The sequence below is a fragment of the Pseudomonas sp. IPO3747 genome, from assembly GCF_013385245.1.
In the GTDB taxonomy this organism is placed as follows: domain Bacteria; phylum Pseudomonadota; class Gammaproteobacteria; order Pseudomonadales; family Pseudomonadaceae; genus Aquipseudomonas; species Aquipseudomonas edaphica.
The window spans coordinates 316,014-360,378 of the sequence record NZ_JACAQL010000008.1; the positions used below are offsets into that span (position 1 = coordinate 316,014).

Sequence of the window (44,365 nt, forward strand, 5' to 3'; positions counted from 1 at the left end):
GCGCATGCGGTGGCGGTGGACCCGGACCCGAATTTGCGTGCCGAAGCCGAGAAGCGTGGCTGGCCGGTGATTACCCTGCGTAGCTGATGACGCTATCGCAGGCAAGCCAGCTCCCACACTTTAGATGTATTCACAGATCAAAATGTGGGAGCTGGCTTGCCTGCGATGAAGCCGGCTCGGTCCCAAGCCCTAAACCGGCTTGGCCACCATCAAATAGAAAATCACCAGAAACGCCAGAAACGCCGGCCAGCCCAGGCCAAACCACCAGCGCATATAGGTCGCGGCCTTGATCGGCATCGCCGTGCCATCGCGCAGCGCCTGCTCCGCCATCTTGTGCACACGAATCTGCAGCCACACCACCGGCAGCCAGCAGACACCCGCCAGCACATACAACGCGAACGTCCACTGCAACCAGCTCTGCTGCATCGACCAGCCCGCCAAGTACATCAAGCCGATGCCACTCAACGGCTGAAAAACCGCCGTGGTCGTGGTAAATGCCCAATCCGCGAACACCAGGTGTTTGAAGGTGACCGCGATCACTTCCACCTTGCCGCTGCGCCAGGCGCGCAAGGCGTAATATGCCGAGCCCGCACCCAGGCCAAACAGGATGGTCGAGGACAGGATATGCAGGGTTTTCAACAGCAGGTAAGCGTTCATCGGCGGGGCTCGGTCGAAAAAGGTTCAGTCCAGAGAAGGTTCAGTCCAGAGGAGCCAAAGGGTCGCCACCATGAGTACCAGATTTTTGGCGACCGCCGCGTAAGGATCAAACCAGTAATGGGGCAGGACTATGCTGATAATCACGGTATAGCCGCCCATCAACAGTAATTGCAGGATCAGCGCCGACCTGCGCCAGCGCGCAACCAGCAACCCCAGGCCCAACAGGCCATCACACACCGCCCCGGCGATCACGGCCACTGTCGCCCAAGTGCCCTGCACACCGGCCTCGGCCATGATGCGCAGGCCCCAGGCGTAACCCGGCCCAACGCAAACCGCCGCCGTACCCAGCCAGATCAGCACCAATACCGCCAGCATCAGCGGGCGAATGGTGCGCTGGCTGCTTTGGGCCGCCGTGGGCCAGCCTTGCAGGCGTGAGGCTAACGGCGCGGCGGTGTAGCCGCAGACCGACGCCAGCACCTCGGGGTCGGCGACGTTATCCCGCTGAGCCAGGGCAATGCTTTGTGAGTTCAAGGCGCGCCAGCCCAGGCGATCACCCAGCCAGCCGCCCAACCCCAGCAATGGCGCTTGCAAGTATCGGCCTGCGCGCCAGCCTTGAGCGACGCGCAGGTGATCAATGACTTGAGCGAGCCGCATCGGTGCTGGCCCCACCAACGGCAGTACCAATGATTCGGCAGGCCACTGGCGCAACACGGCCAGCACCGCGCCGACCAGGTCGTCGATATGCACCGGCTGCAGTTGAGCGTTGAGGTCCAGCAATGGAATCAGCGGCCAGGGCGACAGCCCCGCCAACCAGGCACTGCTGGCGCCCCCCTCGCCCACCACCAGCGAAGGCCGCAGCACCACGGCGGGTACGCCAAGGCTCAGCAGATAGTCGTCAGCAGCGCCTTTGCTGGCCAGAAATGGCACATCCGATTGCGCTGAGGCGCCGAGGGCAGAGATCTGCAACACTCGCACACCGTGATGGGCGGCCAGATCAAACAGCGCGCGGGCGCCCTGATCCTGGACGCGGCTCAGCTCGGCCGCATCCACGCTCAGCAACCCCGCCGCATTGATGACTAAATCGACCGACTCAGGAAACACCCAGCAACCTGGGTCGGCAGCCAACCGGCCCAAATCCAGCGCCTGCCATTGCACCCCTGGCCAGCCCTGACTTCGAGGCTTGCGACACGTCGCGATCACACTGTGCCCAGCCTGCTGCAGGGCGCGCAGCAAGTGGCCACCGACAAAGCCGGTGGCGCCGACAAGCAAAATATTCATACGGTTAAACCGGCTTGGCGCCCATCAACCCGGCAATCGCTACAAACCCCACCAGGCTGACCACCGCCAGCACCAGGGTGAAATTCAGGCTACCGCCCTCGCCCTTACGCAGGCGATTAAGCCGCGCCACCAGCCAGAACCAGGCCAGTGCCGCCACGGTGTAGAGAATGCTGGAACCCAAAATCCAGGTTTGCCCCAGCGGCCAGCCGAGCAGATGCACCAGCCACCAGCCGGTGAACGGCATGCTGACCACGCAAACGCCCATCAGCAACCACACGAACGCCCACGGGCGTTGCACGGTAACCGCCGGGCCGGCGCTGCGTTTGCGCCAGGCCAGTACCGCCAGGCCGAGGCCGCTGAGCAACAGCAACACGGTGGCGGTGATGTGAATAACCTTGAGGGTGGTCAGCGTTTCCATGGTCTTGATTCCTTAAAGGCCGCTCAGTCAGCGTAGTCGCTCAACCGAGGAACAGCTGGTAAGCCGGGTTTTCGCTTTCATCCCAATACGGGTAGCCGATTTCTGCCAACGCGGCCGGCACCAGGTGGCGCTCGTCTGTCGGCACTTGCAGGCCTGCGACCACACGGCCGTCGGCTGCGCCGTGGTTGCGATAGTGGAACATCGAGATGTTCCAGCGCCCGCCTAATTTGTTAAGAAAGTTGAACAGCGCGCCCGGACGCTCGGGGAATTCGAAGCGAAACACCAGCTCGTCGCTGACTTTGGCTGCATGGCCACCCACCATATGGCGAATGTGCAACTTGGCCAGCTCGTTTTCGGTCAGGTCCAGCACCGGGAAACCCTGGCTTGTGAGGCTGGCGATCAACGCGCTGCGCGGGTCGTTTTCCGGGTGAGTCTGCACACCCACGAAGATGTGCGCCTCGCGGCCGGAGTGGTAGCGGTAGTTGAATTCGGTGATCTGGCGCTTGCCCACGGCCTCGCAGAACGCCTTGAAGCTGCCCGGTTGCTCGGGGATGGTCACGGCGATGATGGCTTCGCGGCCTTCACCCAGCTCGGCGCGCTCGGCCACATGACGCAGGCGGTCGAAGTTGACGTTGGCGCCGGAGTCGATGGCCACCAGGGTCTGCCCGGTCACGCCACGGGTTTCCACGTATTTCTTGATACCCGCCACGCCCAGCGCGCCCGCAGGCTCGGTGATGGAGCGGGTGTCGTCGTAGATGTCCTTGATGGCCGCGCAGATTTCGTCGGTGCTGACGGTGATCACTTCGTCTACATAGTCTTTGCAGATATCAAAGGTGTGCTGGCCGATCTGCGCCACCGCCACGCCATCAGCAAAGATGCCGACCGTTGGCAGCACCACGCGCTCGCCTGCGGCCATGGCGGCTTGCAGGCAGTTGGAGTCATCCGGCTCGACGCCGATGATCTTGATTTCCGGGCGCAGGTATTTCACATACGCCGCAATCCCGGCGATCAGCCCGCCGCCGCCCACGGGTACAAAAATCGCGTCCAAAGGCCCAGGGTGCTGGCGCAGAATCTCCATCGCCACGGTGCCCTGCCCGGCAATGGTGTGTGGATCATCGTAAGGGTGAATGTAAACGTAGCCTTTTTCGTCGACCAGTTTCAGCGAGTAGGCCAGGGCTTCCGGGAAGGAATCACCGTGCAGCACCACTTTGCCGCCACGCGAGCGCACGCCTTCGACCTTGATCTCCGGCGTGGTCTTGGGCATCACGATGGTGGCTTTCACCCCCAGCACCTTGGCCGCCAGGGCCAGGCCCTGGGCGTGGTTGCCCGCAGAAGCGGTGACCACGCCGCGCGCGCGTTCTTCGGCGCTCAGTTGGGTCAGCTTGTTGTAGGCACCGCGAATCTTGAACGAGAACACCGGCTGCAAGTCTTCACGCTTGAGCCAGACCTTGTTGCCCAGCCGCTCGGAGAGCTGGCGCGCGGTCTGCAAGGGGGTTTCTACGGCAACGTCGTAAACGCGCGAGGTGAGGATCTTTTTGACGTACTGTTCAAGCATCGGAAAGCATCACTGGGCGGGTTGGGCAGGGCCAAGGAGTCTAACCCAGCGTTTAGCCGGGCGACCACACGAATCCCGAGGTTTTGTTGGGTTATACTCGCCGCCCTCGATAATTCCCCGCCCGTTCCGGAGCCCGCATGACCCAGGATCAACTCAAACAGGCAGTGGCCCAGGCCGCCGTCGATTTAATCCTTCCTAAACTCGACGACAAAAGCATCGTCGGTGTCGGCACCGGCTCCACCGCCAACTGCTTTATCGATGCACTGGCCCAGCACAAGGGTGCCTTCGACGGCGCCGTAGCCAGCTCCGAAGCCACCGCCGCGCGCCTCAAGGGCCATGGCATTCCAGTGTATGAGCTCAACACCGTGAGCGACCTGGAGTTCTACGTCGACGGCGCCGATGAAAGCGACGAGCACCTGAACCTGATCAAAGGCGGCGGCGCAGCCCTGACCCGCGAGAAGATCGTTGCGGCCGTGGCCAAGACCTTTATCTGCATCGCCGACGCCAGCAAGCTGGTGCCGGTGCTCGGCGCCTTCCCGCTGCCGGTGGAAGTTATCCCCATGGCCCGCAGCCACGTGGCCCGCGAGCTGGTGAAACTGGGCGGCGACCCGGTGTACCGCGAAGGCGTGCTGACCGACAACGGCAATATCATCATTGATGTGTTCAACATGCAGATCACCAACCCGGTGGAGCTGGAGACGCAGATCAATGCGATCGTTGGCGTGGTGACCAATGGCCTGTTCGCGGCGCGCCCGGCGGATGTGTTGCTGCTGGGTACTTCCGAAGGCGTGAAAACCCTCAAGGCCTAAAACTCAAGGCCTGGCTTTATGTGGGAGCTGGCTTGCCTGCGATAGCATCACCTCGGTCTGACTTAAAGACCGAGGCGTCTGCATCGCGGGCAAGCCCGGCTCCCACACAAGCCAGCTCCCACAGGAGGCCTCATCGTTTAGAAGATCCATGTAACAAAACCGCTACTTTTCGCAGCACCCCCGCCCAAAACCGTGCGCCATGTCACGGCATCCCACGCCTTTATTGGTATCAAATCCGTTACAAATGACAGCCAGGCGACCCAAGCGTTTAACAATGCGCCACTTCGCGCTCGCCCAGGGAATGAGGCGCGCATTGTGCAAAGGGTCTGGGCTGGAAAACTTCAATCACCTCAAGGAAGACCTTGTGATAAAGCCCCTCGCCCTCGCGATCAGCGTGGTCGGCAGCCTGCTGTCGGCGCAAACCCAGGCCTACGATTACGGCCAGCACGCCAATACCACCCTGGAAAAGCTGATCAACGATTACCCCGGCCGGTATCGCGGCACGGCCAATTTCGCCGGCGCGGCAGATTGGATGCAAAGCCAGATGGGTTCGGCCTACAGCCTCAGTCGACAGAACTTCACCTGGAACAACGGCACTCGCGCTGCGCAAAACGTGGTGGCCTATGCTGCGGGCACTAAACCGCAATACGTGGTGATTGGCGCGCACTTCGACACCTACTTCGGCCGCCCGACCTTACAAGGCCTGGACGATAACGGCTCCGGCGCCAGCGTGCTGACCGAAGTGGCGAAGAACCTCGGCGGCTTGCAGCTGGAAAACGGCCTGCAAGTGGTCGCCTTCGGCGCCGAAGAGGAAGGCCTGCGCGGCTCCAAAGCCTTTGTCGATTCACTCAGCGCCAGCCAACGCGCGAATATGCTGGCGATGATCAACCTCGACAGCCTGATCACCGGCGACATGATGTACGCCCACGCAGGCCAGAACAGCACCGCCAACCCCGCTCTGGCATCGCTGCGCGAACACACCTTCCAGATCGCCAGGGAATTGAACATCCCGTTGTTCACCAACCCCGGCCTGGACCCGCAATACCCCAAGGGCACCGGCTGCTGCAGTGATGGCGAGCCGTTCGAACCGCTGAAGATCCCGATTCTGTATATCGAAGCCACCAACTGGGAGCTGGGCGATCTGGACGGCTACACCCAGACCAACAACCCGAAAATACCCGGCGGCTCCACCTGGCACGACCCGGCAGAAGACAACAAAACCGTGCTGACCAATGCCTTCGGCCAGGAACGCATCGACCAGCGCCTGCGCGATTACTCGCGCCTGCTCAGCCGCCTGGTGTTGGAACTGACCAACGCCGACCTGCTGGCCTCGACCGCCTCGGGTGGCGCCGTTGCGCGCAACATGCAGGACAACCTGCAACGCCAGCATCAGGCCATGGTGCGCCTGCATGATCGCCGTTGGTTGACCTTGCAAGCGGCCAGCCGCGAGGTCGGAAGCTTCGATGGCGAAATCGGCATGGACGGCGAATACACCCCGGACAGCGGCTTCGACAGCCCGCTCAACCGCGATGCCCGACGCCTGGGCGTACACGCCTTGGGCGACTATCAGCTCACCTCCAGCCTGAATATCGGCGCCAGCCTCAGCTACCTCAATGGTCGTGACAAGCTGCAGCAGCGCGGCAAACTCGACAGCGACACCTGGCAGGCCGCGGTCTATGCCTTGCTCAACGATGGCGGCCCAAGCTGGCTGGCGGGCGATTTGAGCATTGGCCATACGCGCTTTGAGGCCAAGCGCAACCTGTTGATCCAAGCCAATGGCGGCCCGGTGCTGCTCAATCAACAACTGAGCGGCAACACCGACGCACTGTCCCTGGGCGCACGCGTACTCGGCGGTTATGACTTCGACTTCGGCGCAATCAAAAGCGGGCCGTTTGCCGGCCTGGACTACAGCCATTCGCGTATCGACAAGTTCCACGAGAAACAGAACCTGCGCACCGCGCTGGAGTACGAAGAACAGTCTTTCGACTCCCTGGAAGCCAGCCTCGGCTGGCGCGTGCGCGGTGCCGTCGCCCTGCCCTATGGCCTGAGCCTGATGCCTTACGGCGACATCGCCTGGGTCAAGGAGCTGGCCGATGGCCGTCTCGATGACCTGCAATTGACCGCCCGCGCCGATGGCCAGGCGCGCACCGCCAAGCTGGGTTCAGTGGACAAAAGCTTTGGCCGCGCGCAAATCGGCAGCCAGCTGGCGATCACCCCGCAGCTGGGCGTTTACGCCGAGGTCAACAGCCGCCTTGGGCACGCCGAGGGCAGCCAGACCGGCTACTCCCTGGGCGTGCAATGGATGTTTTGATCAGGGCTTCTTGAACACGTAAAACAGGTTCGGCTCGCTGACCAGGTACAGCGAGCCCTCGTCATCCATGGCGATCCCTTCGGCCTGAGGCACGCGTTTTTTCAGGCCATGGCGCCCGTTGAGCAGGGAAAGACTGCTCAACGGGCGACCATCGATGTCCAGTTCCAACACCAGGAACGACTCATCCGACAGCGCCAGCAAATGCCCGCTGCGCTCGTCGTATTGCAGGCTCGACAGGTCGCGCACAAACAGCCCGGCATCGCGCTTGGGGTTGTTGATCACATGCACCGAGTAGGTTTTTTCCGGCTTGAAATGGGGAAACCCGTGCACCTCGTAAATCAGCATCGGGTCGCGCTCCTTGGCCACGAACAAGCGCTTGCCCACCGAGTCATAGGCCAGCCCTTCGAAACCCTTATTGCCGCCAAGGTGTACGCCCAGGGTCATCTGCTCCGCATCGGCGGCGTCGAGAAATTGGGTGTCGTCATTCACGTGCACCTTGATCAGCCGCTGCTGGGCTTCATCGCTGATCACATAAATGTTGTCACTGATGAACTCCACCGCCTCGGCATCGCCAAAGCCCACCAACGGAATACGCCGCAGGATCCTGCCGTCCAGGGACAACTCGATCAGCTCGGCGTTTTTATTGGTGACCGTAAACAGGCTTTTGCGTATCGGGTCGTACGTGAGGGCCGAGACATCATCGTCGAGCCCTTCGATGACCTTGGCTTCCAGGCTTACCCGGTAATCATTCAGGCCAATGGAGCGTTCATCGGCAGGATGGCGCCAGTGTTGAAGGTTGAACCAGGCCCGCTCGAACAAGCGAAAGTTCTGCGCGACCGCCCCGGCAATCACCAGGGCGAGCAGCAACAGGATAAAAAACGCGGGTTTGGGGCGGGCGAGTCGACGCATCAGGCAAGCTCAAAGTCAAAAAGTGGCGAATAAGTATCACGCCCGTCTGAATTTAAACTTAAACGCAGTCGACTGTCTGGCGAATGCCGCTGATAGCGAAGTATCCGACGTAATCGTCGGCTATTTCTGCTTCTCGAAACGATAGAACAGGTTGGGTTCGCTGACCATGTACAAGGTGCCGGCTTCGTCCATGGTGACGCCTTCGGCACGCGGGATGGTGTGTTTGAGGCCATTGAAGCCGCCGAGCAGGGTCATGAAGCTGACTTGCTCGCCCTGCGCGTCCAGCTCCAGCAGCAGGTGGGAATCGGCCGACAGCACCAGCAAATGCCCGGTGCGCGGGTCGACGGCCAGGGCTGAGAGGTTACGCATGTCCAGCTCGGTGCTGGCGATCTTCTGCTTATCGCCGGTCAGCGTGGCGCCATCGCTTTTCCAGGTGAACAACGCCGGTGGGCGCTCTTCCCCGAGCACGATCTGCTGGTTGCGCTTGTCCCAGGTCACACCTTCAAATGCCTTGTTCTGGTCCTTGGACGGGCCAAGGTCATAGTGCTTGAAGTCGGCATAGTTCAGTTGCTGGGTGCTGGCGTCGACGTTCACCACGCTCAAGGTGTGCATGCGCTCGTCGACAATGGCCATCAGGCCGTTTTCCATCACTGTCACGCCTTCCGGGTTGTTCCAGCCGTTGAGCGGCATCTTGCGCAACACATCGCCTTGCAGGTTCAGCTCAACCAGGAAAGGGTTTTTGCCCATCACGGAAAACAGGGTTTTGGTCTGCGGGTTGTAGGACAGGTCCGAAGCCTCGTCCTTTTCCATGCCGGGCAGCAATTTGCCATCGATCACCGCGTGGTAATCCGGCAGCCAGACGCTGGCCTGGCGTTCGGCCGGGGTTTCGAACCGCTCAGCGATCCACAGCACCCCACGGTCGTCCCAATGCATCGCCCAGGCAACGCCATACACAATGGCCCCGACCAGAAACAGCCAGGAATACCAGCGCAGGGCAAAACGTGAACGGGGCTTGGAAGTGAGGGTAGGCAGGGACACGGCCATTGAGCGCTTTTCCGCAGAGTCAGCTTTAGGTGATAGCACAGGATCAACAGGCCCGCGCGCAGGAGGCTGGGGATTATCCGGATGGCGTGTGAAAAAAATGCAAAACCAAGCGCGCGTAAACCAGTGTGGGAACTGATTTGTGTGGGAGCTGGCTTGCCTGCGATGCAGACGACTCGGTTTTTCAGTTAGACCGAGGCGATGCTATCGCAGGCAAGCCAGCTCCCACAGCTGATTGCATGCAGCCTTTAGCGAACGACGCTTTCGAAACGGCTACCGCCACCCAATTCCAGCACCAGCTCATCGCCCACATTCAACGGGCCTACACCGGCTGGAGTGCCGGTGAGGATCACATCACCCGCCTGCAGCGAGAAGCAGCCGGCCATGTGCTGGATCATCGGGACGATCGGGTTGAGCATCTGCGAGCTATTGCCGTCCTGGCGCACTTCGCCGTTGATGGTCAGGCGAATGCCGATGTCGGTCACGTCGGCAAAGGTGCTGCTGACCACAAAGGGGGCAATCACGGCGGCGCCGTCAAAAGACTTGGCGATTTCCCACGGCAAGCCCTTGGCTTTCAGCTCGGCTTGCTTATCGCGCAGGGTCAAATCCAGGGCCGGAGCGAAGCCGGAGATGGCATCCAGCACTTCTTCACGGCTGGGCTTGGTCGACAACGGTTTGCCGATCAACACCGCGATTTCCGCTTCGTAGTGCACCGAACCGCGCTCGGTCGGAATGGCGAAACCGCCTTCCAGCGCGACCACGCAACTGCCCGGCTTGATGAACAGCAACGGCTCGGTCGGCACCGGGTTGTCCAGTTCCTTGGCGTGTTCGGCGTAGTTACGCCCGATGCACACCACTTTGCCCAAGGGAAAGTGGATGTTGGTGCCGTCGACATACTTGTGCTGGTAGCTCATGAAACGACTCCTTCAGGGCGGTTAAACAGCGAAGATCTTGCCAGGGTTCATGATCCCGTTCGGGTCGAACACCGCTTTCACTGCTTTCATGTATTCGATTTCAACCGGGGAACGGCTGTAGGTCAGGTAATCGCGCTTGGTCATGCCCACGCCGTGTTCGGCAGAGATTGAGCCGTTGTACTTCTGGACGGTCTCGAACACCCACTTGTTCACGGTGGCGCACTTGGCGAAGAACTCATCCTTGCTCAGGTTTTCTGGCTTGAGGATGTTCAGGTGCAGGTTGCCGTCGCCGATGTGGCCGAACCAGACGATTTCGAAGTCCGGGTAGTGTTCGCCGACGATCGCATCAATTTCCTTCAAGAACGCTGGCACTTTGGAGACAGTGACCGAAATGTCGTTCTTGTACGGCGTCCAGTGGGAAATGGTCTCGGAGATGTACTCGCGCAGTTTCCACAGGTTGTGCAGTTGGGTTTCGCTCTGGCTCATCACGCCGTCCAGCACCCAGCCCTGCTCTACGCAGTGCTCGAAGGTTTCCAGGGCGTGGTTGGCAACTTCTTCGGTGGTGGCTTCGAATTCCAGCAGCGCGTAGAACGGGCACTCGGTTTCAAAGGGAGCTGGCACATCGCCACGGCCCATGACCTTGGCCAGGGCTTTGTCGGAGAAAAATTCGAAGGCGGTCAGGTCCAGCTTGCTCTGGAACGCGTGCAATACCGGCATGATCGAATCGAAATCGGTGGTACCGAGCACCATCGCGGTGAGATTTTTCGGCGCACGGTCCAGGCGCATGGTGGCTTCGACCACAAAGCCCAACGTCCCTTCGGCACCGATAAACAGCTGGCGCATGTCGTAGCCGGTGGCGTTCTTGATCAGGTCGCGGTTCAGTTCCAGCACGTCACCCTTGCCGGTGACGACTTTCATGCCGGCCACCCAGTTGCGGGTCATGCCGTAGCGAATCACCTTGATCCCGCCGGCATTGGTGCCGATGTTGCCGCCGATCTGGCTCGAACCCGACGAAGCGAAGTCCACCGGGTAGTACAGGCCTTTTTCTTCGGCGACGTTCTGCAATTGCTTGGTGACCACACCCGGCTGGCACACGGCGGTGCGGTCGGTGAGGTTCACATCGAGAATCTGGTTCATATAGTCAAACGAGACGACCACTTCGCCATTGGCCGCCACCGCAGCGGCCGACAAACCGGTACGACCACCCGATGGCACCAGCGCCACCTTGTTTTCATTGGCCCAACGGACGATGGCTTGGACCTGCTCGATGGTCTTGGGAAAGACGATAGCGGTCGGCGCGGGGGCGAAGTGCTTGGTCCAATCCTTGCCGTAAGCCTCCAGGGAGTCTGCATCGGTCAGCACTTTGCCAGGCTCAACCAGGGTCTTCAGCTCATCAATCAGGGCAGGATGGGTCATCGACGGAACTCTCGAACAATTCATGGTCATCCTGAGAACGCTTCACGTCGCAGGAATGGGTGTTTAGCGGGGCACGTATGCTAGCATACCGCCCCCGCAGGACAGAGCCCAAGGGCGTTCTGCGGTGACGGCTTTCCTGCCGTCCGGGTCAGCTCTTGTGCACTGATTCAAGGCACTAACTGCTCGATTCCCTGCCATTTTTCTCCGGGATACAGGTTTACGCAGATGAGCAAGACTTCTCTCGATAAGAGCAAGATCAAGTTCCTTCTTCTGGAAGGCGTCCACCCATCGGCTGTCGACGTACTGAAAGCCGCTGGGTACTCCAGCATTGAGTACATCACCAGTTCTCTGCCGGAAGCCCAGTTAAAGGAAAAGATCGCCGACGCGCACTTTATCGGCATTCGCTCCCGCACTCAGCTGACCGAAGAGATCTTCGACCACGCCAAGAAACTCGTGGCTGTCGGCTGTTTCTGCATCGGCACCAACCAGGTCGACCTTAACGCTGCGCGCGAGCGCGGTATCGCGGTGTTTAACGCACCGTACTCCAACACCCGTTCCGTTGCTGAGCTGGTGCTGGCCGAGGCGATCCTGCTGCTGCGCGGCATTCCTGAGAAAAACGCTTCCTGCCACCGTGGCGGCTGGATCAAAAGCGCGGCCAACTCCTTCGAAATCCGTGGCAAAAAGCTGGGTATCGTCGGTTACGGCTCGATCGGCACGCAGCTGTCGGTGCTGGCCGAAGGCTTGGGGATGCAGGTGTTCTTCTACGACACCCTGACCAAGCTGCCATTGGGCAACGCCACCCAAGTGGCGAGCCTGACCGAGCTGCTGGGCATGTCCGACATCGTCACCCTGCACGTACCGGAAACCGCTGAAACCCAGTGGATGATCGGCGAGAAGGAAATCCGCGCCATCAAGAAGGGCGGCATCCTGATCAACGCGGCACGCGGCACCGTGGTTAAGCTGGACGCCCTGGCCGACGCGATCAAGGACAAGCACCTGATCGGCGCCGCTATCGACGTGTTCCCGGTAGAGCCACGCTCTAACGACGACATCTTCGAAAGCCCGCTGCGTGGCCTGGACAACGTGATCCTGACTCCGCACATCGGCGGCTCCACCGCTGAAGCTCAGGCCAACATCGGCCTGGAAGTGTCGGAAAAGCTGGTCAAGTACAGCGACAACGGTACCTCGGTGTCTTCGGTCAACTTCCCCGAAGTGGCGCTGCCGGCTCACCCTGGCAAGCACCGTCTGCTGCACATCCACCAGAACATCCCTGGCGTGATGATGGAGATCAACAAGGTCTTCGCAGAAAACGGCATCAACATCTCAGGTCAGTTCCTGCAGACCAACGAGAAGGTTGGCTACGTGGTGATCGACGTCGACGCCGAGTACTCGGACCTGGCGCAAGAGAAGCTGCAGCACATCAACGGCACCATTCGTAGCCGCGTGTTGTTCTAACGCTTTGAACGCTGCATAAAAAAGGGAGCCTTCGGGGCTCCCTTTTTTGTCTGAACAAATCTTACTTGACGTTAACCGTGATGACTTTCGAGGCTACAGTCGGGTTGAACTGCATGTGCAGTTTGTCGCCAGCTACCAGTTGCAAGGTGTGCTTGCCTGGGGTGAGGGTCAGCTCGGTCTCGGTCTGGGCCTTGCCGTAGTGGATCACGGTGTCGGTGGCCGGGATCGGCACACTGGCGTCCGGCAGTTCTTTCTGGTCGATCAGCAGGTGGTGGTGGCCGGTGCCTGGGTCCTGGCTGGTCGCTGGCGCCAGTTTCAGGCCTTCCATACCGAACTTCACAGTGAAGGTTTTATCGACGGTGGCGCCGTCTTTTGGCGACACGATAAAGACTTTGGCGCCTTCCGGTGGTGCGCTGCGCGGGATACCGTCAGCGGCTGTGGCCAACATCGAAGCACCCAGCAAGAGGCTGGCCAGGGTTGCACGGGACAAAAGGGCTTTCATTCGCTTCTCCAGTTTTACGGTGAAATCTGTAGGGTTATGACAACTTCGCGACAAATTGCTGTCCAAGGCACTCAACACCATAGCAAGCGATGCTCAATGGCGCCTCGCACGCACAAATTCTTTAGGAGCGACCATGCGCTTTGTGCCTGGCCTTGTACTTTTACTGCCCCTGTTGAGCCCACTGGCTCACGCCGAACTGATCGATGACGTGTTTGATCGCGGCGAACTGCGCATCGCCCTGGAGGCCAACACCCCGCCGTACAACTTCAAGGACGGTGACAAGCTAACCGGTTTTGAAGTGGAGCTGGGTGAACAATTAGCCAAGGAAATGGAGGTTCGCCCCTCGTTCATCACTGTCGATGACGCCGACCTGTTGCCGGGTGTGGAAAGCGGCAAGTTCGACGTGGCCATCAACCATATCGCTATGACTGCCGCGCTGCAGGATCGGTTCGATTTCAGTGAGGCCTATAAGCAAACACCTGAGCTGGCCATTCCATTCCAAAAAGGCAACCCGGCATTCAAAAGCAGCCTGGACAATGCATTACAGCGGGTGAAGGCCGATGGTCGCTTGAAGGCGCTGACGCAGAAGTGGTTTGCACCTGAGTGAAACACCGTCGATGTGGGAGCTGGCTTGTGTGGGAGCCAGCTCCCACATTTGATCTGGGTTGAACCTCAAAGTTGTGCCAGGGCAATTGCCGCCTCAGGCAACTCCAGCTCACTGAACACCCGCACGCCATGGCGCTTGAGCAGCGCCGCCGTCACGCCCTCGCCGCTGACCTTCACGCCGCTGAAGGTGCCGTCATAGGTCAGCAGATTGCCGCAGGACGGGCTATTGGCCTTGAGAATCGCGATGCGGATGTTATGCCGCTGCGCCAACGCCAGTGCCTGGCGGGCGCCGTCGAGGAAGGCGGCGCTGAAGTCTTCGCCCTCGGCCGTCAGCACTTGCGCACGCCCTTCCCACACATCAATGCCCTGCCCGCCCGGGATCTCGGCGGAGGGACGCGGTGTCGGCAAACCGCCTGATACTTCCGGGCAAATCGCAACCACCCGGCCTTCGGCCTGCCAGGCCGCCAATTGATCGAAGGGGCCGCTGGCGCCACCGTCGTAGCGCACCTTGTGCCCGAGCAGGCAGCGGCTGATCAGAATCTTTTGCATGGTTAAAACGGCTCGTTACCGCGTCGGCGAAACCAGCCGGTCAGGGACAGGCGTTCGCGCGTGGCGGGCAGGACTTCGTGGGGCACCTCCCCGGACAGAAACACCACCAGGCTACCGCCGGTGGGCACCACATCGTATTCCACGCCGCCCTTGAGGTACATGCGCAACTGGCCGCCATGCTCAGGTAACCAGGCGTCATTCAAATAGACCACTGCCGAGACCATGCGCCGGTCATCGTCGCGAAAACGGTCCAGGTGCTTGAGGTAAAACGCCCCTGGCGGGTACATCGCGAAGTGGCTTTCGAAATCTTCCAGGCCCAGGAACAGGCTGCGGTTCATGGCCAGGCGCAGGCTGTCCATCACGCTCATGTAGCTCTCGCAGACAGCGGCGTCGCCCTCCTCCAGCCACTGGATATGGTCGCCGCGAATACCCTCGCGTATCTCCTGCGCCGGGCCGCGTCCTACAGCCGCCGGGGCCAATTCACCCTCAGCCGCACGTTTACGGCACTCAGCCGCCAACTCCAGGGTCAGAGCCTGGGGCAGGAAGCCGTTCTGCTGCGACCAACCTTTTTCGGCCAGGTCGTCGACAATGCGTTGCAGCAGCGGATGATCGAGGGGTATTTGCATGGCGCGCATAGTATCCATACGCCTATGAATCCGACAGAGCCGCCGAGCGTCTGAACACACTTTAGTCAGGTGACTGATAGGATTTCTCGACAAATCCTACGCCCGACACGGACAATAGTGGCCGACTGACAGGAGTCCCTATGCGTCGTTTGTTTTTTTCCTTGCTGATGTTCTGCGTTTTGCCCGCCTGGGCAGACGGCCATGACCAGTTGTACAAGGTCGCCGGCTGGGCCGAACAACGTGCGCATTTTAATGACGCCCTGAGTGCCGCACAGCAACGCTATCGCAATAGCCTGCCGCCGGCGGTGTACCAGGCGCTGGTGGATAACAGCAATAAACGCTTCGCCGCCCAGGCCGTGGATCAGCGGGCCGAGGCGCAATTGCGCAAAAACCTGGCGGACCCGAAACCTGCCCTGGCGTTTTTCCAGTCGCCGTTGGGTCGCAAAATCGTTGCAGCTGAATTGCTGGCCACGCGCCGCGACCAGTTGGCAAAAAATGCCAAGGGCCTGCCGCACATCGAAGCCGACGCCACCCGCAGCCTGATCATCGGCCACCTGGCCCAGGCGCTGCCGGCCCGTGAAGCCGGCGCAGAAGTCAGCCTGGCGATTGCCGGCGTAGCAGCCGACAGTTTGAGCCAGATGATTCCCGGCCTGTTGGGCGGCGGTCAGGCGCAAGGCATGTTGAACGGCCAACGTGAGCGGCTGATGCAGCAGATCGGCAATGACTTGAACAACACGCTGTTGTACGTCTATCGAGATTTGTCCGACCCGGAACTGGAAGAATTCGCCACGTTTGCGGAGTCGCCGGACGGTCGGGCGTATTACAAGGCGGCGCTGGCCGCGATTCGCGCCGGACTTGCAGTAGGTCAAAGCACTTCCAGCCTGACGCAATAAGTAATGTGGAAACAGGCTTGTGTGGGAGCTGGCTTGCCTGCGATGGCATCAACCCGGTGTGCCTGATACAGCTAGGTGTCTGCATCGCAGCGATGCGGCGACCCGACAAGCCAGCTCCCACATTTGAACGGTGTTACTTCAGATGATCCGTCAGGAATTTGAAGTACTCTTCGCGAATCTCGGGAATCTCATTGGCCAAGTGATGTCGACCACGCGGCAACATCAACACCAGCGGCTGATCGAACTTGCCCCGCAGCACCTGCAAGTTGTGCTGCCAGTCCACCGTCATATCTTCCTCTCCCTGCACGATCACCGGCCGCCGTGGGCTTTGCGGCGCAGCTTCGATGCGTTTGATCCAACGCGCCAGCGCACCCACCCACGCGGTCGGCAGTTGGCGCGGCTGTAGCGGGTCAGCTTCCAGGAAGGGTTTGAACTTGGGATCGTGGGTGTTCTCGCTGAACCGCCGCGCAATGCCTTTGACGAACGGGCGCAGCAGGTAATAGCTGACCTGCGACCAACCCCATGCACGCGGCCGTACCAGGGGCGAGAGCAGGAAGGTCTTGCCCTGGGCCGGGCTGTCGGCGCCGTGGTTGAGCAAATGGTCCACCACCACCGCACCGCCAGTGCTTTGCCCGAACAGGTGCCACGGTTGCGGCAGTTGCAAGCTGTGGGCCTGCGCAAACAGCGCCTGCACCACGTCCTGGTACACCACAAAATCGTCAATGCTGGCGCGCTCGCCACTGGAAAGACCGTGGCCCGGCAAGTCGCAGGCGATCACCACAAAACCTTGATCCAGCGCCCAGTCCACCACATGCCGGTACAGGCCCATATGGTCGTAGAAGCCGTGGTACATGAACATTGTCGCCACCGGCGCAGACGGCCACCACACCTGCGCTACCACCTGGAAGCCATCCACTTCAAAACGGCCCAAACGGCTCACGACGGGTACTTTGCGCGCCGCCAGGTCCAGCCCATAGAAACGCTGGTAGACCCGTGCCTCGGCGCTGAGCGGTTGCGCATCCACCAGTGGCCGCAAGCTCTCGCGCAGATGATCGGGGTCAAAACTCACAGGCATAAAGGCTTCCAGACTGACGGTGAAGATGAATATCGAGCTGCGATATTCATCTGTCAGGGCAAGCATGGCAAGCTACGCGACCTTCGAGGATAGTTCCGAATGCGACAACCCTACCGCTCCGCCTTGTTTGCCGGCCTGCTGTTGGTCATCTGCGCCGGCGTGCTGTGGGCGGCTTATGACTGGTTCCAGGGCCGCTATTTGCGCGCATTCAGCGAACACACCGCGGTGTTTTCCGGTGATGCCCTGCGCCTGCCCGCCGAACTGGCAGGCCCAGGCCCGATTCGCCTGGTGCACTTCTGGGACCCGGCCTGCCCCTGCAACGTCGGCAACCAGCAGCACCTGGGCGAACTGATCGAGCAATACGCGCCCCAGGGCGTCGAGTTCTATGCCCTGCAAAAGGCCGGCAGCCACGGCCAACTGCCCGACAATTTGCGCAAAATGAAACCGCTCAATGCCCTGCTCGGCGCCGACCAAGTGCCGGCGACTCCGGCCGTAGGCATTTGGGATCGCAGCGGCAAACTCGCGTACTTCGGGCCGTACAGCGAAGGGCTGACGTGCAATTCGAGCAACAGCTTTATCGAGCCTATCCTCAAAGCCCTGGAGGCCGGGCGCGAAGTCGATGCCACCCACACCCTGGCGGTGGGCTGCTATTGCCAGTGGAGCAAGGCGTCAAACTGAACGCCGGCTGTTCGACCGGCAAACTCCAGTCACCCCGCCGGCAGGCTCCTGTATTGTAAGCGTCCAGCGACATTGCAAGCAGACGCGAGACTCCATGAGCCAGTTAACCATCATCCTCTGGATGCTCAACGTTATCGTCGATACGTCCGGCCAACTGGCGTTCAAAGCCGCCGCCTCGGCCAGCGCCGAGCATGACGGCCTCGCCCACTGGAAACACATGCTCAAGCGCCCGTGGATCTGGCTGGGGGTGATCTGCTATGTCTTCGAATTCGTGTTGTGGCTGGCGTTCCTGACGCTGGTGCCGTTGTCGGTCGGCGTGATGCTGGGTTCGATCAACATCGTGGTGATCATGATTGCCGGGCGTTTCCTGTTCAAGGAAAGTCTGAGCAAATGGCGGTTGATCGGCATCATGCTGATCGCCTGTGGCGTGACCGTCGTAGGGTTTGAATGATGAAACGTTTTTATATCCTGGGTTTTCTCGCGCTGATCATTTTCGACACCTTGGCGCAGGTCAGTTTCAAATTTGCCTCGGTGCATGCCGAACCGTTGACCATGGACGTCGCGTGGCTGGCCCGGGTGTTTGGCGCACCGTGGATCTACGGCGCCTTTGTCGGCTATATCGGCGCGTTTTTTACCTGGATGACCTTGCTCAAATACGCCCCGGTAGGCCCGGCGTTTGCGGCCTCGCACCTGGAGTTGATCAGCGTGACGCTGATCTCGGTCTGGCTGTTCGATGACACCCTGACCTGGCCGAAAATCATCGGCGGCGCGCTGATCATCGCGGGCATCCTGTGCCTGGCGCGCAGTGAAGACAAAGAGAGCAAAACCGTCGAGGCCGAACCTTCGCAGCCACTGGTGTCATGAACAAAGAAATCCCGCCCACCGCCGGCCTGCCCTTGCGCGGGCGGGATTTGCTCAGTTTATCGGGCGACCTCGCCCAGTCGCTGGCCCGCCAGTTTTCAATTCCACTGCCTGCACTGCCCTGCTCCGGCACCGCCGCGCTGATCATCGCCCTGCGCGTGTTGCAGCAGCGCATGCCTGGCCGCACCCGGCTGATTGTGCCTGCGTACACCTGCCCATTGGTGGCATTGGCCGCGCATTACTGCCCGCCGTTGCGGGTGGCGCCCTGTGATTTGCAGCCCGCCAGCATTGACCTCGACGAGCAACACCTCAAGCAACTGTGCGACGACAGTACCCTGGCCGTGGTGGTCACCCACCTCGCCGGGCGCGTGGCGGATGTGGACGCCGCCAAGCGTATTGCCGAGTCAGTCGGCGCCGTGGTGATCGAAGACGCCGCCCAAGCCCTCGGCGCCCTCGACGATGGCCGCAGCGTCGGGCTCAAAGGCGATGTGGGGTTTTTCAGCCTGGCGCTGGGCAAAGGCCTGACCACAGCCGAAGGCGGCGTGCTGTTCAGCCGCGACCCGGTGCTGCATCAGGCATTGCACCGCCAGTGCGCGCAAGACCTGCCCTTCAGCCTGCGCTGGGAGCTGCAACGCAGTGCCGAACTCTGGGGTTACGCGCTACTTTACCAACCGCGCGGCTTGCACTACGTGTATGGCAAGGCGTTGCGCACGGCGCTGGCACAGGGTGATGAAGTGGCCGCCGTGGGTGATGATTTTTCGGTCAACGATATCCCGCTGCACCGCCTCGGCGGTTATCGGCAGAAGGTCGGTGCTGCCGCACTGGCGCGCTTGCCTGACTACTTGCAACAAGGCCGTACCCGCGCCTTACGCCGGGCGGCGCGCTTGAATGACTTGCCCGGCGTCGCGGTGATCATGGACCGACTGGGGCAGCAAGGCACCTGGCCGTTTTTGATGGTGCTGATGCCGTCTGCACAGGCGCGTGATGCCGCCATGGCGCAACTGTGGACATCCGGGCTCGGCGTGACCCGCCTGTTTATCCACACCTTGCCGGACTACCCCGCCGTCGTCCCGCTGTTGCAACCGGGCGGCGACATTAGCCAGGCCCAGGCATTTGCCAGCCGCACACTGTCGATCAGCAACAGCCATTGGCTGACGGACGAACACTTCGAAAGCGTATTCGCCCAGCTAAAAGTTATTGTCGCCAACCCTGATTGATACGCGCCACCAGCCGGCCATTCAGCTCGTTCTGCTGCTGCTGCCAGATCTGCACCTGCGCCGGCGGCAGTTCTTCCTGGCCATCGGAGGCACTCAACCAGCGTTTGAACTTGCTCTCATAGTGGTAAGCCGAGACATCGCCGGTGATGTCCGCTCCGATGATCCGGCCCTGGCAAGCGTCGATCAGATCGTTCAAATGCTGCTCCAGAAACTCGCCCTGGTCCCAATTGGTGTTGACCACTTCGGGGCTCAGCACGTCTTTGTCGATGGACAGGTAAACCGGCAGTGAATGGTCGAACTGCGCGAGGAACGCACGCATCAGCTCATCGGCGTTGCCGAACGCACGGTTGCTGCGCCCGGCACCGATCCAGTTCATCCAGCGCGTGTCGACGTTGACGTTCCAGTAAGTCAGCTTGCGCTTGAGCAGCGGCGACCAGTGATTCTCCCAGGCATGGCCCAGGCCGATATCCTGGGAACCGATGCCCAACACATGCACATGCTCGACCTGCGGCAAACGGCTGGCCCAGTAAACCCATGAGCCACAATGGATGCCGAACGGGTAGCGCATGTTGTCAGGGTGGTTGTCGCAAATGATCAGTTGGAATTTCTGCTGCGTCGGCAGGCGGTTCAACAGCAGCTGGCTGAGGTGGTGATAATCGCCGCTGCCGGTGAACACACAGCCGTAATCGCTGGGCATCTGCGCGTGCAGGGCGGTTTCCAGCTCCTTGAACTGCGCCCAGCGGCAACCGAAGCGGATTTTTTCCTGCCAGGCCTGCATGGGCAAGGTGATCGCGCCGGGAATATCACTCACGGCACTGTCGAAATCGAGGATCAGCGGCGCGCGGTCCTGGCTCATTCGGGTTTCTCCTGCTGCCACTGTGCATCGCTTTCGAAGTGATGGCGGAAACGGTTGCCGAGCTTGCGCAGCAGCGGGTTGCGGATCCAGACCAGATGACGGGTGAAGGTAAAGTCGGCGCCGAGGCTGGCCTTGACCTGCGGGTCGGTCCAACCCGCCACATAAAATTTCAGCCCATTGGCCACGGCGTATTCCAGGTTCACAAACCAGCTGACGAAGTACAGGTTGAATTCCAACGCTTGTGGGTAGTTGAGCCCGATGTACTTGTCGAGCAGCTTGTCGCCCTCTACGTAGCACAGGTTGTAGCCGATCAGTTCGTCGCAGTGCCAGTAGCAGAACACCCGCCCGTTGCTGGCGGCGTCCTGCAACAAGCTGCGGAAAAACGCCGGGGTCAGCAGGTCAAAGTGAATCTCGCTCTGGTCGTACACCGCCTTGTACAGGCCGTACAACTGCGCAAGCCACGCCTCATCGTTGAAGCGCGCATCGCCAGTGTCCAGGACTTCCACCCGCAACGCCTCGCGGCTGCGCAGTTTGCGTCGGATATTGCGTCGACGGCTGTGGGACAAACGCGCCAGGTACTCGTCGATGCTGCTGAAGTTGATCGGCACATAGGCCAGCGCCTGGCCTTCGAGGCAGATAAAGCCGCGCCGGGTACAGTCCTCGATCAAGGCTTGGGCGTAGCGGTTGTCTGCATCGCTGAGCAGCGGCGAGTCACAGGGCAGATCTTTGACGACTGTGAGTTTGCGCTGCGGCGCGCACTCTTCTTGCAGCCACTGCGCGAGGTCCTGGGGTGGCACGTTGCGGGGCAATGGCGAATATTCGCTGACCGTGGTGCCGACAAAGCAGCTGTCGATACGCAGCCACGCATTCCAAAGACCAAACCCGGGCCAGCCGCGCACACGGTTCACGAACTCGTCTTCAGCCGTCGTCAGCAGGTCAAATGGCGTGAAGAAGTACGGCAGGCCCTGGGCGGACAGCCGGGCGTCAAAGCCCTGTGGCGGGTGCTGCAAAAACCGGCCGATCAACGAGGGCGCTTCCAGGCAGCACGCGTAGGCAACCTCGGGGCGGCTGGAGTCTGGGGTAGGTTGCGTGGCGCAAGTCATGGAAAAAAGCTCAAAGATGACCGGCGCAATAGTAGCGTACTCGACACATTCGGCACTTGAACCTCGGCTGTCGCTGCGGCATATCAGCATTTCCCGCAGTTCTCGCCAAACCGATTAGACTCCGTTGACCTTCAAGGTGACTGACTCAAGGACCGTCCATGAAACGCAGCCTGACCGTGCTCGCTATCCTGATTGCCGCCCTCTTGGCCGGCGCCGGCTGGTATGTGTACAGCAAGCAACCGACCCGCCAGGGCACCGAGACACTGGCCAACCTGCAAGGCGCGGTCACGGTGCGCTATGACGACCGTGGCGTGCCGCACATTCGCGCCGAGAACGAGACCGACCTGTACCGCGCCCTGGGCTATGTGCATGCCCAGGACCGGCTGTTCCAGATGGAAATCATGCGGCGCCTGGCCCGTGGCGAGCTGGCCGAGGTGCTGGGGCCGAAGGTGCTGGAGACCGACAAGCTGTTTCGCAGCCTGCGCATTCGCGAGCGCGCCTTGAGTTACGTCGAGCACATGGACCACGACTCGGCAGCCTGGAAGGCCTTGCAAGCCTACCTGGATGGCATCAACCAATATCAGGACAGCCACGCCAGCCCCGTGGAGTTTGACGTGCTGGGCATTCCTAAACGACGGTTTACCGCCGAGGACACCATCAGTGTTGCCGGGTATATGGCCTACAGCTTTGCTGCCGCGTTTCGTACCGAGCCGCTGCTGACTTACGTGCGCGACCAGCTCGGCAGCGACTACCTGAAAGTCTTCGACCTCGACTGGCAACCCAAGGGCGCCCTCAACCTGGCCGCCAGTGACTGGAAATCCCTCGGCGCCCTCGCCGCCTTGAGCGACAAGGCCCTGGCCGACAATGGCTTGCCGCAGTTCGAAGGCAGCAACGCCTGGGCCATCAGCGGCAGCCGCACCAAAAGCGGCAAACCGTTGCTGGCCGGTGACCCGCATATCCGTTTCTCGGTGCCGTCGGTGTGGTACGAGGCGCAATTGTCGGCGCCGGGTTTTGAGCTGTACGGCTATCACAACGCACTGGTGCCGGTGGCGTTTTTGGGACACAACCTGGATTTCGGCTGGAGCCTGACCATGTTCCAGAACGATGACCTCGACCTGATCGCCGAAAAGGTCAACCCGGACAACCCCAACCAGGTCTGGTACCACGGCCAATGGGTCAACATGACCAGCAGCGAACAGCAGATTGCGGTCAAGGGCCAGGCGCCGGTGACGCTCACCCTGCGTCAGTCGCCCCACGGCCCGATCATCAATGACGTGCTGGGCGAGAATGCCGGCAGCACGCCGATTGCCATGTGGTGGGCGTTCCTCGACACCGAAAACCCTATCCTCGAAGGCTTCTACGAACTCAACCGCGCCGACACCCTGGCCAAGGTGCGCGCCGCCGCCGCGAAGGTTTCGGCGCCGGGCCTGAATATCGTGTGGGCGAATGCCAAGGGCGATATCGGCTGGTGGGCGGCGGCGCAGTTGCCGATCCGCCCGGCCGGCGTCAACCCGGCATTCATTCTCGACGGCAGCACCGCCCAGGCCGACAAGCTGGGCTTCTACCCCTTCAGCGCCAACCCACAGGAAGAAAACCCGGCCCGTGGTTATGTGGTGTCAGCCAACGCCCAGCCGGCCTCGCCCACTGGCATGGAGATCCCCGGTTACTACAACCTCGCCGACCGCGGCCAGCAGTTGAACACGCAGCTGAGCGACAAAAGCGTGAAGTGGGACGTGAACAACAGCCAGGCCTTGCAATTGGGTACCACCACCGCCTACGGCCCACGCCTGTTGGCGCCGCTGTTGCCGGTGCTGCGTGAAGTGGTCAAGGACCCGGCGCAGTTGAAACTGGTGGAACAGCTCGCAAGCTGGAAAGGCGACTACCCGCTGGACTCCACCAGTGCCACGCTGTTCAACCAGTTTCTGTTCAACCTCACCGACGCGGCCTTCCACCCGAAACTGGGCGACGCGATGTTCAAAACCCTGATCACCACGCGGGTGATCGACGCCGCACTGCCACGCCTGGCCGCCTCGGCGGACTCGCCATGGTGGAACGGCAAGCGCGCGGACACGGTAAAACTCGCCTGGGACAACAGCCTCGCGCACCTCAAGGCCACCTTTGGCGATGACCCGTCGCAATGGCAGTGGGGCAAGGCCCATACCTTGACCCATGGGCATCCGTTGGGCATGCAGAAGCCACTGGACAAGATTTTCAACGTCGGCCCATTCCCGGCGCCGGGCACCCACGAAGTGCCGAATAACCAATCGGCCATGATCGGCCCTGCGCCGTGGCCCGTGACCTATGGCCCGTCGACCCGGCGCCTGATCGACTTTGCCGACCCGGCCCATGCATTGACCATCAACCCCGTGGGGCAAAGCGGGGTGCCGTTTGACTCGCACTATGGCGACCAGGCAGAAACCTATATCGAGGGTGGGTACGAGCAGGCACATTTCAGTGAGGAAGAGGTGACGGCGAATACCCGTGGCACGCTGAAGCTGTTGCCTGCCCGGTAACAGCCTGTAAACCCGATCAATGTGGGAGCTGGCTTGTGTGGGAGCTGGCTTGCCTGCGATAGCATCAACTCGGTCCATCAGGCAGACCGAGTTGATGCTATCGCAGTTAGTCTGTGTTCGCCCGCATCCGCCCCGGCGCCTCGCCATAGGTTTCCTTGAACTTCTTGCTGAACGCCGCCTGGGACTGGTAACCCACCTGCGCCGCGATATCCAGCAGGCTCAGGCGTGATTGGCGCAGCAGGTTGAACGCCAGCTCCATGCGCAGTTGGGTCAGCAGCACCCACGGCGACACGCCCGCGACTTTCACAAACGCCCGCATGAAGGTGGCCCGCGACATGGTGGCGGCCGCCGCCAGGCTGTCGATGGTCCACTCATGGCCGGGCTCGGCCAGCATCGCCTGCCAGGCTTTGCTCAGGCGCTTGTCGGCGAGCAAAGCGAAGGTGCCCGCCACCGGCGCCTGGCGGGTCAGCCAGGTGCGCAGGATCAGAGTGAACAAGGCCGACGACAGCGCGTCGATAAACGAGCGTGCGCCCAGTTGCTGGCCGTCCGCTTCGCTGCGCAACAAGGCAATCAGCGCTGCCAATTGCCCATCGCCCTGCCACTCACGGCTGGACACCACCAGGTAGTTCGGCAACGCACTGAACAACAACGACTGGCGGTTGTAGTGAAAGTTGCCGCAGAGCATATCCACGTCCGGCTGCTCTCCTCCCAGGCGGTGGATCGGCAACAGGCCGCCCTCGATGACGGTCTGCGCCACTGGCTTGACCCGCGCGCCCTGGCTGCGTACCAGGTGCGTCGCGCCACCGGGCATCAACAGGATGTCGCCCTCCTCCAGCGTCACCTGCTGGCCGCCCGACAACTCGGCGTGGCAGGTGCCCGCCAGCACAATGTGATACGGCGCCACGCCCAGCGGCTCAGGCCCGTGGTCCATGGCCCACGCGCCCTGGAACTGGCAGCGCAGATCCAGACTGCCGCGCAGGTTGGCCAACGCAATCAGGGTGTCGATAGAGTTCATTTGCGAGCATCGGTCAAAAAGGTGAGTGGATCGAACAAAAGCGCCAAACCTGAACCGCGCAGACTGGCTTCACACCCAACCCGTTCAGGAGTTACCGCAATGTTCAATAACTGGTCCAACTTGCTTGCTAACGTAAACAAAACCTTTGGCGCGCTGGGCAAGAGCAACCCGAAGATCGTCAAAGCCTACATGGCGCTGGGCGAGGCTGCCGAGGAAAACCAAGTACTCGACGCCAAGACCCGTGAGCTGATTTCCATCGCCGTGGCCATCACCACGCGCTGCGACGGCTGTATCGCCGCGCATGCCGACGCGGCGATCAAGGCCGGTGCGACCCGAGAAGAAGTTGCCGCCACCCTGGCCACCGCCATCTCGCTGAATGCCGGTGCTGCGTACATCTATTCGCTGCGCGCGCTGGAAGCCTACGACACGCTCACACCGGCGCCGCAAAGTTAAGCCGGAACTGTTGCGGCGTCACGCCCAGCCGGCGGTTGAACACACTGCGCATGTGCTGGGCGTCACGGAAACCGCATTGATAGGCCACAGTCTTGAGCGGTGCGGGGCTGCTTTCGAGCATCACCCGCGCCGCGTCCACTCGCGCCCGCTCGACAAACTCGGCAGGCGTTATGCGCGCCTCACGAGCAAATACCCGAGAGAAATTACGCGCACTCATGTTGGCCGCCTTGGCCAGATCGGCAATGGTCAAATCCCCGGTCAAGTTCGCCAGTACGTAAAGCTGCACCAACGCCACCGCCGAGGTGCTTTCGGCGTGAGGCGTGAGGAACGGGCTGAACTGTGACTGCCCGCCCGAGCGCTGGGTGAACACCACCAGGCGCTTGGCCACGCTCAGCGCGACTTCCGGGCCGTGGTCCTGGGCCAGCAGGTACAGCGACAGGTCGATGCCGGCCGTGACGCCCGCCGAGGTGTAGAGATTACCGTCCTGCACGTAGAGACGGTCGGCATCCACCTGGGCCGAGGGGCACAGGCGCGCCAGGTCGGCGGCATCGTTCCAGTGCGTGGTGACGGTTTTGCCATCGAGCAACCCGGCGCGCGCCAGCATGAAGGCGCCATTGCAGATCGAGCCAAAGCGCTGTGCGCGGGCGGCGGCACCGCGCAGCCAATCATCAAACTGGGCGCCGAAATCCTCGAAGGGCAGCTGAGGGCCACCAGCGACCAGCAGCAAGTCGTAGGCTTGCAGGGCTTCGGGGTAATGCCGATGGGCCTGCAATGAAAGGCCGTTAGAGGCGGCCATCGTACCGTGGCCCAGGCCGATCACTTCAAGCTGATAATGGTCTTCGGGCAGCAGGAAACGGTTGGCCTCGCAGAACACATCCATGGGGCCGGTCACGTCCAGTGACTGGACGCCGGGGAAGATCAGGATGGCGACGGTTTTGCCCATGAACAACACACCTTCTACTGGAGGAACATAACCCCCTGTGGGAGCTGGCTTGCCTGCGATGGCCTCCCCTCAGTCTAACTGACAGACCGAGTCGTCAGCATCGCAGGCAAGCCAGCTCCCACATTTGACCGCATGTGGCTTGATATCGAGCCACATTGGCCGACATCGCACCCTCGCCGCGATAGCCCCATCGCGGGCACGCGACCAGACTTCACTCATCGGCGCCGCCCCCGGCGCTTTGTTGAGGAGAACGACCATGAGCAACTCCATCGCCGGCATCCAGATCCCGGACAGCGCCCTGGCCAAGGCCACTACCGAATACATCCGCGACGTCGAGTCCGACCTGCTGTACCACCACTCGCGCCGGGTGTTTCTGTTCGGTGCGTTGAGCGGTGAGCGCAAGCAACTGGCCTACAACCCGGAGCTGCTTTACGTCGGCGCGATGTTCCATGACCTGGGCCTGGTCGAAGGCCATCGCAGTGACAACGAGCGTTTCGAAGTGGACGGCGCCAATGCAGCGGCCGCGTTCCTCAAGCCTTACGGGCTGAGCGATGACGATATCGAACAAGTCTGGTTGTCGATCGCCCTGCACACCACGCCGGGTGTACCGCAGCACTTGCGCCCGACCGTGGCGCTGGTGACCGCTGGTGTCGAGATGGACGTACTGGGCATGGACTACGCCACCTTTTCCAGCATGCAGCGCGAAGCCGTGGTGCATGCGCATCCACGCGGCGCAGGGTTCAAGGAATGCATCATCTGCGCGTTTGCCGACGGCTTGCGTCATCGCCCGCAGACCACGTTTGGCAACGTGAAGACCGATGTGTTGGTGGATCAGGAGCCGGGGTTCAAGCCGATGAATTTTGTCGAGGTGATTCGCAAGTCGCCGTGGGCTGCATAGTTGACTTGAAATGCAATCAAATGTGGGAGCTGGCTTGCCTGCGATAAGGCCATGTCAGTCGACTCATCCTTCGACTGACACACCGCTATCGCAGGCAAGCCAGCTCCCACATTGTTTACGTGTTGCGCCAGTTAGACCGGCGCAGGCGCCCGGCGCTTGTCCGGTTGCTGCCAACCGTCCGCCGCCGCTTCTTCGATGGCTTGTTGGATCGCCTTCTTGCGCATCTCTTCGGCCCGACGGCTGAAGAACCACACCAGGAAGGTCACCAGCGACACCGCCAGCAGAATCAAACTGGCCACGGCGTTGATCTCGGGTTTAACCCCCAGACGTACTGCCGAGAACACTTCCATCGGCAACGTAGTCGAACCCGGCCCCGACACGAAGCTGGCCAGTACCAGGTCGTCCAGCGACAGCGCGAACGACATCATGCCGCCCGCTGCCAGGGACGGCGCGATCATCGGGATGGTGATCAGGAAGAACACCTTCCATGGCCGTGCACCCAAGTCCATCGCCGCTTCTTCGATCGACAGGTCCAGCTCACGCAAGCGCGCCGACACCACGACCGCCACATACGCCGCACAGAACGTGGTGTGGGCGATCCAGATGGTGACGATGCCACGTTCCTGGGGCCAGCCGATCATCTGCGCCATCGCCACGAACAGCAGCAACAGCGACAGACCGGTGATCACTTCGGGCATCACCAATGGCGCAGTCACCAGGCCGCCGAACAGCGTGCGGCCCTTGAAGTGGCTGATACGGGTCAGCACGAACGCCGCCAGCGTACCCAATGCCACCGCCGCAACGGCGGTGTAGCAGGCGATTTCCAGAGAGCGTGCCACCGAGCCCATCAACTGGGTGTTGTCCAGCAAGCCCACGTACCACTTGATCGACCAACCGCCCCACACCGTCACCAGTTTGGATTCGTTGAACGAGTAGATCACCAGGATCAGCATCGGCAGGTAGATAAACAGCAACCCCGCTACCAGCATGAAACTCGAGAAACTGAAGCGCTTCATATCTTGCCCTCCATCTCTTTGGCTTGGCTGCGGTTAAACAGGATGATCGGCACGATCAGGATCGCCAGCATCACCACCGCCAGGGCAGACGCCACCGGCCAGTCACGGTTGTTGAAGAATTCTTGCCACAGCACTTTACCGATCATCAGGGTTTCCGGGCCGCCGAGCAGTTCAGGAATCACGAACTCGCCCACCACCGGGATAAACACCAGCATGCAACCGGCGATGATGCCGTTCTTGGACAGCGGCACGGTGATTTTCCAGAAGCTGTTGAAGGTGCTCGAACCCAGGTCCGATGCGGCTTCCAGCAGGCTCTGGTCGTGTTTGACCAGGTTGGCGTACAGCGGCAGGATCATGAACGGCAGGTACGAATAGACCACGCCGATATACACCGCAATGTTGGTGTTGAGGATCTGCAGCGGCTCGTTGATCAGCCCGATGGACATCAGGAAGCCGTTGAGCAACCCGTTGTTGCTGAGGATGCCCATCCACGCATACACGCGGATCAGGATCGCGGTCCAGGTCGGCATCATGATCAGCAGCACCAGCACGGTCTGCATCTCTTTGCGCGCGCTGGCAATGGCGTAGGCCATCGGGTAGCCGATCAACAGGCACAAAATCGTGCTGAAAAACGCCATCTTCAGCGAGCCCAGGTAGGCGGCGATGTACAACTCATCGTCGCCGAGCATCGCGTAGTTGCCCAGGTTGAGCACCAATTGCAGCTTTTGCTCAACGAAGGTGTAGATCTCGGTGTAAGGCGGGATCGCCACGTCGGCTTCGGCAAAGCTGATCTTCAGGACGATGAAGAACGGCAGCGCAAAAAACAGGAACAGCCAGAGGAAAGGGATCCCGATGACCACATGCCGGCCACCGGGTGTTATTCGTTGCAGCTGGCGTTTGAACTTCTTCATGTTCATGAGCGAAGTACCACGCCGCTGTCGTCTTCCCACCACACGTACACCTGGTCACCCCAGGTTGGGCGCTGGCCACGGCGTTCGGCGTTGGCCACGAAAGACTGCACCAGCTTGCCGCTCGGCAGTTCCACGTAGAACACCGAGTGGCCGCCCAGGTAGGCGATGTCGTGCACCTTGCCGCTGGACCAGTTGTGCTCGCAGGTCGGCATTTCGGTGGTGACCAACAGCTTTTCCGGGCGGATGGCGTAGGTCACCGACTTGTCTTCCACCGAGGTGGCGATGCCGTAGCCCACGTAGATGTCGCGGTCCAGGTCCGGGCACTTGAGCACCGCGTGGCCTTCGGCGTCGTCCACCACTTGGGTGTCGAAAATGTTCACGTTGCCGATGAACTCGCACACCAGGCGGCTGGTTGGGGTTTCGTAGATGTCGATCGGGCTGCCGATCTGCGCGATCCAGCCCAGGTGCATGATCGCGATGCGCTCGGCCATGGTCATGGCCTCTTCCTGGTCGTGGGTCACCATCACGCAGGTCACGCCCACGCGCTCGATGATTTCCACCAGTTCCAGCTGCATCTGCGAACGCAGCTTTTTGTCCAATGCGCCCATCGGCTCATCGAGCAGCAGCAGTTTCGGGCGCTTGGCCAGGGAACGTGCCAACGCCACACGCTGGCGCTGGCCACCGGACAGCTGGTGCGGCTTGCGCTTGGCGTACTGGCTCATCTGCACCAGCTTGAGCATCTCGGCCACGCGGGCGTCGACTTCAGCCTTGGGGATCTTGTCCTGTTGCAGGCCGAAGGCGATGTTCTGCGCCACGGTCATGTGTGGGAACAAGGCGTAGGACTGGAACATCATGTTGATCGGCCGCTCGTAGGGCGGCATGTCGGTGATGTCCACACCGTCGAGGTAGATGCGACCTTCCGTTGGGCGCTCGAAGCCTGCGAGCATGCGCAGCAGGGTGGATTTGCCCGAACCCGAGCCGCCGAGCAAGGCGAAGATCTCGCCTTTTTTGATTTCCAGGGACACATCGTCCACGGCAATCGTCTCGTCGAACTTCTTCGTGACCCGGTCGATTTTGACCAACACCTTTTTCGGTGTCTGGTCGCCCTCGAGGGCTTTCTTATAGGCGCCGGAGGCAACTGCCATTTACGAAACTCCCAACAAAATTTGAGGTTCGCCCAAGACGGGCAAAACCTTGGATAGTTTGAGCTTTACTTGCCCGTCTTGACCTTGGTCCAGCTACGGGTCATTAAACGTTGCACTTTCGGGGGTAGCTCGAAGTTGACGAACGTCCGGTCGAGAACCGCCTGCGGTGGGTAAACCGCTGCGTCAGTGCGTATCGATTGCTCCATCAGTTTGTCCGCGCCTGGGTTAGGGTTGGCGTAACCGACTTGATCACTGACCTGAGCGATCACCTCAGGTTGCAGTAAATAGTTGATGAAGGCGTGGGCCTCTTTGACGTTGGTGGCGTCCTTGGGAATCGCCAGCACGTCAAACCACAAATTGCCGCCTTCTTTGGGAATCGTGTAGGCGATGTTCACGCCTTTGCCAGCCTCGGCCGCACGGGCCTTGGCCTGGAACACATCACCGGAGAAACCGGCCGCCACGCAAATGTTGCCGTTGGCCAGGTCCGAGATGTATTTGGAAGAATGGAAATAGGTCACGTAGGGCCGCACTTTGAGCAGCTTCTCTTCGGCCTTCTTGTAGTCTTCAGGGTTGGTGCTGTTGGGGTTCAGGCCCATGTAGTTGAGCACCGCCGGCAGCATTTCATCGGCCGAGTCCATGAACGAAACGCCACAGGTGGCGAGTTTCTTCATGTTCTCCGGCTCGAACAGCACGGCCCAGGAGTCGATATGGTCGACGCCCAGCACTTCTTTGACTTTATCGACGTTGTAGCCAATGCCGTTGGTACCCCACAGGTACGGCACGGAATACTGGTTACCTGGATCGTTCTTTTCCAGGCGCTTCAGCAGCGCCGGGTCGAGGTTGGCATAGTTTGTCAGCAATGACTTATCGAGCTTCTGGAACGCGCCAGCCTTGATCTGCTTGCCGAGAAAATGGTTGGACGGCACCACCACGTCGTAACCGGTACGACCGGCGAGCAACTTGCCTTCCAGGGTTTCGTTGGAATCAAACACGTCATACACGGGCTTGATGCCTGTCGCCTTTTCAAAGTTGGCCAGGGTGTCCGGGCCAATGTAGTCCGACCAGTTATAAATATGCACCGTCGGTGCGGCCTGCACGCTCACAGCCAGCGTGATACCTGCACCCACCAGCATGGCTTTGCGAAATAAAGAAATTGGCAAGTGGAGGTCCTCTTAAATAGTTGGGCCTTAAAGTTGTTGCCCGGCAACAAAACCGGCGCGCAACTTACCCTCGATAAACCGATCCGGCAAAACTTTCTGTCATTTAATTTTTGTGAACGGGTTTGTGCAGGAGCGGGCAAGCCCGCTCCCACAGGTTTCAACGTTTATTTACCCGATTTGATCTTGGTCCAGCTGCGTGTCATTTCACGCTGGGTTGCAGCCGGCAAGTCAGCAATGGCGTAGAGCTTGGCCTGCACATCGGCTGGCGGGTAGATGCCCGGGTCGCTGGTGATGTCTTTGTCGACCAGTGCGGTAGCCTTCTCGTTACCGTTCGGGAAACGCACGCTGTTGGTGATCGAGGCCATGACTTCCGGCTTGAGCAGGTAGTTCATGAACTTGTAGGCGGCGTCGACGTTTTCGGCATCTTTAGGGATGGCGACCATGTCGAAGAAGCTGCCGGCGCCTTCTTTCGGAATGTCGTAGGCCACTTTGACCTTGCCACCGGCTTCAGCCGCGCGGGACTTGGCCTGCTGGATGTCACCCGAGTAACCCACGGCTACGCAGATGTTGCCGTTGGCCAGGTCCGAGATGTACTTGGACGAGTGGAAGTAGCCGATCGATGGGCGCAGCTTGAGGAACAGGTCTTCAGCTTGCTTGAGGTCAGCTTTCTTCTGGGTGTCGGTCGGCAGGCCCAGGTAGTGCAGTGCCACCGGGAGCATTTCGGTTGGCGAATCAAGGAAGCTCACACCACAGCTTTTCAGCTTGGCGATGTTTTCAGGCTTGAGCAGCACATCCCACGAGTCGATCTTGTCGATACCCAGTGCAGCCTTGACCTTCTCCGGGTTGTAGCCGATGCCGATCGAGCCCCACATGTACGGGAAGGCGTGCTTGTTGTCCGGGTCGCTGATCGACACGGCTTTAAGCAGGGATTTGTTCAGGTTGTCGTAGTTAGGCAGCTTGGACTTGTCCAGCTCCTGATAGACACCGGCCTTGATCTGCTTGGCGAGGAAGTTGTTCGACGGCACGACGATGTCGTAACCGGACTTGCCTGCCAGCAACTTGGCTTCGAGGGTCTCGTTGCTGTCAAAAACGTCGTACACCACCTTGATGCCCGACTCTTTTTCAAAGTTGGCGATGGTGTCCGGTGCAATGTAGTCGGACCAGTTGTACACATGCAGGACTTTATCGTCTGCCTGGGCCGCGCCCGCCATTGCGCCCAACAGGGACAAGGCGAGGAGGGTCTTGCCAGCGTTCTTCAAACCTAATGCCTTCATTTGGTGATGCTCCAATTTTTCTTTTTTGGGCCACGTTCTTAGAGTGTTAAGCGGCCCGTCTAAAGGGCAACAAAACAGGGCGACAGTCTGGCAAGTTCCGAGGCCGGCTTTCAACCAAAGCCTCATTTATAGCTGCTCAGAATGCAGCGCCCGAAAGCCGCTGCGTTCTGAGCCTAGCACTTAGCCCTGCAATGCCGCCAAAGTCAGGTCCAGGCAGTGGCGAGCCTTGGTCACCAGCTCGTCGATTTCCGCGTTGCTGATTACCAGCGGCGGCGAAATGATCATGGTGTCGCCCACGGCGCGCATGATCAGGCCATTCTCGAAGCAGAACGTGCGGCAGATCATGCCCACACCACGGCCTTCGTAACGTTTGCGCGTGGCCTTGTCCTGCACCAGCTCAATCGCCCCGAGCATGCCCACACCGCGCACTTCACCCACCAGCGGGTGATCAGCCAGTTCCCTCAGACGTTTCTGCAAATACGGTGCCGCTTCTTCGTGCACCCGCTTAATGATTTTTTCATCACGCATGATGCGGATGTTTTCCAGGGCCACGGCGGCGGCCACCGGGTGACCGGAATAGGTGAAGCCGTGGTTGAAATCGCCGCCTTCATTGAGCACGGCAACCACGTCGTCATGCACGATCAAGCCGCCCATGGGGATGTAACCCGAGGTCAGGCCTTTGGCGATGGTCATCATGTGGGGCTTGAGGTCGTAGAAATCACTGCCAAACCACTCACCGGTGCGGCCAAAACCGCAGATCACTTCGTCGGCGACGAACAGGATGTCGTACTTGGCGAGGATTTCCTTGATGCGCGGCCAATAGGTCTCAGGCGGCACGATCACGCCACCGGCACCCTGGATCGGCTCGGCAATAAAGGCACCGACGTTGTCCACGCCCAGTTCCAGAATCTTTTCTTCCAACTGATTGGCAGCCCAGATCCCGAACTCTTCCGGGCTCATGTCGCCGCCTTCGCCATACCAGTACGGCTGGGCGATGTGGGTGATGCCCGGAATCGGCAGGTCGCCCTGTTCATGCATATAGGTCATGCCGCCCAGGCTCGCGCCGGCCACGGTGGAACCGTGGTAGCCATTCTTGCGGCTGATGATGGTTTTCTTGTTCGGCTGGCCCTTGACCGCCCAGTAGTGGCGGACCATGCGCAGCATGGTGTCGTTGCCTTCGGAGCCGGAACCGGTAAAGAACACGTGGTTCATGCCGGCAGGCGCGACATCGGCAATGACTTTGGCCAACTCCAGCACCGGCGGGTGCGCGGTCTGGAAGAACAGGTTGTAGTACGGCAGTTCTTTCATCTGCTTGGCGGCGGCGTCAGCCAGTTCATCGCGACCGTAACCGATCGCCACGCACCACAGCCCGGCCATGCCGTCGAGGATCTTGTTGCCTTCGCTGTCCCACAGGTAAACGCCGTGGGCTTTGGTGATGATCCGTGGGCCTTTCTCTTTCAATTGCTTGAAGTCGCTGAACGGCGCCAGGTGGTGATCATTGCTCAAGGCTTGCCATTCACGGGTTTGCGGGTTGTTGCTGGACATACCGGTCTCCTAGACTTTTTCGGTGAAGGGCGCGCGGGTTGCCCTGCGCGCCCGGCGCATCAGACGGCGAAGAGCAGGAATTCCCGCTCCCACGAACTGATCACGCGCTTGAAGTTTTCATGCTCGGCCCGCTTGACCGCGACGTAGCCTGTGATGAATTTCTGCCCCAGGTACTTCTCGATGGTCTTGCTGTTTTCCATGCGCTCCAGGGCGTCTTCGATGGTCAACGGCAGGCGCAGGTTGCGGCGCTCGTAACCACGCCCCACTACAGGTGCGCTGGGGTTATGGCCTTCGACCATGCCGATGTAGCCACACAGCAAGCTGGCGGCAATCGCCAGGTACGGGTTGGCATCGGCGCCTGGCAGGCGGTTTTCGACACGGCGGTTCTGCGGGCCGGCATCCGGTACACGCAGGCCCACAGTGCGGTTCTCTTCACCCCACTCCACGTTAACCGGCGCCGAGGTGTCGGGCAGGAAGCGACGGAACGAATTCACATTGGGGGCAAACAGCGGCAGCAATTCAGGGATGAACTTCTGCAGGCCGCCAATGTGATTGAGGAACAGCTGGCTCATGGTCCCGTCTTCATTAGAGAAGACGTTTTTGCCGGTGGCGATGTCGATGATGCTCTGGTGCAAGTGCATCGCGCTGCCCGGCTCGCCGGTCATCGGCTTGGCCATAAAGGTGGCGGCCACGTTGTGCTTGAGCGCGGCTTCACGCATGGTGCGCTTGAACACCAGAATCTGGTCGGCCAGGGACAAAGCATCGCCGTGACGGAAGTTGATTTCCATCTGCGCCGTGCCGTCCTCGTGAATCAGCGTGTCGAGGTCCAGCTCCTGCAGTTCGCACCAGTCGTAGACGTCTTCGAACAACGGGTCGAATTCGTTGGCGGCTTCTATAGAGAAGGACTGACGGCCCGTCTCCGGGCGACCGGAACGGCCAATCGGCGGTTGCAACGGGAAGTCCGGGTCTTCGCAGCGCTTGGTCAGGTAGAACTCCATCTCCGGCGCCACGATCGGCTGCCAACCCCGGTCGGAATAGAGCTTGAGTACCTTCTTGAGCACGTTGCGCGGCGACAGCTCGATGGGGTTGCCTTGTTTGTCGTAGGTGTCGTGGATCACCTGGGCGGTGGGCTCGATGGCCCAAGGCACCAGGAATACCGCGTTCTGGTCGGGGCGGCAGATCATGTCGATGTCGGCCGGGTCGAGCAATTCGTAATAGATGTCGTCTTCGACATAGTCGCCGGTCACGGTCTGCAACAGAACGCTCTCGGGCAGGCGCATGCCTTTTTCGGCGATGAACTTGTTGGTCGGCGAGATCTTGCCCCGGGTGATGCCCGTGAGGTCGCCAATCATGCATTCGACTTCTGTGATCTTGTGGTCTTTCAACCAATCGGTGAGCTGGTCGAGGTTGTTACTCATAAATGCCTCTGGGCTGTGTTTCCTGACATCCATTAAAGGTCAGGCGTTGGTTGACGCAGCATCCGCGTCGCGTTGCATCGCCCGCTTTCGACAAGCCGAGCCAAAGGCCTGGAAGATCGCGAGGTAGTGCGGGTTAGAGCTTACCTGCCATTCGGGGTGCCATTGCACTCCTAAAGCAAAAGCCTTGCCCGACGTGTAAGAAAAAGCTTCGATCAACCCATCGGGTGCGGTCGCTTCGACCTGCATACCCGGCGCCAGGCGATCAACGCCCTGGCTATGAATCGAGTTGACCTGGATCGTCGGCGGCAAACCCAGGCCTGCCAATACCCCATTGGGGGTAATCGCCACGGCGTGCGCCGGGCCGTACTGGACTTCCAGCGGCTGGGTCTCGTCTTCGCGGTGATCCATCATGCCCGGTACTTCATGAACCTTCTGGTGCAGGCTGCCGCCGAACGCCACGTTCATTTCCTGAAAGCCACGGCAGATGCCCAGCACCGGCACGCCGGCCGCAATCGCGGCGCGCAGCAACGGCAGGGTGGTCTGGTCGCGTGCAGAATCATGAGCAGTCCCGGGCGCGCTGGCCGGACCATCGTAGTGAAAGGGTTCGATATTGGACGGGGAGCCGGTAAAGAGAATGCCATCCAGGCCGTCAAGAATATTGGCCGGGTCGAGCAGATCACCCAAGGATGGAATGATCAATGGCAAGCCCTTGGCAGCGACTGCGACTGCACGGACGTATTTGTCGCCACTGATGTGATAAGCATGCAAACCGACCTGTTTGGAGCAGGCGGTGACGCCGATTAACGGCAGGCGAGACATGAAGCACCCCGGTATTATTGCTGTTATGGGTTTGAATCGAGCTTAGCCTTGTTCATTTTTTTACACAACACCCCCGTAAAAAATACAACACGGCCCGCTTTAGCCTGCTAGTCCCAAGCCCTTCAAACCCAAAAAACCGCCCCAAAAAGCCCCAAAAAAGGCCTCAAGGCGCTTTTTTAGGGCAAAAAAGGCCTCGCTTGACTTCGGCATGCCGTTCGGGTTGACTGAAACCAGAAAAGATCAATGATTGATATTTTTAACAACAAAGGTGTTGCATCATGTCGGTACCCCCGCGTGCCGTTCAGCTTAACGAAGCGAACGCGTTCCTTAAGGATCATCCTGAGGTTCTGTACGTAGACCTTCTAATTGCGGATATGAATGGTGTGGTGCGCGGTAAGCGCATCGAACGCACCAGCCTCCACAAGGTTTACGAGAAGGGCATTAACCTGCCTGCCTCTTTATTTGCCCTGGATATCAACGGCTCGACGGTGGAAAGCACCGGCCTGGGTCTGGACATCGGTGATGCTGACCGAATCTGTTATCCAATCCCCGACACCCTGTGCAATGAACCCTGGCAAAAGCGCCCAACCGCGCAACTGCTGATGACCATGCACGAACTTGAAGGTGAACCTTTCTTCGCCGATCCTCGCGAAGTGCTCCGCCAAGTTGTAAGCAAATTTGACGACCTCGGTCTGACCATCTGCGCCGCCTTCGAGCTTGAGTTCTACCTGATCGACCAGGAGAACGTGAACGGCCGCCCACAACCGCCCCGCTCGCCGATCTCCGGCAAACGCCCGCACTCGACACAGGTGTACCTGATCGACGACCTCGACGAATACGTCGACTGCCTCCAGGACATTCTGGAAGGTGCCAAAGAGCAAGGCATCCCGGCTGACGCCATCGTCAAGGAAAGTGCCCCGGCGCAGTTCGAAGTGAACCTGCACCACGTCGCCGACCCGATCAAGGCCTGCGACTACGCGGTACTGCTCAAGCGCCTGATCAAGAACATCGCCTACGACCATGAGATGGACACCACCTTCATGGCCAAGCCTTACCCAGGCCAGGCAGGCAACGGTTTGCACGTACACATCTCCATTTTGGACAAGGACGGCAAGAATATTTTTGCCAGCGAGGATCCCGAGCAGAACGCCGCATTGCGTCACGCGATCGGCGGTGTGCTCGAGACCCTGCCCGCCCAAATGGCGTTCCTGTGCCCCAACGTCAACTCCTACCGTCGTTTCGGCGCACAGTTCTACGTGCCGAACTCGCCGTGCTGGGGCCTGGATAACCGCACTGTGGCCATTCGCGTACCCACCGGCTCGTCCGATGCCGTGCGTATCGAACACCGCGTGGCCGGTGCCGACGCCAACCCGTACCTGCTGATGGCTTCGGTCTTGGCGGGCGTGCACCACGGTCTTACCAACAAGATCGAGCCTGGCGCTCCAGTGGAAGGCAACAGCTACGAGCAGAACGAACAGAGCCTGCCGAACAACCTGCGCGATGCATTGCGTGAGTTGGACGACAGCGAGGTGATGGCCAAGTACATCGATCCTAAATACATCGATATCTTCGTCGCCTGTAAGGAAAGTGAGCTGGAAGAGTTTGAACACTCCATCTCCGACCTTGAGTACAACTGGTATCTGCATACGGTGTAAGCCGTTGCTGCTTTAAAAAATGCCGCAGGCTTTATGGCCTGCGGCATTTTTTTGAGTTTATTCCGGTAGACCGCGTTGTATTCATCGCAGGCAAGCCAGCTCCCACACTTGAATGCGTTCACAGATCAAAGTGTGGGAGCTGGCTTGCCTGCGATGAGGCCCTGGCAGACAACACACCCTCCTGCTCATACAATGCGCTCTGCCTTGTAGGAGACTTCCATGCCCACCCGCCCCGCCGCCACTCGCAAACCCCGCGCCCGCAGCCAGGCCCGGATCGATGCGATCCTCGACGCCGCCCGCACCTTGCTGGCGAGCGAAGGCGTGGCGAGCTTGTCGATCTACAGCGTGGCCGAACGGGCGCAGATCCCACCGTCGTCGGTGTATCACTTTTTCGCCAGCGTGCCGGCGCTGCTGGAGGCATTGACCGCCGATGTCCATGCCGCTTTCCGCGCGGCGATCCAGGCCCCCATCGAGCATGATTCACTCAAGGTGTGGCGCGACCTGTCCTCTATCGTCGAGCAACGCATGCTCAGCATCTACAGCAACGACGCGGCCGCACGCCAGTTGATCCTGGCGCAACACGGGCTTGCCGAAGTGACCCAGGCGGACCGTCAGCATGATTTGGAGCTGGGGGATTTAATGCTTGACGTGTTCAACCGCCACTTCGAAGTGCCGACCTTGCCCACCGACGTGGACGTGTTCGCGCTGGCGCTGGAGTTGAGCGACCGCGTGTACGCGCGCTCGGTGCATCAGCATGGGCAGATTACGCCGCGCATGGCCGAGGAAGGGATGCGGGTGTTTGATGCGTATGTGGGGCTTTATTTGCCGGCGTATTTGCCCAAGCGCTGATCGTTCCCACGCTCTGCGTGGGAATGCCGCCTGGGACGCTCCGCGTCCCGCCTGCATTGCGGTGACGCAGAGCGTCACGGGATGCATTACCACGCAGAGCGTGGGAACGATCAGTGGAGTGATCACAACTTGGCGATCGACACCTCGGTGGACTTCACAAAGGCAATCACTTCGCTGCCAATCACCAGTTCCAGCTCTTTGACCGAGCGGGTAGTGATCACCGAAGTCACGATGCCGGACGCGGTCTGCACGTCGATTTCCGACAGCACGTCGCCTTCGACGATTTCCTTGATGGTGCCTTTGAACTGGTTACGTACGTTGATGGCTTTGATAGTCATGATGGTTTTCCTCTATGCGTTATTGAGCCCAACGCAATTGCGTAGGCAGCGGTGAAACAGGTTCAGGTTCCGGCGGCGAGCCTGGCAGCGACAGCACCCGGTTAAGCACTTCAGCTTCCAGCGCGGCCAGGCGATGTGAGCCACGGGCACGCGGGCGTGGCAGGTCGACGATCAGGTCGAGGCCGATTTCGCCGTCTTCAATCAGAATCACGCGGTCAGCAATCGCCACGGCTTCGCTGACATCATGGGTGACCAGCAACACGGTGAAGCCGTGCTTCTGCCAAAGATTTTCGATCAGTTGCTGCATCTCGATGCGGGTCAGGGCGTCCAGCGCCCCCAACGGCTCATCGAGCAGCAACAGGCGCGGCTGGTGAATCAACGCGCGAGCCAGGGCCACGCGTTGCTTCTGGCCACCGGACAAGGCCGCCGGCCACTCATTGGCGCGCTCGGCCAAACCCACTGCCTCCAACGCTTCCAATGCCTTGGGACGCCAGTTGCCTTTAAGGCCCAGGCCCACGTTGTCGATGATTTTTTTCCACGGCAGCAAACGCGCTTCCTGGAACATCAACCGCGTGTCTTCAATCGCCTCGCTCAACGGCGCGGAGCCGGCCAGCAGCTCGCCGCCACTGGCTTTATCCAGGCCTGCGAGCAGACGCAGCAAGGTACTTTTGCCGCAGCCGCTGCGGCCGACCACGGCCACGAACTGACCGGCCGGAATGTGCAGATCAATCTCTTTGAGTACTTCCCGCGCACCAAAGGCCTTGCGCAATTTGCGCACCGCCAGCGGGATGCCCTTGAGCAGGCGCGGAGGTTGTTGAGCGGTCATGCCGCACCTCCTTTATTCACTTGGTAAGCCGGATGCCAGCGCAGCCACACACGTTCCAGGCCACGCGCCGCGAGGTCGGCGAGCTTGCCGAGGATGGCGTAGAGCACAATCGCCAGTACCACCACGTCGGTTTGCAGGAATTCGCGGGCGTTCATCGCCAGGTAACCGATGCCGGAACTGGCCGAGATGGTTTCCGCCACGATCAGCGTCAGCCACATAAAGCCCAGGGCGAAGCGCACGCCCACCAGAATCGAAGGCAACGCGCCCGGCAGGATCACTTGCCAGAACAGGCTGAAACCGGACAAACCGTAGCTGCGCGACATCTCCACCAGCGCCGGGTCGACGTTGCGGATGCCGTGGTAGGTATTCAGGTAAATCGGGAACAGCGTGCCGAGGGCGACCAGGAAAATCTTCGCGGTCTCGTCAATGCCGAACCACAAAATCACCAGCGGAATCAACGCCAGGTGCGGCACGTTGCGGATCATCTGCACCGAGCTGTCCAGCAGGCGCTCGCCCCACTTCGACAGGCCGGTGATAAAGCCCAGGGCCAAACCGATGCTGCCACCGATCACAAAGCCCAGCCCGGCACGCCAGCCGCTGATGGCCAGGTGCGTCCAGATTTCGCCGCTGCGTACCAGGTTGACGCCCGCTTCGATCACGGCGCTGGGCGCCGGCAGAATGCGCGTCGACAACCAGCCCGCCGACACCGACAACTGCCACACCGCCAGCAGTAAAATCGGCAGCACCCAGGGCGCAACACGATGACTTAATTTTTCAAAATCCATAATGGCGCCTCAGCTCTGCGACGCAGCTTTGGGAAGGATGTCGTTGGCGACCATTTCGCCGAACGGGCTGACGTAACCGGCGCTTTTTGGCAGCTCGGGACGCTCGATATCCAGGTGCGGGAACAACAACTCGGCAACCCGATACGACTCTTCCAGGTGTGGGTAACCGGAGAAGATAAAAGTGTCGATGCCCAGCGCCGCGTATTCCTTGACCCGCGCCGCAACGGTTGGGCCGTCACCCACCAGTGCGGTGCCGGCACCGCCGCGCACTAGGCCGACACCGGCCCACAGGTTGGGGCTGACTTCGAGGTTGTCGCGGTTGCCACCGTGCAAAGCGGCCATACGCTGCTGGCCAACCGAGTCGAAACGCGCCAGGGATGCCTGGGCGCGGGCGATGGTTTCGTCATCCAGATGGGAAATCAGTTTGTCGGCGGCTTTCCACGCTTCATCGTTGGTTTCGCGCACGATGACATGCAGGCGAATACCGAAGCGCACGGTGCGCCCAAGTTTTGCTGCCTTGGCCCGCACCTGCTCGATCTTTTCCGCGACGGCGGCCGGTGGTTCGCCCCAGGTCAACACCATTTCCACCTGTTCGGCTGCCAGGTCCTGGGCGGCTTCAGAGGAGCCGCCGAAGTACAGCGGCGGACGTGGCTGCTGGATCGGCGGATAGAGCAATTTGGCGCCTTTGACGCTGATGTGCTCGCCGTCGTAATCCACGGTTTCGCCTTCGAGCACGCGGCGCCAGATGCGGGTGAATTCCACCGAGGCCTGGTAGCGCTCTTCGTGGCTGAGGAACAAGCCATCGCCGGCCAGCTCTTCCGGATCACCGCCGGTGACCAGGTTGAACAAAGCGCGCCCGCCGGACAACCGGTCCAGGGTCGCGGCCTGACGCGCCGCCACCGTCGGGGAGATGATGCCGGGGCGCAGCGCGACAAGGAATTTCAGTCGCTGGGTTACCGGGATCAGCGAGGCGGCGACCAGCCACGAGTCTTCACAGGAGCGGCCGGTAGGAATCAGCACCCCACCGAACCCCAGGCGGTCAGCCGCCTGGGCCACTTGCTGCAGATAACCGTGATCGACGGCGCGGGCGCCTTCGGCGGTGCCAAGGTAATGGCCGTCGCCGTGGGTAGGCAGGAACCAGAAAATATTGAGGCTCATGGAGTTGTCTCCTGAAGAAGTCGGATTACGGCGCTTTGGCGACGGCGGCGGATGGAGTCCAGATCACGTCCTTGATGCTCAAGGGTTTGGGGATCAATTTGAGCTGGTAGAAGGTGTCGGCGATTTTCTGCTGGGCGGCGACCACTTCCGGGGTCAGGAACAGCGCGCCGTAGCCTTGGCGCTTGACCGAGGTCAGGGTGATGTCCGCCGGCAAGCCGAGCAGTGGCGCGACTTGTTCGGTTACTTCCTGAGGGTTGGCCTTGGACCATTCGCCCACTGCGCGCACTTCTTCCACCAGCGCCTTGATCACGTCCGGGTGCTGCGTGGCGTAGGGCTTGGTGGCCAGGTAGAACTGGTGGTTGTCGGCAATGCCGGTGCCGTCACGCAGGGTGCGCGCTTGCAGTTGTTTCTCGGCGGCTGCCTGGTACGGGTCCCAGATCACCCAGGCATCGACGCTGCCACGCTCGAACGCGGCGCGGGCATCGGCGGGTGGCAGGAAGATGGTGTGCACGTCGGTGTATTTGAGGCCGGCATCTTCCAGGGCACGTACCAACAGGTAGTGCACGTTGGAGCCTTTGTTGAGCACGATTTTCTTGCCCTTGAGCTCGGCCACCGATTTGATCGTCGAATCCTTGGGCACCAGGATCGCTTCACTGGTCGGCGCGGGTGGCTCATAGGCGACGTAGAGCAAATCTGCACCCGCCGCCTGGGCGAACACGGGCGGCGTTTCGCCGGTGACACCAAAGTCGATCGCACCGACGTTCAGGCCTTCGAGCAACTGCGGGCCACCGGGGAATTCGGTCCATTGCACTTGCACGCCCTGGGCGGCCAGGCGTTTTTCCAGCGAGCCCTTGGCTTTGAGCAGCACCAGCGTGCCGTACTTCTGATAACCGATCCGCAACGTCTCGGCGGCCTGGGCTTGAACAATGGCGCCGAAGGACACAGCCGCAGCAAACAGTGCGACCAGACCACGACGCAAGATGACAGTGCGCATGGCGCTCTCTCCAAATAATGCGATGAGGGGGTTGGCTGCACCTGCTTGGCCGTTGGCGGCTGAGTAAGGTGAGTACTACAAAATCCGGTACGGCTTAAATGCTCCAGCGAGCACTCAACAAACGTTCATTCAACACATTGGGGTCCAGCGGTTTGGGGCGACGGGCCATGGCGCCATACAGCGTCTCCAGGGCTTCGTGCAGACGCTGTTCAAGCACCGGCACCAGTTGCGCCTGGGCACTGCCTTCGGCGTAAGCGATCTGGCTGTCTTCGGCGAAAATACCGTGGAGCAATTCCTGGGCCTTGAGGGCCGACAGCACCGGCTTCAAGGCGTAGTCCACCGCCAGCATGTGGGCAATGCTGCCGCCGGTGGCCATTGGCAACACGATCTTGTGGGCCAGGGCGCGCTCGGGCAGCAGGTCGAGTACGGTTTTCAGCGCGCCGGAAAACGAGGCCTTGTACACCGGCGTGGCGATGACCAGGCCGTCGGCATTGGCGATTTGCTGCAACAGATCGATGACTTTGGGGCTGTCGAAGCGGGCGTGCAGCAAGTCTTCGGCGGGGAAGTCCCGTATCTGATAACTCACCACTTCCACGCCTTTGTCTTGCAGCCACTGACGGGTTTTTTCCAGCAAGACCCCGGAGCGCGAACGCTGGCTGGGGCTGCCTCCAAGTGTTACGACCAGCATGCAGGTATTCCTTGGGCAAGTGTCGGCGGTTCGCTGGGTGGCGATGTCGCCAAGATGGAACAGACCCTATCAGCATATTTATATATCTTAAAATCTTATTTTTTCATTTGTTTATTCTATAAATGCATATGCCGTCGAATAATCTCAAGGCGAAAAAAAAGGCCGTCGAAACGGCCTGAAAACCCCTGCTATGTGAGACTGGAAATACCGACAAATGTGGGAGCAACTGTCTT

At 60.5% G+C, this 44,365-nt stretch carries 45 protein-coding genes (1 of these 45 running past the window's edge); 15 read left to right on the forward strand and 30 right to left on the reverse strand.

The window, feature by feature from the left end; translation table 11 throughout:
• Positions 1-87, forward strand: partial view of an HAD family phosphatase gene (locus HX790_RS13070; RefSeq protein WP_017139501.1) — the end only. The gene continues 570 nt to the left of window position 1, outside the view; 87 of the gene's 657 nt are visible here — the last part of the coding sequence; its start codon lies off the left edge, out of view; it ends in the stop codon at positions 85-87.
• 102 nt (positions 88-189) lie between these two features.
• Here the strand turns inward: HX790_RS13070 and HX790_RS13075 are convergent, their stop codons facing one another.
• Genes HX790_RS13075 through ilvA form a run of 4 tightly spaced genes read right to left on the reverse strand, consistent with a single transcriptional unit; the run spans position 190 to position 3,908 of the window.
• On the reverse strand, positions 190-657 hold the full coding sequence (locus tag HX790_RS13075) for a DUF2269 domain-containing protein (protein WP_017139502.1): 468 nt from the start codon (positions 655-657) through the stop codon (positions 190-192).
• A gap of 24 nt (positions 658-681) precedes the next feature.
• Entirely contained in the window at positions 682-1,935 is a 1,254-nt protein-coding gene (locus tag HX790_RS13080) for an SDR family oxidoreductase (protein WP_170036780.1), read from the reverse strand.
• A 4-nt stretch (positions 1,936-1,939) separates the two neighbouring features.
• Positions 1,940-2,353: a DUF2269 family protein gene (locus tag HX790_RS13085; RefSeq protein WP_017139504.1), complete on the reverse strand. Its 414-nt coding sequence runs from the start codon at positions 2,351-2,353 to the stop codon at positions 1,940-1,942.
• A gap of 40 nt (positions 2,354-2,393) precedes the next feature.
• Positions 2,394-3,908, reverse strand: coding sequence for a threonine ammonia-lyase, biosynthetic (gene ilvA, locus HX790_RS13090; protein WP_017139505.1), 1,515 nt, complete (start codon positions 3,906-3,908; stop codon positions 2,394-2,396).
• Positions 3,909-4,045: 137 nt separating this feature from the next.
• Between ilvA and rpiA the strand changes: the two genes are divergently transcribed.
• Together rpiA and HX790_RS13100 are read left to right on the forward strand one after the other, a co-directional pair.
• The gene (gene rpiA / locus HX790_RS13095; RefSeq protein WP_005792336.1) at positions 4,046-4,717 is read left to right on the forward strand and encodes a ribose-5-phosphate isomerase RpiA; all 672 of its coding nucleotides are present in this window, start codon (positions 4,046-4,048) and stop codon (positions 4,715-4,717) included.
• A gap of 364 nt (positions 4,718-5,081) precedes the next feature.
• Positions 5,082-7,028 carry an autotransporter domain-containing protein gene (locus tag HX790_RS13100; protein WP_099550438.1) on the forward strand — a complete coding sequence of 649 codons (1,947 nt, stop codon included), beginning with the start codon at positions 5,082-5,084 and terminating at the stop codon, positions 7,026-7,028.
• Here HX790_RS13100 and HX790_RS13105 read toward each other — a convergent pair whose 3' ends face one another.
• From HX790_RS13105 to HX790_RS13120, 4 genes are all read right to left on the reverse strand, one after another.
• The gene (locus tag HX790_RS13105; RefSeq protein WP_017139507.1) at positions 7,029-7,937 is read right to left on the reverse strand and encodes an SdiA-regulated domain-containing protein; all 909 of its coding nucleotides are present in this window, start codon (positions 7,935-7,937) and stop codon (positions 7,029-7,031) included.
• A gap of 120 nt (positions 7,938-8,057) precedes the next feature.
• Positions 8,058-8,981, reverse strand: a complete 924-nt coding sequence (locus HX790_RS13110; RefSeq protein WP_017139508.1) for an SdiA-regulated domain-containing protein — start codon at positions 8,979-8,981, stop codon at positions 8,058-8,060.
• A 245-nt stretch (positions 8,982-9,226) separates the two neighbouring features.
• Positions 9,227-9,892 (reverse strand): fumarylacetoacetate hydrolase family protein, encoded by a 666-nt coding sequence (locus HX790_RS13115; RefSeq protein WP_017139509.1) that lies wholly within the window; start codon positions 9,890-9,892, stop codon positions 9,227-9,229.
• A 21-nt stretch (positions 9,893-9,913) separates the two neighbouring features.
• The gene (locus HX790_RS13120; RefSeq protein WP_176991637.1) at positions 9,914-11,308 is read right to left on the reverse strand and encodes an FAD-binding oxidoreductase; all 1,395 of its coding nucleotides are present in this window, start codon (positions 11,306-11,308) and stop codon (positions 9,914-9,916) included.
• A gap of 225 nt (positions 11,309-11,533) precedes the next feature.
• On the opposite strand from HX790_RS13120, the gene serA reads away from it, so the two are divergent.
• A complete protein-coding gene (serA, locus tag HX790_RS13125) occupies positions 11,534-12,763 on the forward strand; it encodes a phosphoglycerate dehydrogenase (protein WP_017139511.1) in 1,230 nt (409 codons plus the stop codon).
• A 61-nt stretch (positions 12,764-12,824) separates the two neighbouring features.
• Here serA and HX790_RS13130 read toward each other — a convergent pair whose 3' ends face one another.
• Positions 12,825-13,265 carry a DUF4399 domain-containing protein gene (locus HX790_RS13130; RefSeq protein WP_017139512.1) on the reverse strand — a complete coding sequence of 147 codons (441 nt, stop codon included), beginning with the start codon at positions 13,263-13,265 and terminating at the stop codon, positions 12,825-12,827.
• Between the two features lie 133 nt (positions 13,266-13,398).
• Here HX790_RS13130 and HX790_RS13135 point away from each other — a divergent pair, with 133 nt between their 5' ends.
• Positions 13,399-13,872, forward strand: a complete 474-nt coding sequence (locus tag HX790_RS13135; protein ID WP_017139513.1) for a transporter substrate-binding domain-containing protein — start codon at positions 13,399-13,401, stop codon at positions 13,870-13,872.
• Positions 13,873-13,937: 65 nt separating this feature from the next.
• Here HX790_RS13135 and HX790_RS13140 read toward each other — a convergent pair whose 3' ends face one another.
• Together HX790_RS13140 and HX790_RS13145 are read right to left on the reverse strand one after the other, a co-directional pair.
• Positions 13,938-14,420 (reverse strand): DUF523 domain-containing protein, encoded by a 483-nt coding sequence (locus HX790_RS13140; RefSeq protein ID WP_017139514.1) that lies wholly within the window; start codon positions 14,418-14,420, stop codon positions 13,938-13,940.
• 2 nt (positions 14,421-14,422) lie between these two features.
• The gene (locus HX790_RS13145) at positions 14,423-15,055 is read right to left on the reverse strand and encodes a 2OG-Fe(II) oxygenase (protein ID WP_176991648.1); all 633 of its coding nucleotides are present in this window, start codon (positions 15,053-15,055) and stop codon (positions 14,423-14,425) included.
• A gap of 131 nt (positions 15,056-15,186) precedes the next feature.
• Between HX790_RS13145 and HX790_RS13150 the strand changes: the two genes are divergently transcribed.
• Entirely contained in the window at positions 15,187-15,939 is a 753-nt protein-coding gene (locus tag HX790_RS13150) for a DUF2059 domain-containing protein (protein WP_099550310.1), read from the forward strand.
• A gap of 133 nt (positions 15,940-16,072) precedes the next feature.
• Here HX790_RS13150 and HX790_RS13155 read toward each other — a convergent pair whose 3' ends face one another.
• Entirely contained in the window at positions 16,073-17,014 is a 942-nt protein-coding gene (locus HX790_RS13155; RefSeq protein ID WP_176991649.1) for an alpha/beta hydrolase, read from the reverse strand.
• Between the two features lie 99 nt (positions 17,015-17,113).
• Between HX790_RS13155 and HX790_RS13160 the strand changes: the two genes are divergently transcribed.
• From HX790_RS13160 to HX790_RS13175, 4 genes are all read left to right on the forward strand, one after another.
• Positions 17,114-17,692 carry a DUF6436 domain-containing protein gene (locus HX790_RS13160; RefSeq protein ID WP_017139518.1) on the forward strand — a complete coding sequence of 193 codons (579 nt, stop codon included), beginning with the start codon at positions 17,114-17,116 and terminating at the stop codon, positions 17,690-17,692.
• Between the two features lie 94 nt (positions 17,693-17,786).
• On the forward strand, positions 17,787-18,143 hold the full coding sequence (locus tag HX790_RS13165) for an EamA family transporter (RefSeq protein WP_026013873.1): 357 nt from the start codon (positions 17,787-17,789) through the stop codon (positions 18,141-18,143).
• Positions 18,143-18,556, forward strand: coding sequence for a multidrug efflux SMR transporter (locus HX790_RS13170; protein WP_017139520.1), 414 nt, complete (start codon positions 18,143-18,145; stop codon positions 18,554-18,556). The genes HX790_RS13165 and HX790_RS13170 overlap by 1 nt, the downstream gene beginning before the upstream one ends.
• Positions 18,553-19,770 (forward strand): DegT/DnrJ/EryC1/StrS family aminotransferase, encoded by a 1,218-nt coding sequence (locus HX790_RS13175; RefSeq protein WP_176991638.1) that lies wholly within the window; start codon positions 18,553-18,555, stop codon positions 19,768-19,770. The genes HX790_RS13170 and HX790_RS13175 overlap by 4 nt, the downstream gene beginning before the upstream one ends.
• Here HX790_RS13175 and HX790_RS13180 read toward each other — a convergent pair.
• Positions 19,748-20,626: a hypothetical protein gene (locus tag HX790_RS13180; protein WP_176991639.1), complete on the reverse strand. Its 879-nt coding sequence runs from the start codon at positions 20,624-20,626 to the stop codon at positions 19,748-19,750. The genes HX790_RS13175 and HX790_RS13180 overlap by 23 nt on opposite strands.
• Entirely contained in the window at positions 20,623-21,729 is a 1,107-nt protein-coding gene (locus HX790_RS13185) for a GNAT family N-acetyltransferase (RefSeq protein ID WP_176991640.1), read from the reverse strand. The genes HX790_RS13180 and HX790_RS13185 overlap by 4 nt, the downstream gene beginning before the upstream one ends.
• Positions 21,730-21,887: 158 nt before the next feature.
• Here HX790_RS13185 and HX790_RS13190 point away from each other — a divergent pair, with 158 nt between their 5' ends.
• Complete coding sequence (locus HX790_RS13190) at positions 21,888-24,242, forward strand: penicillin acylase family protein (RefSeq protein WP_176991641.1); 2,355 nt, start codon at positions 21,888-21,890, stop codon at positions 24,240-24,242.
• A gap of 106 nt (positions 24,243-24,348) precedes the next feature.
• Here the strand turns inward: HX790_RS13190 and HX790_RS13195 are convergent, their stop codons facing one another.
• Entirely contained in the window at positions 24,349-25,257 is a 909-nt protein-coding gene (locus HX790_RS13195; protein ID WP_176991642.1) for an AraC family transcriptional regulator, read from the reverse strand.
• A gap of 99 nt (positions 25,258-25,356) precedes the next feature.
• Between HX790_RS13195 and HX790_RS13200 the strand changes: the two genes are divergently transcribed.
• Positions 25,357-25,710: a carboxymuconolactone decarboxylase family protein gene (locus HX790_RS13200; RefSeq protein ID WP_176991643.1), complete on the forward strand. Its 354-nt coding sequence runs from the start codon at positions 25,357-25,359 to the stop codon at positions 25,708-25,710.
• Here the strand turns inward: HX790_RS13200 and HX790_RS13205 are convergent.
• A complete protein-coding gene (locus HX790_RS13205) occupies positions 25,688-26,653 on the reverse strand; it encodes a GlxA family transcriptional regulator (RefSeq protein ID WP_017139527.1) in 966 nt (321 codons plus the stop codon). The two genes, HX790_RS13200 and HX790_RS13205, sit on opposite strands and share 23 nt — an antisense overlap.
• A gap of 256 nt (positions 26,654-26,909) precedes the next feature.
• On the opposite strand from HX790_RS13205, the gene HX790_RS13210 reads away from it, so the two are divergent.
• Positions 26,910-27,551, forward strand: a complete 642-nt coding sequence (locus HX790_RS13210; protein ID WP_176991644.1) for an HD domain-containing protein — start codon at positions 26,910-26,912, stop codon at positions 27,549-27,551.
• 131 nt (positions 27,552-27,682) lie between these two features.
• On the opposite strand, the gene HX790_RS13215 is transcribed toward HX790_RS13210, so the two are convergent.
• From HX790_RS13215 to HX790_RS13250, 8 genes are all read right to left on the reverse strand, one after another.
• Complete coding sequence (locus tag HX790_RS13215) at positions 27,683-28,567, reverse strand: ABC transporter permease subunit (protein ID WP_056860728.1); 885 nt, start codon at positions 28,565-28,567, stop codon at positions 27,683-27,685.
• Positions 28,564-29,484 carry an ABC transporter permease subunit gene (locus tag HX790_RS13220; RefSeq protein WP_017139530.1) on the reverse strand — a complete coding sequence of 307 codons (921 nt, stop codon included), beginning with the start codon at positions 29,482-29,484 and terminating at the stop codon, positions 28,564-28,566. Before HX790_RS13220 ends, HX790_RS13215 begins: the two co-directional genes overlap by 4 nt.
• Positions 29,481-30,623, reverse strand: a complete 1,143-nt coding sequence (locus tag HX790_RS13225; protein WP_003195240.1) for an ABC transporter ATP-binding protein — start codon at positions 30,621-30,623, stop codon at positions 29,481-29,483. The genes HX790_RS13220 and HX790_RS13225 overlap by 4 nt, the downstream gene beginning before the upstream one ends.
• 65 nt (positions 30,624-30,688) lie before the next feature.
• Entirely contained in the window at positions 30,689-31,783 is a 1,095-nt protein-coding gene (locus tag HX790_RS13230) for a polyamine ABC transporter substrate-binding protein (RefSeq protein ID WP_017139531.1), read from the reverse strand.
• A gap of 164 nt (positions 31,784-31,947) precedes the next feature.
• Positions 31,948-33,042, reverse strand: a complete 1,095-nt coding sequence (locus HX790_RS13235) for a polyamine ABC transporter substrate-binding protein (protein ID WP_026013874.1) — start codon at positions 33,040-33,042, stop codon at positions 31,948-31,950.
• Positions 33,043-33,237: 195 nt separating this feature from the next.
• Complete coding sequence (locus HX790_RS13240) at positions 33,238-34,602, reverse strand: aspartate aminotransferase family protein (RefSeq protein WP_099550304.1); 1,365 nt, start codon at positions 34,600-34,602, stop codon at positions 33,238-33,240.
• 59 nt (positions 34,603-34,661) lie between these two features.
• Positions 34,662-36,020: a glutamine synthetase family protein gene (locus HX790_RS13245; RefSeq protein ID WP_017139534.1), complete on the reverse strand. Its 1,359-nt coding sequence runs from the start codon at positions 36,018-36,020 to the stop codon at positions 34,662-34,664.
• Between the two features lie 39 nt (positions 36,021-36,059).
• Positions 36,060-36,839: a gamma-glutamyl-gamma-aminobutyrate hydrolase family protein gene (locus tag HX790_RS13250; RefSeq protein ID WP_017139535.1), complete on the reverse strand. Its 780-nt coding sequence runs from the start codon at positions 36,837-36,839 to the stop codon at positions 36,060-36,062.
• Between the two features lie 278 nt (positions 36,840-37,117).
• On the opposite strand from HX790_RS13250, the gene HX790_RS13255 reads away from it, so the two are divergent.
• Together HX790_RS13255 and HX790_RS13260 are read left to right on the forward strand one after the other, a co-directional pair.
• On the forward strand, positions 37,118-38,494 hold the full coding sequence (locus tag HX790_RS13255) for a glutamine synthetase family protein (RefSeq protein ID WP_003213894.1): 1,377 nt from the start codon (positions 37,118-37,120) through the stop codon (positions 38,492-38,494).
• 219 nt (positions 38,495-38,713) lie between these two features.
• Positions 38,714-39,343 (forward strand): TetR/AcrR family transcriptional regulator, encoded by a 630-nt coding sequence (locus HX790_RS13260; protein ID WP_169987989.1) that lies wholly within the window; start codon positions 38,714-38,716, stop codon positions 39,341-39,343.
• A 122-nt stretch (positions 39,344-39,465) separates the two neighbouring features.
• Here the strand turns inward: HX790_RS13260 and HX790_RS13265 are convergent, their stop codons facing one another.
• The 6 genes from HX790_RS13265 to ssuE all read right to left on the reverse strand — a co-directional run bounded on the left by HX790_RS13265 (position 39,466) and on the right by ssuE (position 44,132).
• Complete coding sequence (locus HX790_RS13265; RefSeq protein WP_003213899.1) at positions 39,466-39,681, reverse strand: molybdopterin-binding protein; 216 nt, start codon at positions 39,679-39,681, stop codon at positions 39,466-39,468.
• A 19-nt stretch (positions 39,682-39,700) separates the two neighbouring features.
• Positions 39,701-40,507 (reverse strand): aliphatic sulfonates ABC transporter ATP-binding protein, encoded by an 807-nt coding sequence (gene ssuB, locus HX790_RS13270; RefSeq protein WP_017139537.1) that lies wholly within the window; start codon positions 40,505-40,507, stop codon positions 39,701-39,703.
• Entirely contained in the window at positions 40,504-41,292 is a 789-nt protein-coding gene (ssuC, locus tag HX790_RS13275; RefSeq protein WP_017139538.1) for an aliphatic sulfonate ABC transporter permease SsuC, read from the reverse strand. Before ssuC ends, ssuB begins: the two co-directional genes overlap by 4 nt.
• Positions 41,293-41,301: 9 nt before the next feature.
• Complete coding sequence (ssuD, locus tag HX790_RS13280; RefSeq protein ID WP_017139539.1) at positions 41,302-42,450, reverse strand: FMNH2-dependent alkanesulfonate monooxygenase; 1,149 nt, start codon at positions 42,448-42,450, stop codon at positions 41,302-41,304.
• A gap of 25 nt (positions 42,451-42,475) precedes the next feature.
• Positions 42,476-43,444, reverse strand: a complete 969-nt coding sequence (locus HX790_RS13285; RefSeq protein ID WP_017139540.1) for a sulfonate ABC transporter substrate-binding protein — start codon at positions 43,442-43,444, stop codon at positions 42,476-42,478.
• A 94-nt stretch (positions 43,445-43,538) separates the two neighbouring features.
• Positions 43,539-44,132: an NADPH-dependent FMN reductase gene (gene ssuE, locus HX790_RS13290; protein ID WP_056860738.1), complete on the reverse strand. Its 594-nt coding sequence runs from the start codon at positions 44,130-44,132 to the stop codon at positions 43,539-43,541.
• Positions 44,133-44,365 lie beyond the last annotated feature (233 nt).

Bases quoted from the DNA above. Each gene is read 5' to 3' on its own strand.
- HX790_RS13075 (WP_017139502.1), bottom strand. From the start codon at position 657: ATGAACGCTTACCTGCTGTTGAAAACCCTGCATATCCTGTCCTCGACC.
- HX790_RS13080 (WP_170036780.1), bottom strand. From the start codon at position 1,935: ATGAATATTTTGCTTGTCGGCGCCACCGGCTTTGTCGGTGGCCACTTG.
- HX790_RS13085 (WP_017139504.1), bottom strand. From the start codon at position 2,353: ATGGAAACGCTGACCACCCTCAAGGTTATTCACATCACCGCCACCGTG.
- ilvA (WP_017139505.1), bottom strand. From the start codon at position 3,908: ATGCTTGAACAGTACGTCAAAAAGATCCTCACCTCGCGCGTTTACGAC.
- rpiA (WP_005792336.1), top strand. From the start codon at position 4,046: ATGACCCAGGATCAACTCAAACAGGCAGTGGCCCAGGCCGCCGTCGAT.
- HX790_RS13105 (WP_017139507.1), bottom strand. From the start codon at position 7,937: ATGCGTCGACTCGCCCGCCCCAAACCCGCGTTTTTTATCCTGTTGCTG.
- HX790_RS13110 (WP_017139508.1), bottom strand. From the start codon at position 8,981: ATGGCCGTGTCCCTGCCTACCCTCACTTCCAAGCCCCGTTCACGTTTT.
- HX790_RS13115 (WP_017139509.1), bottom strand. From the start codon at position 9,892: ATGAGCTACCAGCACAAGTATGTCGACGGCACCAACATCCACTTTCCC.
- HX790_RS13120 (WP_176991637.1), bottom strand. From the start codon at position 11,308: ATGACCCATCCTGCCCTGATTGATGAGCTGAAGACCCTGGTTGAGCCT.
- serA (WP_017139511.1), top strand. From the start codon at position 11,534: ATGAGCAAGACTTCTCTCGATAAGAGCAAGATCAAGTTCCTTCTTCTG.
- HX790_RS13130 (WP_017139512.1), bottom strand. From the start codon at position 13,265: ATGAAAGCCCTTTTGTCCCGTGCAACCCTGGCCAGCCTCTTGCTGGGT.
- HX790_RS13135 (WP_017139513.1), top strand. From the start codon at position 13,399: ATGCGCTTTGTGCCTGGCCTTGTACTTTTACTGCCCCTGTTGAGCCCA.
- HX790_RS13140 (WP_017139514.1), bottom strand. From the start codon at position 14,420: ATGCAAAAGATTCTGATCAGCCGCTGCCTGCTCGGGCACAAGGTGCGC.
- HX790_RS13145 (WP_176991648.1), bottom strand. From the start codon at position 15,055: ATGCGCGCCATGCAAATACCCCTCGATCATCCGCTGCTGCAACGCATT.
- HX790_RS13150 (WP_099550310.1), top strand. From the start codon at position 15,187: ATGCGTCGTTTGTTTTTTTCCTTGCTGATGTTCTGCGTTTTGCCCGCC.
- HX790_RS13155 (WP_176991649.1), bottom strand. From the start codon at position 17,014: ATGCCTGTGAGTTTTGACCCCGATCATCTGCGCGAGAGCTTGCGGCCA.
- HX790_RS13160 (WP_017139518.1), top strand. From the start codon at position 17,114: ATGCGACAACCCTACCGCTCCGCCTTGTTTGCCGGCCTGCTGTTGGTC.
- HX790_RS13165 (WP_026013873.1), top strand. From the start codon at position 17,787: ATGAGCCAGTTAACCATCATCCTCTGGATGCTCAACGTTATCGTCGAT.
- HX790_RS13170 (WP_017139520.1), top strand. From the start codon at position 18,143: ATGAAACGTTTTTATATCCTGGGTTTTCTCGCGCTGATCATTTTCGAC.
- HX790_RS13175 (WP_176991638.1), top strand. From the start codon at position 18,553: ATGAACAAAGAAATCCCGCCCACCGCCGGCCTGCCCTTGCGCGGGCGG.
- HX790_RS13180 (WP_176991639.1), bottom strand. From the start codon at position 20,626: ATGAGCCAGGACCGCGCGCCGCTGATCCTCGATTTCGACAGTGCCGTG.
- HX790_RS13185 (WP_176991640.1), bottom strand. From the start codon at position 21,729: ATGACTTGCGCCACGCAACCTACCCCAGACTCCAGCCGCCCCGAGGTT.
- HX790_RS13190 (WP_176991641.1), top strand. From the start codon at position 21,888: ATGAAACGCAGCCTGACCGTGCTCGCTATCCTGATTGCCGCCCTCTTG.
- HX790_RS13195 (WP_176991642.1), bottom strand. From the start codon at position 25,257: ATGAACTCTATCGACACCCTGATTGCGTTGGCCAACCTGCGCGGCAGT.
- HX790_RS13200 (WP_176991643.1), top strand. From the start codon at position 25,357: ATGTTCAATAACTGGTCCAACTTGCTTGCTAACGTAAACAAAACCTTT.
- HX790_RS13205 (WP_017139527.1), bottom strand. From the start codon at position 26,653: ATGGGCAAAACCGTCGCCATCCTGATCTTCCCCGGCGTCCAGTCACTG.
- HX790_RS13210 (WP_176991644.1), top strand. From the start codon at position 26,910: ATGAGCAACTCCATCGCCGGCATCCAGATCCCGGACAGCGCCCTGGCC.
- HX790_RS13215 (WP_056860728.1), bottom strand. From the start codon at position 28,567: ATGAAGCGCTTCAGTTTCTCGAGTTTCATGCTGGTAGCGGGGTTGCTG.
- HX790_RS13220 (WP_017139530.1), bottom strand. From the start codon at position 29,484: ATGAACATGAAGAAGTTCAAACGCCAGCTGCAACGAATAACACCCGGT.
- HX790_RS13225 (WP_003195240.1), bottom strand. From the start codon at position 30,623: ATGGCAGTTGCCTCCGGCGCCTATAAGAAAGCCCTCGAGGGCGACCAG.
- HX790_RS13240 (WP_099550304.1), bottom strand. From the start codon at position 34,602: ATGTCCAGCAACAACCCGCAAACCCGTGAATGGCAAGCCTTGAGCAAT.
- HX790_RS13245 (WP_017139534.1), bottom strand. From the start codon at position 36,020: ATGAGTAACAACCTCGACCAGCTCACCGATTGGTTGAAAGACCACAAG.
- HX790_RS13250 (WP_017139535.1), bottom strand. From the start codon at position 36,839: ATGTCTCGCCTGCCGTTAATCGGCGTCACCGCCTGCTCCAAACAGGTC.
- HX790_RS13255 (WP_003213894.1), top strand. From the start codon at position 37,118: ATGTCGGTACCCCCGCGTGCCGTTCAGCTTAACGAAGCGAACGCGTTC.
- HX790_RS13260 (WP_169987989.1), top strand. From the start codon at position 38,714: ATGCCCACCCGCCCCGCCGCCACTCGCAAACCCCGCGCCCGCAGCCAG.
- HX790_RS13265 (WP_003213899.1), bottom strand. From the start codon at position 39,681: ATGACTATCAAAGCCATCAACGTACGTAACCAGTTCAAAGGCACCATC.
- ssuB (WP_017139537.1), bottom strand. From the start codon at position 40,507: ATGACCGCTCAACAACCTCCGCGCCTGCTCAAGGGCATCCCGCTGGCG.
- ssuC (WP_017139538.1), bottom strand. From the start codon at position 41,292: ATGGATTTTGAAAAATTAAGTCATCGTGTTGCGCCCTGGGTGCTGCCG.
- ssuD (WP_017139539.1), bottom strand. From the start codon at position 42,450: ATGAGCCTCAATATTTTCTGGTTCCTGCCTACCCACGGCGACGGCCAT.
- HX790_RS13285 (WP_017139540.1), bottom strand. From the start codon at position 43,444: ATGCGCACTGTCATCTTGCGTCGTGGTCTGGTCGCACTGTTTGCTGCG.
- ssuE (WP_056860738.1), bottom strand. From the start codon at position 44,132: ATGCTGGTCGTAACACTTGGAGGCAGCCCCAGCCAGCGTTCGCGCTCC.